At 59.8% G+C, this 56,563-nt stretch carries 53 protein-coding genes, 2 tRNA genes and 4 pseudogenes (2 of these 59 only partly in view); 21 read left to right on the top strand and 38 right to left on the bottom strand.

Features of this window, described 5'->3' with window-relative positions; translation table 11 throughout:
- The 6 genes and pseudogenes from AC5ZG5_RS01335 to AC5ZG5_RS01310 form a co-directional block, all read right to left on the bottom strand.
- Positions 1–436 carry the 5' portion of a glycosyltransferase family protein gene (locus tag AC5ZG5_RS01335; RefSeq protein WP_456640787.1) on the bottom strand. 524 nt of this gene lie to the left of the window's left edge, so 436 of the gene's 960 nt are visible here — the first part of the coding sequence; it begins with the start codon at positions 434–436; its stop codon lies off the left edge, out of view.
- Positions 437–666: 230 nt separating this feature from the next.
- On the bottom strand, positions 667–1,488 hold the full coding sequence (locus AC5ZG5_RS01330; RefSeq protein WP_456640786.1) for a class I fructose-bisphosphate aldolase: 822 nt from the start codon (positions 1,486–1,488) through the stop codon (positions 667–669).
- 19 nt (positions 1,489–1,507) lie between these two features.
- Positions 1,508–1,963 carry a hypothetical protein gene (locus tag AC5ZG5_RS01325; RefSeq protein WP_456671145.1) on the bottom strand — a complete coding sequence of 152 codons (456 nt, stop codon included), beginning with the start codon at positions 1,961–1,963 and terminating at the stop codon, positions 1,508–1,510.
- A gap of 387 nt (positions 1,964–2,350) precedes the next feature.
- Positions 2,351–2,599 (bottom strand): annotated as a pseudogene (locus tag AC5ZG5_RS01320) (saccharopine dehydrogenase NADP-binding domain-containing protein); the annotation flags it as partial.
- 62 nt (positions 2,600–2,661) lie between these two features.
- The gene (locus AC5ZG5_RS01315; RefSeq protein WP_456640785.1) at positions 2,662–3,513 is read right to left on the bottom strand and encodes a hypothetical protein; all 852 of its coding nucleotides are present in this window, start codon (positions 3,511–3,513) and stop codon (positions 2,662–2,664) included.
- Between the two features lie 501 nt (positions 3,514–4,014).
- Positions 4,015–4,848 carry a galactosyltransferase-related protein gene (locus AC5ZG5_RS01310; RefSeq protein WP_456640784.1) on the bottom strand — a complete coding sequence of 278 codons (834 nt, stop codon included), beginning with the start codon at positions 4,846–4,848 and terminating at the stop codon, positions 4,015–4,017.
- Between the two features lie 422 nt (positions 4,849–5,270).
- Here AC5ZG5_RS01310 and AC5ZG5_RS01305 point away from each other — a divergent pair, with 422 nt between their 5' ends.
- Entirely contained in the window at positions 5,271–5,951 is a 681-nt protein-coding gene (locus AC5ZG5_RS01305) for an HAD-IA family hydrolase (protein ID WP_456640783.1), read from the top strand.
- A 656-nt stretch (positions 5,952–6,607) separates the two neighbouring features.
- Here AC5ZG5_RS01305 and AC5ZG5_RS01300 read toward each other — a convergent pair.
- Both AC5ZG5_RS01300 and AC5ZG5_RS01295 read right to left on the bottom strand, forming a co-directional pair.
- Positions 6,608–7,942 carry a UDP-glucose dehydrogenase family protein gene (locus tag AC5ZG5_RS01300; protein ID WP_456640782.1) on the bottom strand — a complete coding sequence of 445 codons (1,335 nt, stop codon included), beginning with the start codon at positions 7,940–7,942 and terminating at the stop codon, positions 6,608–6,610.
- A gap of 66 nt (positions 7,943–8,008) precedes the next feature.
- Complete coding sequence (locus AC5ZG5_RS01295) at positions 8,009–8,542, bottom strand: hypothetical protein (RefSeq protein WP_456640781.1); 534 nt, start codon at positions 8,540–8,542, stop codon at positions 8,009–8,011.
- 481 nt (positions 8,543–9,023) lie between these two features.
- Between AC5ZG5_RS01295 and AC5ZG5_RS01290 the strand changes: the two genes are divergently transcribed.
- The 5 genes from AC5ZG5_RS01290 (at position 9,024) to AC5ZG5_RS01270 (ending at position 11,654) form a co-directional block, all read left to right on the top strand.
- Positions 9,024–9,488: a hypothetical protein gene (locus AC5ZG5_RS01290; protein WP_456640780.1), complete on the top strand. Its 465-nt coding sequence runs from the start codon at positions 9,024–9,026 to the stop codon at positions 9,486–9,488.
- A gap of 4 nt (positions 9,489–9,492) precedes the next feature.
- Positions 9,493–10,203 carry a P-loop NTPase family protein gene (locus AC5ZG5_RS01285; RefSeq protein WP_456640779.1) on the top strand — a complete coding sequence of 237 codons (711 nt, stop codon included), beginning with the start codon at positions 9,493–9,495 and terminating at the stop codon, positions 10,201–10,203.
- 6 nt (positions 10,204–10,209) lie between these two features.
- On the top strand, positions 10,210–10,767 hold the full coding sequence (locus AC5ZG5_RS01280) for a hypothetical protein (RefSeq protein ID WP_456640778.1): 558 nt from the start codon (positions 10,210–10,212) through the stop codon (positions 10,765–10,767).
- A gap of 134 nt (positions 10,768–10,901) precedes the next feature.
- On the top strand, positions 10,902–11,480 hold the full coding sequence (locus tag AC5ZG5_RS01275; RefSeq protein WP_456640777.1) for a DNA-binding protein: 579 nt from the start codon (positions 10,902–10,904) through the stop codon (positions 11,478–11,480).
- Between the two features lie 6 nt (positions 11,481–11,486).
- A complete protein-coding gene (locus AC5ZG5_RS01270; protein WP_456640776.1) occupies positions 11,487–11,654 on the top strand; it encodes a hypothetical protein in 168 nt (55 codons plus the stop codon).
- A 127-nt stretch (positions 11,655–11,781) separates the two neighbouring features.
- Here AC5ZG5_RS01270 and AC5ZG5_RS01265 read toward each other — a convergent pair whose 3' ends face one another.
- From AC5ZG5_RS01265 to AC5ZG5_RS01255, 3 genes are all read right to left on the bottom strand, one after another.
- Positions 11,782–15,144: a DEAD/DEAH box helicase gene (locus tag AC5ZG5_RS01265; RefSeq protein WP_456640775.1), complete on the bottom strand. Its 3,363-nt coding sequence runs from the start codon at positions 15,142–15,144 to the stop codon at positions 11,782–11,784.
- 391 nt (positions 15,145–15,535) lie between these two features.
- Complete coding sequence (locus tag AC5ZG5_RS01260) at positions 15,536–15,892, bottom strand: DUF6876 family protein (protein ID WP_456640774.1); 357 nt, start codon at positions 15,890–15,892, stop codon at positions 15,536–15,538.
- Positions 15,893–16,459: 567 nt separating this feature from the next.
- Positions 16,460–16,729 carry a hypothetical protein gene (locus AC5ZG5_RS01255; protein ID WP_456640773.1) on the bottom strand — a complete coding sequence of 90 codons (270 nt, stop codon included), beginning with the start codon at positions 16,727–16,729 and terminating at the stop codon, positions 16,460–16,462.
- A 100-nt stretch (positions 16,730–16,829) separates the two neighbouring features.
- On the opposite strand from AC5ZG5_RS01255, the gene AC5ZG5_RS01250 reads away from it, so the two are divergent.
- Positions 16,830–17,291 carry a hypothetical protein gene (locus tag AC5ZG5_RS01250; protein WP_456640772.1) on the top strand — a complete coding sequence of 154 codons (462 nt, stop codon included), beginning with the start codon at positions 16,830–16,832 and terminating at the stop codon, positions 17,289–17,291.
- A gap of 8 nt (positions 17,292–17,299) precedes the next feature.
- Here the strand turns inward: AC5ZG5_RS01250 and AC5ZG5_RS01245 are convergent, their stop codons facing one another.
- Both AC5ZG5_RS01245 and AC5ZG5_RS01240 read right to left on the bottom strand, forming a co-directional pair.
- On the bottom strand, positions 17,300–18,013 hold the full coding sequence (locus tag AC5ZG5_RS01245) for a hypothetical protein (protein ID WP_456640771.1): 714 nt from the start codon (positions 18,011–18,013) through the stop codon (positions 17,300–17,302).
- Positions 18,013–18,153, bottom strand: coding sequence for a hypothetical protein (locus AC5ZG5_RS01240; RefSeq protein WP_404522147.1), 141 nt, complete (start codon positions 18,151–18,153; stop codon positions 18,013–18,015). The genes AC5ZG5_RS01245 and AC5ZG5_RS01240 overlap by 1 nt, the downstream gene beginning before the upstream one ends.
- Before the next feature lie 287 nt (positions 18,154–18,440).
- Here AC5ZG5_RS01240 and AC5ZG5_RS01235 point away from each other — a divergent pair, with 287 nt between their 5' ends.
- The 3 genes and pseudogenes from AC5ZG5_RS01235 to AC5ZG5_RS01225 form a co-directional block, all read left to right on the top strand.
- Positions 18,441–19,778 (top strand): DUF4365 domain-containing protein, encoded by a 1,338-nt coding sequence (locus AC5ZG5_RS01235; RefSeq protein WP_456640770.1) that lies wholly within the window; start codon positions 18,441–18,443, stop codon positions 19,776–19,778.
- Positions 19,775–21,232 carry an argonaute/piwi family protein gene (locus AC5ZG5_RS01230; RefSeq protein ID WP_456640769.1) on the top strand — a complete coding sequence of 486 codons (1,458 nt, stop codon included), beginning with the start codon at positions 19,775–19,777 and terminating at the stop codon, positions 21,230–21,232. The genes AC5ZG5_RS01235 and AC5ZG5_RS01230 overlap by 4 nt, the downstream gene beginning before the upstream one ends.
- A gap of 142 nt (positions 21,233–21,374) precedes the next feature.
- Positions 21,375–21,805: pseudogene (locus tag AC5ZG5_RS01225) on the top strand (type IIL restriction-modification enzyme MmeI); the annotation flags it as partial.
- A gap of 543 nt (positions 21,806–22,348) precedes the next feature.
- On the opposite strand, the gene AC5ZG5_RS01220 reads toward AC5ZG5_RS01225, so the two are convergent.
- Together AC5ZG5_RS01220 and AC5ZG5_RS01215 are read right to left on the bottom strand one after the other, a co-directional pair.
- On the bottom strand, positions 22,349–23,947 hold the full coding sequence (locus AC5ZG5_RS01220) for a type IV secretory system conjugative DNA transfer family protein (protein WP_456641009.1): 1,599 nt from the start codon (positions 23,945–23,947) through the stop codon (positions 22,349–22,351).
- Positions 23,948–24,279: 332 nt separating this feature from the next.
- Positions 24,280–24,447 (bottom strand): hypothetical protein, encoded by a 168-nt coding sequence (locus tag AC5ZG5_RS01215; protein WP_456640768.1) that lies wholly within the window; start codon positions 24,445–24,447, stop codon positions 24,280–24,282.
- A 1,074-nt stretch (positions 24,448–25,521) separates the two neighbouring features.
- Between AC5ZG5_RS01215 and AC5ZG5_RS01210 the strand changes: the two genes are divergently transcribed.
- The 6 genes and pseudogenes from AC5ZG5_RS01210 to AC5ZG5_RS01185 all read left to right on the top strand — a co-directional run.
- Positions 25,522–27,078, top strand: a complete 1,557-nt coding sequence (locus AC5ZG5_RS01210; RefSeq protein ID WP_456640767.1) for a hypothetical protein — start codon at positions 25,522–25,524, stop codon at positions 27,076–27,078.
- Between the two features lie 176 nt (positions 27,079–27,254).
- Entirely contained in the window at positions 27,255–27,398 is a 144-nt protein-coding gene (locus AC5ZG5_RS01205) for a hypothetical protein (RefSeq protein WP_456640766.1), read from the top strand.
- A gap of 649 nt (positions 27,399–28,047) precedes the next feature.
- Positions 28,048–30,714 (top strand): MobF family relaxase, encoded by a 2,667-nt coding sequence (mobF, locus tag AC5ZG5_RS01200; protein WP_456640765.1) that lies wholly within the window; start codon positions 28,048–28,050, stop codon positions 30,712–30,714.
- Positions 30,707–30,985: a hypothetical protein gene (locus AC5ZG5_RS01195; protein ID WP_456640764.1), complete on the top strand. Its 279-nt coding sequence runs from the start codon at positions 30,707–30,709 to the stop codon at positions 30,983–30,985. The genes mobF and AC5ZG5_RS01195 overlap by 8 nt, the downstream gene beginning before the upstream one ends.
- Before the next feature lie 21 nt (positions 30,986–31,006).
- Positions 31,007–31,375 (top strand): hypothetical protein, encoded by a 369-nt coding sequence (locus tag AC5ZG5_RS01190; protein ID WP_456640763.1) that lies wholly within the window; start codon positions 31,007–31,009, stop codon positions 31,373–31,375.
- Positions 31,376–31,428: 53 nt separating this feature from the next.
- Positions 31,429–32,625 (top strand): annotated as a pseudogene (locus AC5ZG5_RS01185) (recombinase family protein); the annotation flags it as partial.
- 513 nt (positions 32,626–33,138) lie between these two features.
- Here the strand turns inward: AC5ZG5_RS01185 and AC5ZG5_RS01180 are convergent.
- The 9 genes from AC5ZG5_RS01180 to AC5ZG5_RS01140 form a co-directional block, all read right to left on the bottom strand.
- Positions 33,139–33,214, bottom strand: a tRNA-Phe gene (locus AC5ZG5_RS01180).
- A gap of 164 nt (positions 33,215–33,378) precedes the next feature.
- Positions 33,379–33,585, bottom strand: coding sequence for a DNA gyrase inhibitor YacG (yacG, locus tag AC5ZG5_RS01175; protein WP_130229817.1), 207 nt, complete (start codon positions 33,583–33,585; stop codon positions 33,379–33,381).
- The gene (locus AC5ZG5_RS01170) at positions 33,586–34,218 is read right to left on the bottom strand and encodes a Maf-like protein (RefSeq protein ID WP_028164431.1); all 633 of its coding nucleotides are present in this window, start codon (positions 34,216–34,218) and stop codon (positions 33,586–33,588) included.
- Positions 34,219–34,696: 478 nt separating this feature from the next.
- The gene (locus tag AC5ZG5_RS01165; RefSeq protein ID WP_028164430.1) at positions 34,697–35,161 is read right to left on the bottom strand and encodes an arsenate-mycothiol transferase ArsC; all 465 of its coding nucleotides are present in this window, start codon (positions 35,159–35,161) and stop codon (positions 34,697–34,699) included.
- Between the two features lie 35 nt (positions 35,162–35,196).
- Positions 35,197–35,700 carry a UPF0262 family protein gene (locus tag AC5ZG5_RS01160; RefSeq protein ID WP_028164429.1) on the bottom strand — a complete coding sequence of 168 codons (504 nt, stop codon included), beginning with the start codon at positions 35,698–35,700 and terminating at the stop codon, positions 35,197–35,199.
- On the bottom strand, positions 35,697–36,992 hold the full coding sequence (hisD, locus tag AC5ZG5_RS01155; RefSeq protein ID WP_456640762.1) for a histidinol dehydrogenase: 1,296 nt from the start codon (positions 36,990–36,992) through the stop codon (positions 35,697–35,699). The genes AC5ZG5_RS01160 and hisD overlap by 4 nt, the downstream gene beginning before the upstream one ends.
- A gap of 206 nt (positions 36,993–37,198) precedes the next feature.
- Positions 37,199–37,642: a DUF2948 family protein gene (locus AC5ZG5_RS01150; RefSeq protein WP_028164427.1), complete on the bottom strand. Its 444-nt coding sequence runs from the start codon at positions 37,640–37,642 to the stop codon at positions 37,199–37,201.
- Between the two features lie 41 nt (positions 37,643–37,683).
- Positions 37,684–38,973, bottom strand: coding sequence for a UDP-N-acetylglucosamine 1-carboxyvinyltransferase (gene murA, locus AC5ZG5_RS01145; protein WP_456640761.1), 1,290 nt, complete (start codon positions 38,971–38,973; stop codon positions 37,684–37,686).
- A gap of 88 nt (positions 38,974–39,061) precedes the next feature.
- A complete protein-coding gene (locus AC5ZG5_RS01140; protein ID WP_456640760.1) occupies positions 39,062–40,000 on the bottom strand; it encodes an SDR family oxidoreductase in 939 nt (312 codons plus the stop codon).
- Between the two features lie 145 nt (positions 40,001–40,145).
- On the opposite strand from AC5ZG5_RS01140, the gene AC5ZG5_RS01135 reads away from it, so the two are divergent.
- Positions 40,146–40,724, top strand: a complete 579-nt coding sequence (locus AC5ZG5_RS01135; protein WP_456640759.1) for a TetR family transcriptional regulator — start codon at positions 40,146–40,148, stop codon at positions 40,722–40,724.
- Positions 40,725–40,931: 207 nt separating this feature from the next.
- Here AC5ZG5_RS01135 and AC5ZG5_RS01130 read toward each other — a convergent pair whose 3' ends face one another.
- From AC5ZG5_RS01130 to AC5ZG5_RS01115, 4 genes are all read right to left on the bottom strand, one after another.
- Complete coding sequence (locus AC5ZG5_RS01130; protein WP_028164423.1) at positions 40,932–41,756, bottom strand: alpha/beta fold hydrolase; 825 nt, start codon at positions 41,754–41,756, stop codon at positions 40,932–40,934.
- A gap of 98 nt (positions 41,757–41,854) precedes the next feature.
- Entirely contained in the window at positions 41,855–42,367 is a 513-nt protein-coding gene (locus AC5ZG5_RS01125) for a hypothetical protein (protein WP_456640758.1), read from the bottom strand.
- 210 nt (positions 42,368–42,577) lie between these two features.
- Complete coding sequence (locus AC5ZG5_RS01120) at positions 42,578–42,886, bottom strand: UBP-type zinc finger domain-containing protein (protein ID WP_456640757.1); 309 nt, start codon at positions 42,884–42,886, stop codon at positions 42,578–42,580.
- 10 nt (positions 42,887–42,896) lie between these two features.
- Entirely contained in the window at positions 42,897–44,582 is a 1,686-nt protein-coding gene (locus AC5ZG5_RS01115; RefSeq protein ID WP_456640756.1) for an FAD-dependent oxidoreductase, read from the bottom strand.
- Positions 44,583–45,138: 556 nt separating this feature from the next.
- On the opposite strand from AC5ZG5_RS01115, the gene AC5ZG5_RS01110 reads away from it, so the two are divergent.
- Positions 45,139–45,213, top strand: a tRNA-Thr gene (locus tag AC5ZG5_RS01110).
- Between the two features lie 184 nt (positions 45,214–45,397).
- Here the strand turns inward: AC5ZG5_RS01110 and AC5ZG5_RS01105 are convergent.
- Entirely contained in the window at positions 45,398–45,841 is a 444-nt protein-coding gene (locus tag AC5ZG5_RS01105) for a universal stress protein (RefSeq protein ID WP_028164419.1), read from the bottom strand.
- Between the two features lie 903 nt (positions 45,842–46,744).
- Here AC5ZG5_RS01105 and AC5ZG5_RS01100 point away from each other — a divergent pair.
- Entirely contained in the window at positions 46,745–46,903 is a 159-nt protein-coding gene (locus AC5ZG5_RS01100) for a hypothetical protein (protein ID WP_456640755.1), read from the top strand.
- Positions 46,904–47,383: 480 nt separating this feature from the next.
- Here the strand turns inward: AC5ZG5_RS01100 and AC5ZG5_RS01095 are convergent, their stop codons facing one another.
- Positions 47,384–49,024 carry a calcium-binding protein gene (locus AC5ZG5_RS01095; RefSeq protein ID WP_456640754.1) on the bottom strand — a complete coding sequence of 547 codons (1,641 nt, stop codon included), beginning with the start codon at positions 49,022–49,024 and terminating at the stop codon, positions 47,384–47,386.
- Between the two features lie 930 nt (positions 49,025–49,954).
- On the bottom strand, positions 49,955–50,146 hold the full coding sequence (locus AC5ZG5_RS01090; RefSeq protein ID WP_028164416.1) for a hypothetical protein: 192 nt from the start codon (positions 50,144–50,146) through the stop codon (positions 49,955–49,957).
- A 274-nt stretch (positions 50,147–50,420) separates the two neighbouring features.
- Here AC5ZG5_RS01090 and AC5ZG5_RS01085 point away from each other — a divergent pair, with 274 nt between their 5' ends.
- Positions 50,421–50,705, top strand: coding sequence for a winged helix-turn-helix domain-containing protein (locus AC5ZG5_RS01085; protein ID WP_456640753.1), 285 nt, complete (start codon positions 50,421–50,423; stop codon positions 50,703–50,705).
- On the opposite strand, the gene AC5ZG5_RS01080 is transcribed toward AC5ZG5_RS01085, so the two are convergent.
- The gene (locus AC5ZG5_RS01080) at positions 50,607–51,215 is read right to left on the bottom strand and encodes a hypothetical protein (protein WP_028164415.1); all 609 of its coding nucleotides are present in this window, start codon (positions 51,213–51,215) and stop codon (positions 50,607–50,609) included. The two genes, AC5ZG5_RS01085 and AC5ZG5_RS01080, sit on opposite strands and share 99 nt — an antisense overlap.
- A 130-nt stretch (positions 51,216–51,345) precedes the next feature.
- Positions 51,346–52,118, bottom strand: a pseudogene (locus AC5ZG5_RS01075) (SDR family oxidoreductase).
- Between the two features lie 203 nt (positions 52,119–52,321).
- On the opposite strand from AC5ZG5_RS01075, the gene AC5ZG5_RS01070 reads away from it, so the two are divergent.
- Entirely contained in the window at positions 52,322–53,200 is an 879-nt protein-coding gene (locus tag AC5ZG5_RS01070; RefSeq protein WP_456640752.1) for an AraC family transcriptional regulator, read from the top strand.
- A gap of 74 nt (positions 53,201–53,274) precedes the next feature.
- On the opposite strand, the gene AC5ZG5_RS01065 is transcribed toward AC5ZG5_RS01070, so the two are convergent.
- The 5 genes from AC5ZG5_RS01065 to AC5ZG5_RS01045 form a co-directional block, all read right to left on the bottom strand.
- Positions 53,275–53,922, bottom strand: coding sequence for a hypothetical protein (locus AC5ZG5_RS01065; protein ID WP_456640751.1), 648 nt, complete (start codon positions 53,920–53,922; stop codon positions 53,275–53,277).
- The gene (locus AC5ZG5_RS01060) at positions 53,919–54,407 is read right to left on the bottom strand and encodes a c-type cytochrome (RefSeq protein WP_051396781.1); all 489 of its coding nucleotides are present in this window, start codon (positions 54,405–54,407) and stop codon (positions 53,919–53,921) included. The genes AC5ZG5_RS01065 and AC5ZG5_RS01060 overlap by 4 nt, the downstream gene beginning before the upstream one ends.
- A gap of 132 nt (positions 54,408–54,539) precedes the next feature.
- Entirely contained in the window at positions 54,540–56,249 is a 1,710-nt protein-coding gene (locus AC5ZG5_RS01055) for a PQQ-dependent dehydrogenase, methanol/ethanol family (protein WP_245474849.1), read from the bottom strand.
- A complete protein-coding gene (locus AC5ZG5_RS01050) occupies positions 56,249–56,443 on the bottom strand; it encodes a hypothetical protein (RefSeq protein WP_165435341.1) in 195 nt (64 codons plus the stop codon). The genes AC5ZG5_RS01055 and AC5ZG5_RS01050 overlap by 1 nt, the downstream gene beginning before the upstream one ends.
- Positions 56,440–56,563 carry the 3' end of a copper chaperone PCu(A)C gene (locus AC5ZG5_RS01045; protein WP_456640750.1) on the bottom strand. It continues 344 nt past the right edge of the window, so the window shows 124 of its 468 coding nt (coding positions 345–468); its start codon lies beyond the right edge, outside the window; it ends in the stop codon at positions 56,440–56,442. The genes AC5ZG5_RS01050 and AC5ZG5_RS01045 overlap by 4 nt, the downstream gene beginning before the upstream one ends.

Here is a 56,563-nt window from a genome sequence, read left to right as displayed (position 1 = left end):
TACCGAACCATCCTATTCTTAGGGCGGCCCCCGCAGCAGGGACAGCTTGTTTAGACAATCGCGGAAGAGCATAGGCCATCGGATACACACGCGGTTTCATGCCCGTTATGTCAGACAATACTTCTTGAAGCGTGGCCGTTGGTACCCCGATCTTTATACGGGATTGGCCCTGCCTAAAGGGGCCATATGAGTCGATATAGACTTTCCTCTCTAAGGCACCCGCGGACGAAGGTCCTCTAAAAAGCTCAATATTGTTATGGAGGTAGACAAACGGCCGCTCTCCAATAGGCAAGTTCGCCAGCCATGATCCGAGAGCTGCTAAATGGGCGATTCTGTAACTGTGTAGCAGCAGGAGATTGTCGATACTCGAGAGTTCGCTCCGTCGCTCTTCAAGTTCCCTAATTGCAACCGCAGTTCGCCGTGCCAGGTTAGCCAAATCGCGGTCCTCCAGTGGCGATGGATCGTCATACGGGGAGTAGGAGAAGAGCCCCTGAGCGTTCAACGCTCTTTCCACAGATCTATCAACTTCACGATGGCTGTAAATCGCTACCTCGAGCCCACGTCGACGAGCTTCACTTACGATTGCCAAGTCTAGAGCGAAGTGATGCCCCGCTTTTGTCTGTAAGCCAGGATCGAGAACGCAAACGCGTTGAGGAGACCAAGCCATCATCCACCAACAGAGTGTTTACAGGTCAGGTTCGTACGTACCTGACCATGCACGACAGAATGAAGGGCCGCCATCGCTTCTGTTTCCTCAGATCGGAGGAATACGTTACGACCAAAGCAGATTCCCGCGGCGCCACTCTCAATCGCCTCAGCAGCCATCGTAAGTATGTCTGACGACTCCTTGTGACTACCGCCAGCGATCAGAACCGGGATGGATCCGCACGCTTCAAGTACCGAGCAAAACGACTGTCCAGAGCCAGTAAATTGGGTCTTCACAATATCAGCTCCCAAATCTACCGCCACGCGAGCAGCGTGCGCCACGCGTTTTGCGTATCCGGCGATGTCCGTCTCGCGCTCCTTATTGAAATCTTGATCGGCGCCTTCTCGTCGGGGATAGGCAATTATCATCAGAGGCATTCCAATAGATTCACAGGCAAGCTGTGTGATGCCGGCCATTTGAATCATGTCATTCTCGTACTGATTACCAATATTGATGTGAACGCAAACGGCGTCTGCTCCGATCCGACATGCATTCTCCACGCTGCTAACCAGAACCTTCTTGACGTGCTGGCCCACTTCCGTACTGGCGCTAATGTTCACGATTGTGGGAATTCCCATCAAAGAAGCGGCAGCATCCCTGAGAAGTCCTGGGTATGCCAGAACTGCATTTGGTTTCGATGATGCAATCCGAGCCGCAACAATATTGGGTTGTGGCACATTGCCGGAGATAAGCGTCGCATCGAGAGCTACCATCAATGTACGACCGTTCGGTCCGAATAGTCTGTTCAATCGCCTTTTAAGGCCAATACCCGCGTACGACATTCATCGCCTCCGATTCCCGCTATTCAACTTGCGGAAGCTGTAACTTTTGCGCCAGGAGCGCCGCCCGTTCGGCAACCTTTTTCACTTCCAGTGGTTCAGCAAGACGCTGATCAATCGACGCGAGCACTGCGCTTGTCTGACTGCTGAAGATCACAGTGCCATCAGCAAGAATATCTTCAATACCCTCAAGTCTTGCCACGGCGCGGTTGTGTGTCTCGGCCACCTCCGCTGTGAGCTCGCCCGGCAGGTCGAGCTCCACGCAACCTGGAGAAACCACAACTGGATAGCCGCCCAGCAATCCGAGTGGTCCCGGAACGGACATTCGAACACCGTTCCCTTCGGGTAGGAGGGCCTTGATGACAGCAACTGCAGTCTCAGCTGACAAAGCGTTAGTTTCCTTGGACCAATTCATGCGCGCCCCCACGTAGGCCAATTCATCTGCACGTCTTACTTGTTCACTTCCGAGATAGACCAATGGCCGGAATTGCCTAGGGATACCATCAGGTGCGCCCGTAAGGCAGCCAACCGTGTGCAAGTGCTCCGCAACAACGCGAACGAGTGGTGCTTCTCCCGACGTGGCTCTATTACTAGCGCGAAGTCGAGCCGATATGATCGCTGCGATCATTGATACGTTGCCGATGCCAACAGTAGGCGCGCAACCAGCACGCCCAAGAACTACATTAATCACGTCGGGATACGAACAGTTCACGAGAGGACCGCAGTAGCCCGCCTCGACAGCGGCTTTTGCGACTGTCAGTGAAATATTCAGCTGAAACGGGACCTGCCAGCCAAACCCCCCTTTGGCCAATTCTGCCACGTTAGCTAGCTTCGAGCCCGCTATCAGCCACGGAGACGTGGAAACGGCACATTGTATTATTAAGTCAGGGCAACATTGACGAATTAGCTTAGCGCACTCTCCTTCATTGAGCGCATCCAGGTGAACGGATTCAACGCGATTCCGACCGCATGCCTCGCAAAGCACAGAAAAGGAAGATGCGGCCAACACGTCACGAGCTGCGATTGTCAGGCGGCCGACTGCATTGTGCTTGCTCAGGATGAACGCGATCTTCTTACCCAAGTCCCCTAAGCCAATTAGAAGAACGTGACTCATCGCCCAAACGCTCCCGCCCGCTTCGGCTGCGCGCGCTCGGTCTTGCCGCCTCGCGCGTTCAGTCAGAAGCTAAGCACGTTGACGTACTTCTTCGTGTCGCCCTGAAAGTGAATTGATAAGAGTCGAACTAGATTCCCGTCGGTATTTTCGATCCAGAGTCCCTGTCCTTGCCTGTGCAAAGCTTTGTGATCCCCTTCCATCGTATACTGATATTTCAGCTCATGGCCTTCTCCAGTTGAAAAACGATAGTCAAACACAGTCCCATCAAAAGGAATACCAAGGTTCTGAACAGGCACCGACTGACAAACCAAGTAATAGAAGGTCATATCGCATATCCCACCGCTACCAGGGTTCCGTAGATGCCAGTCCCGCTTTGCAAAAATCAGTGGAGATGCGTTCCCTAAAACGTAGGCTTGAAAAGTCCGCTCCGTAAACTCTTCTAGAAACTCCCTGGAAAGGTAAGCATTGTGAATACTTGCTGCCATCCGAAGAGGATTTCCAAAGTTCGGATAGATCGAGAGCGCATTGTTCGAAGAAAATGTTAGCGTGCTGACATCAACAAGGAGCGCACAATCACTATCCAAGTGGAAGCATGCATCCACGTTTAATTCCTTCATCAACGAAAGCGTGTAGAAGGCCCGAAGAAAGCAACGCAGTTCGTACTCGGAGCTATTTGTCGACCAATTCTTAAAATGCTTTGCCACAAGCCTCGCTTGTTGAGAAAGACGTATCGAACGGAAATCTATCCAAACCAGATTCGAGATTTCCTTGGCTAAGTGAGCGTTGGATCCATCGCCGACTAAATAAATGCGCCCGTTGAACTTAGCACTTGCTTCAAGACAATTGCTCACGTGCGGTTTGTGCCCAAAGTGCACAACCACAACAGGAAGAGCTTGCTGGGAGTTATCGCTCAAAGAGGGCGATCCCTCTAGTGTACCTTTTCTAATTTTACGTGTATCTAGCTATACGTGTGTACTATCTGTAGTTGCTCGTCTTGTCAATGAGCGCAACGCGACGGCAGACAAGTCTGCGGTCCAACTAGGAAGCTCCCGTGCGCCGCTGCACCCGGTGGTTCGCTGGATAAGTACCCTCGCCACCGAGGCAGCCGACCACACAATCGACCTCCCTTAGCTGACCCTGCCGCGCGGCGTGAGCGTTCCCACAGCGCCGATCCGCATCAGCCGCAAGCATCGCTCCGACTGCTGCAGTCGCAGTATGCAGGCACGGACGCTCGAGCTACCCTTGAAATCCTCAAACCTTCGACACCAAGGGCGTGCAGCGCGAGCGTGCCCGTTGCCAGCCTCCCCTCTGTCTTGAGTTCGATATGCTTCGTGGTAGCGGCGATCTCCTCACTGTTGGTTTGTGATTCGCAACCTTTAGCGTAATGGCCTGAGATGATCGATGCCTCACTATTTTTAACTGCGCCCGGGAACGCTCCGTCCTGAGCCGCTTCTCGCAGAGTGAAGATCGACCTTGTAAGTTCCGCTAAACAGGCCGCTGTTGTAATTTTGGAGAGCCTGTCGAAATGCTCTGTCCCGTGATGCCCATTGGTCTGCGTCTCGATAAAATCTCGTGCGAGACTCCACTGAGTGTGAAATGTGTTGGGCGCTGCCGAGCGTCATTCGACGTAAACCGAGCATGAGGACAAGCCGTGAGATAATATCCTGATCCTCAAACCCCCAACCGGTCAAATGAGAATTGTAGCCGCCGATCTTTAAAAAGTGGCTCTTGCGCACCATGAGTAACCCAGGGGCCGCGCGGCCTCCGGTCGCAGCGTCCTCTTCACTATCGTCTATCCAGTGCGTGCGTCCATTTCGCAGCCGAATAAACAAGTTATAGCCAAAAACCTTGATTAGGCCCGGCTTCCGCGAACCTTCACGTTTGGTTTCTCTCACATTCTTCACGGTACAAAAGAGATCGGATGCTCCAAGGATCGTTCGATACATCCGCGTGATCATCCGCGCCTCATAGAGAATGTCACAGTCACTGAAGAACAATACGTCGGCCTTTGTCATCGCGGCACCGATGTTGAGCGCGCATGGCTTGCTGAAAAATTTGTGTCCAGAGACGTGCTCCACCTGTACGCGCCGATGGTGTCGAGGCAGCAGTCTCACACACTCTCGTTTGTTGCCGCCAAAATTGACTACCACAATTTGTGCGCCTACTCGCTCAGTGCTATCAAGTAAGCTTCTGACGCAACGCTCTAGTTCCGTGCGGCCTCGCCAAGCGACAACAACGGCTAAAGTCATGGACACTCATCCACTCAGTGCATCCTTCAGCGGGTGTTCGCCGGCAACAAACGCCCATTTGTGGTCGCTTCCGAAGTTGCGATATCAAAGAGCTTCGTAAACCAAACGTATTTAGTCGCGAGGCGGTGATAAAATGTTGTCAGAGATCTGCCGGTTATTCAAGATCCCCCGGGTATCGGAAGAACATGAAATTGGTGAGAAGCAGCAGCAACACTGGCCTCCGTCACTTGTGCATCATCCGCCTTGATGCTGTGCGCATTGATGTCGGTCGGAATGCCCAGCCGTCATCGATATGAAAGCAGCACTTCGAGCATTAAACCCATATCCACTGAATATGCTGGAAAAACACTCCTTCCATCTCGCGAACTGTGGTCACACACAGTCCCTTGCAGGCATCAAGCCCCTCAAGTTAGGAGGTTAGGATGATCGACAGAATGCGACCTGGTGTGGGAACGCTGGGAAGGCAGAGAGCCGACGGCACAATCAGGGCGATACTATTTGACGCCGACGGCGTAATACAGACGACGCCGGACTTCGCTGAGCGCCTCGGGGTGCTGTTCGGCACGCGTCTAGACAATATGGACGATCTCATCGCCGAGCTTAAGGCAGCTCAGGGAGATGCTCTCGTTGGACGATGTACATTGATGCAAGCGTTTGATGCTAGCTTTAAAAAGAGGGGGCTTCGGTGCGATCCAATCCAATTTCTGCGCGCCTGGGGCAACGTTTCGCCCAACAGAGAGGTCATCTCGACCATCAAGGCCCTGCGACAAGGCGGGCTCCTTTGCGCAATCGCGTCCAATCAGGGAGTGGAAAAGGCAATGTATATGTCCAACCACATTGGGTATAGAAACATATTCGACCATCAGTACTATTCTTGTCATTTGCGAGCGGCAAAGCCGGATGCAAGGTTCTTTGACAGCATAACTACGGATTTGGGTTTGCCGCCAAACCAAGTGGCATTCATCGACGACACCGTCGAAAATGTGTCAGTCGCATCCGAATTCGGCATGCACGCTATACACTTCTCTATCTCATCTTCATGCTTAGCGTGCGGACAGCGACTGCTTGAACTATTAAGAGACTGTGGTGTCGTGTTGAGTTGATTTTGCGCCGAAGTACGCGGTCCTTGCTAACCGTTCGGGAGGTGCGTGAGGCGACCGTGTGACACTGATACCCGCTGATTGATGACTGTCGTCCTTAGCTGTCCATCTTCAAATGGTTGGTAACAATCTGCGATGCTTGGAATGGAGGCCCCGGCTCGTTTGATTTTGCTATACTGCGGCATATGGAATTTCTGCTGACGCTGGTGCTTGCGTCCCGAGCCTTGCGCGTGGTTCTTTAGCCATTCGGCAAGATCGTTCGAGACGTACCTCGATCCGGTATCGCTGAGCAGTCGTGATTTACGCACGACCATGACATTGTCGGCCTGAGGCTGACAATGTCGCATGTCTCGGTATCGGTGTCGGTGACATTGTCGAGCGCAGCTTGCAGGTGAGATGTAACGCGAGTAGTCATCGAGAACCATGCACCAGCCGGCTGAAGATCTTTGCGGACGTGCACTCCGCGCGCCAACATCGCCGAGCGCTGCCTTGGACTGACTTGGCCGCGCCTCAATTTCAATTCGATGGTCACGAATCTCCACGATGCAAAACCAAGTGTCGAGTCGCCGACTAGAACGAGTACGCAGCACGCTAGTCGGACGAATTCATGGTCGATATGAAGGACCAACAATTTAAGGCAGCCCGCCTCTACCTTTCGCTTATTCGGCCGGCGCGGCCGAAAGCATTGCCTGATGTCCTAGCCGCACGATCTTGCAATTGCTGGGAAAAGCCATCGGATCAAGTTGATTCCAGCAATCAATGATGCAGCGGCGGCGGCCATCGTCGAACCATTGCGGCGATAGGACCGCGTAATCCGGCCATGGCGTCATGATAACGATCATGTCTGCTTGGCTAATCGCTTCCTTCACCGTCGCACTGAGCGTAACGCTCGCACCAAGAACAGCGCGTCCTGAACCGACTGCCAAGGGATCGTGCGCGACAACAGCATAACCCGCTTGCTTGAGCGACTTAGCGAGCATGATGCCTGGCGATTCTTCGATCACCAGCGTGCTGGGCTTATACGCTAATCCCAATACTGCAACTGTACCGCCCGTTGGCATCATATGGCTAACGATGGCTGTCTGACGAGAGACCTGCCGCCGGTTGATGGTATCCGTAGCGAGCGCAAGATCCGCAGTGCAGCCGGCTAAATGGGCCACACGCCCGAACGCTATAGTGTCGCGGGGGAAGCAGGGTCCACCGTAACCAACCGCAGGCTTGAGATATTTCGTACCGATGCGGGTGTCACGGCCGACGGCATCGGCTACCACGGACGCATCCGCGCCCTCCAGCCGGTCACAGATTTCGCCCAGCGTATTCGCAAAGGAAATCTTCATTGTCACGTAAGTGTTCACCGAGATCTTGGACAGCTCGGCATTCACGAAATTCATGCGTGCGATGTTGGCCTGCGGCCCGACGATGTTGCGATAGACGCCCTCGAGCAAGTTGCCAGCTTTCTTATCGCTTTCGCCGATCAACACGAGATCGGGGTGCAGCAGGCCGTTGATGACGTCTCCTAACGCAATAAACTGCGGATTGTAGCAAAGCCCAAGATCATACCCGACCTTTCGGCCTGATGCCCATTCAAGACGCTTGCGAATGGGACCACCAATCGAGCCTGGCATGGTAGTGGAGCTAACGACAACTAGGTGATAGCCAGACTTCGTCGCCAACACGCGACCCGCCTCGTCCACCACTGCAAGCAAGTGGTCGTTGTGGAACGCGCCGTCGGCTCCGCTCGGGGTCGGAACGATGATCGTCGTCATGTCCGTCTCGGCAACGGCCTTTACCCAATCGACAGTCGCCGAGATGCGAGCCTTATGTAGAGACAAGAGTTCCTGAAGCTGTGGTTCTTCAACAGGGGCGATATGGTTGTTGATCATTTCAACAAAGGCAGGGTTGGCATCAATACCAACCACTTCGTATCCCTTGGATGCAAGCACAGCCAGAATCGGCGAACCGAGCTTCCCCAAACCAACGACGGAAATTCTCATTATCTTCCACCAGTTAACTGAGCAGATCTTTAAAACGGGCGATCCATGCTTGACGATACTCTTAGTTCAAAGGGGTGAGGGTTTTAAGCCTAGCTCGTGCATCCGACAATTGTTCCAAATGTGTCGACGCCGGCACCCCCTGCTGATCAAGGAGCTGGACGAGATCAAGGCCAAGCGGCCCACCGGTGGCCTGATGCTCCACCGGGATGGAAGGGGCCTGGCCCAGGTTCGGCAGCGGAGTAGCTGACGCAACACCTCGCGGCGCTCTTGACGCAAGCAGCCAAGCGTTTCGCGGCCGGCCCTAGTATTCGGTGATCCGCCGAGTAGAGGCTCCATAACGCCGCGTCTAAGTCGCCACAGCACGACCACGAAGCACAGGTTCGCGCAGCCCGCGAGCAGAAAGAGCGCCGCTTGCACGAAGCGGTCGTCGATCTTGCCGGCGCCAAACCAGCCACCGGTCAGCGTCGAGACGATCACCGGGATCTGCCATAGAAAGCCGTTCAGTGAGCGGAACTCTTGGCAGTCCTGCTCGAATATCACCTTTCCCCGCTGAAAGTCTCGTTCTGCAGCGGCTGCCGCTGCTTCGTCCGTATCGGTCATGAAGGCCTCCGGCGAATCATCGCTTCCGCGTGGAAACCCGTTCATCCTAACCGATCCGCGCTCCGTCCGGCCGACGAATTTGCCCGATCGTCACGGGACGCGGATCGCGTTCTCGCTACGAGAGACGGCCGGCAACGCCGACGACCTCCGATCGCCGATAAAGCCGACTGGGCGTCGATGCGGCAGTTCGCCGCGCGGCCCCGGCCTAATATCGAAGGCGTCCGCGAGGCGATCTCCACCGCGCGCAACGCTCGGAGCTCGTGTTGTCTACTCCGCGACCTCTTCGGCGTTGGAGCGCGATTGCAACTGCCTCAACCTTCGCTTGCCGATTCATGGCAGCAGTCACCACGCTGGGAGTTCGAAAGAACGGCGGATGCACAGGTGTGCATGGATTTTACTAGTTTTTTAATAGTAAACTGACTGGCAATCACTAGCAGCTCTAGTTCTGGCTAGTGCGGTGCTGAACGCTTAGGTCTGCTCCATGACCTTGGATCTCAGACGCCTTCGCACCGACGCTTCAAGATTGCAGACCGAACGATCGAAGTCCCGCTCCAGCCGAGAAACGACTGGAACAACTAGGGCGATCCGGGCTGCTCTTCCGGAAATCTACAAGCTGCGCGACGACGGGGTGCAATGGTCCGCGATCGCTGCCGCCTTGGCTGCTCAAGGTATCGTCCAAGGCAGAGATCGTATCCCCCTGACGACCAATCGACTAACGGCACTAATCCGCCAGATCGAAGTGCAGAATGAAAGGCGTGCCGCGAGGCCGGCGAAGAAAGGAGCGGGTACGAAGCCGAAAAAAATTGCAATGCAAAATCGCAGTCTATCTCTGTCACCCGAACTTAGGGCAGAAACGCAAGCGGTCGACGACCGGCCGCCTCAAAGCGAAGACGAGATCCGTCGTCTTGCTTTCGAGCGCGTTCAACGGATGACAGAGAAAGACTAGCATCATGCCGCGTATTCTGCTCAGCGGTCAGGAAAAGGGCGGGGTCGGCAAGAGCACGATCGTCCGCGCCCTGGCCGAAGCGGTGGAGGGCGCTCCGATCATCGAGATCGACGCCAGCCATCGGCTTCTCGAACTCGAGGGCAGGGTCAGCTTCTTCAAAATGCGTGCCGACCGCGAGGCGATCGAGCGGACCGGAGGGCGGGCCGCCCGCGCAGAGTTCGATGCCGTGCTGGAAGCGTTGTCGCTGGCGACGCTGCCCACGATCGTCGACGTGGGCGCCAACACCTCAATTTCGCTGTTCACGATGTTGGCCGAGGTTGCGTCCGAGCTCGCCGCTGAATTCGCGGTCTGCGTGGTTGTGACCAACGAGCCGGGCGCCATGGTCGAGACCCCGAGGTTGCTTGACCTTTCGAAGCCCTGGACCACGGCCCGTTTTGCGGTCGAGAACTGCTTGCACGGCAGCATCGACCCGGACTGGCTCAAGGTCAACGCGGGCGATGCGACCGTCACCTCGCTGGATGTTCAGGTCCTCGAGGAGGGGGCGGAAGACTACCTTCAGTCCGGCGGTCTCGCTATCGTCGACCGGCTCAACCCGAAAAAGTTGCGTGAGGCACACGGGATAGGCCCCGCCATCCGCATCCAGCGTGACCTGGCAAAGTTCCGCCTGGAGGCCATGCGCGCGGTGCGCCCGGCGGCCGAATGGCTGGTGGGATAGGCCGCCATGGCGACGTTCATGGAAGACTTGGAGCAGAGCTATGCCAAGGCTGAGGCGGCGTTGGCCACCTCGGTCAGGGCGGTCGAGCGGGCCAGCAAGAAGCGATTGTCGGCCTTGCTGGCTTTACCGCCGCACGAGAGGTTTGACCACCTCGCCGATCGGTCTCTCACGTCGGGGGACGCTCTCGCGTTGATCCGCTCGTTGCGGGTTGAGGCCAAGCCGAAACTTCATAACCACGTCTCATCGAATAAGACCGAACCGCTCAGTCGTTTGAGCATGCGCATTCTCACCTCGCCGGCCACAGTCGCGATCCTCGCGATGACCGCATTCTACGGTTCCGTCGTTTGGTTTCGCACGCCGCGCAGAGTCACCGTCACGCAACCAGTCCAGGTTACTGTTCAATATCCGGACGGAAGCCGGGTTAATGGTGTGATGAACCCTGGCAAGACCTGGTGGCGAATCCGTTCGTACCACGATCGCGCCATCGTCCGAATCTGGATGCCGATGACGCGCTACCAGGAGTTCGAGGTACCGGCATCGATCGTTCAGTCAATCGAGGGGTGACACATGGGTACGCGCCTGGCGCTGCCCTCTTTCGGCGGGGTTCAAGGGATCGGACCCGCATCGGCGGCATAGAGGTGTAACTGTGTAACGGCACGGGGTCGTTACACGTTAGACCTGGCAGGAGGAACCATCACATGACGGCGTATATCACTCGCGCGGAGGTCCACGATGCGGCCGACCGGATCGATGCCGACGGCCGGAAGCCCTCGGCGAAGGCCGTCCGCGAGATCACAAAGCGCGGCAGCTACAGTACGATCGAAACCCATCTCAACGCATGGACGCCGCGGGACCAGCGTCTCGAGTTGCCGCCAATCCCGGAGGGTCTGACGGCCACCGTTGTCAGCTTGATCGCCGACCTCTGGCACATCGCTCTGACCGCTGCCCAGGCGCAGGCGACGGCGGATATTGGGCGCGCCGTTACAGCCGCGGCCGAGGCCCGGGCAGCCGCTGCGCACTCCGGCGAGCAGGCCGATCGCCTCGCTGCCGATCTCGTGGCGACCCAGCAGCGCATCATAGAGTTGGAGGAGACGGTTGCCGAGCGCGACCAACAGGTCAAGCAGCGCGCTCAGCACATCCACGACCGCGAGCTGGAGGCCGCCCGGAAGGACGGCGAGATCGAATCTCTTCGCCATGCGCTGGCGCAGTTCACCCTGGCGCCGGCAGACACGCGCCATTCGACCGAGAAGGCGGCCGACCAGCAGCCGGCCGCATAAGGCACGGTGGAGACGGCGATCGATGTCGTCGATGCGCTCGGTGTGTGCTTCCTCGTCACCGATCAGCGAATCGTATTCGGCGCTGAACGCTTCATGGTCGGCCTGTTCAGCCTCGCTGGCGAAGAAGCTTTTCGGCTAGACCCCGATCTAATTCACACGACAAAAAGCCCGTGATCGATACTGGGTTCCCGATCGGCACACTTCGCGATGGTGATCTCGATTTTCACGAAAATGCGCCCGTGATCAGCAGGTCCGCGTCGCGCCCTCCGGTGGAGGGTACCGTTTTTTAACTTGGCGCAATCTATGGAGCGCAAAAAATGCGCGTTTTGGCTCCTACGCTACCTGCGGCAGCAATCGTCGTCTGTAGGAGGTGATTTAGCTGAAGGGTCTCGGATTCAGGCTCTTCGCTCTGTAATCCTTTGTAGAAGGTCTCAGCGGACAGCATATTACCAAGGACCAGCCAAACTTCGCGTGTCGTGAGAGGGTTCTGCAGAAGAGCAGAAAGAGTGTTCCAAATATCGGATGGATCTCCGGAAATCGGCTTACGAATGCGGCGCCGAACAGTCAGAGAAACATTACCGTCACCCTTAAATTTGTGAGCATCACCCCACCGTTTGAAATTTTCGGGCTTCCGGAGCGAATATGTCGAAAATAGCGCCATATTCTTTTGGGCTTGGGCGCACACCTCTTGCACTGCCGACGCAGAATATTTCCGGAACGTTTTTGATGCCTTTGCGTGCACCAAAACGACGCGCCGGTTTGAACGATCAGCGACAATGAAGTCGGCAGTTTCCTTGTCCATGTCATCGCAAACAAACAGGTCCGGATCGAATTTGACTTGTTCGGGATTGAACAAATTCACCCAGGCGGACGAGAGCTTCAGCCTCTTGGTATCGAATCCATTTTTCCAGCCATCGATGAGGGAAAAAAGACTCGCGGTGTCATAGTCCTCGCCGTTCGTCGAGACAGACGCTCCCTTTTCCGACGCAATTTTCTTGAAGGTGTCTGCAGGATAGAGGCAGTGGCCAACAAAGAAACTATCTTGGGAAAAGCGTTTGCCATACTTCAGGCCGGGAGCGTAAAATCGTCCATGTACGTAGATCACCCTGGTGTCGTCGGGAATGATGCTGAAGGATTGCGCATCGTTCAGAGCACGACAAATAGGCCGCTTCTTTGGGGCCGAGCTGACGAATGCAGCATCCAGGGGCAATGACTCGAGCTTGTATCGCTGTGAAGACCGATTGAACGTAACTTCGACTGGATAAGCCACATCGTTGATCTTCACGGTGAAGAACGAAGTCGGATTTCCGTCTTTACCGACACTCTTGCGGTCCCGATCGACACACAGGTCATCGCTACGCAAGGGCTCTCTGGTGACGTCGTGCTTGTACTGATCAGTGAGATCGAAGATATCGAGAAGGAGGTTTTTTGCCGCCCCGTCCTGAACAATGGACGAAGAAGCGACCGCATATCGCTTGTACACTTCATCGTTTCGGGAACGTGAGCTGGTTTGATCCGCCAGCGACTCCACCCATTCCCGGAACTTGTTGAGGCGGAGGGGCGGGCCTTGTTCGGACACCCTGCCATTTGCCATCCCGATATAGCGCCTAATCAAGGAGGGCGACGCAGAAGCAGCAGAGGCCGTGGAAATCGGCGCAGTGCCCACGATGTTCATTTCGTCGTCAAACGTCTCTTGATAGTCGAAATCGTCAACGATGCGCGGGACAGTTCCATTATACCCGCTTACAGTCGATACGATGTGCCCGTGCTCATCGAGGATCGGCGGTACATCGACAATGGAGGGCGCGGAGATAGTGCGGCTACGAACAACGCGGTTTCCGAGATTTGTGTTTTGTGAGGAGACACTGGAGACGCGGCCGATGCTGCCTGGCATAAGCAAGCGCTCTAGCTTTGCGGGACCGATCGACTCCAGATGACCGAAGCCATCAGTGCCGCTGCTGGAGCCAGTGCTGGCAATAGCGACGATCTCGTGCTTCGGCAGGAGCAACAACAGGCGGGCTCCATGCCTGACTTCCGCGAAGAACAGGTTGTTCAAGAACTCAGGGCTCGCCACCTTGGCGTAGACGTATAGAGCCGCGTCGGCGCCAAAGGGATATTTCTCGAATTCGCAATCCTCAATTGTCAACGCCTCCTCGAGCTCCTCGCAGAGTGACGCTAAATTGTCATCTCGGGTAAGCCGTTTTAGCGTGACGCGCCGGTCAAACAATATCTCGTCGTCCGGGGCCCGGACGCTCTTGAGATCGAGCGGGCGCCTGAACTTTTTCTGAATGTAGTCAATCGGCAGTTGGGCCTGCGTGAACTTGTCGAGATAATATCTCGACATCGTTTTGGTGAGGTACTCGGCGCTGATGGTTTTGTCGTAAGACAGAAACAGATCCCATGATCGCTGGATTCTGCCCTTAAAGTGGTCGAGCACGAAGGCGGGTTTCGGTAATTCTCCGGGCGTAAGACGGATTACTCGGCCGATCTGCTGAACAACGGATCGCACGTTCCGGAGTGGATCGAAAAAAGCCAAAACTCGGAACCGGTGGTCGTCGATGCCTTCAATGAGCTTGTATTGGTGTATCCAAATCTGGGCGTCGGTCTGCCGGGGTGGCGGCACGGATCGATGTTGCCATGACAGATGACCGGCCGCGGTTGGCAGGAAGCGGTCGTGTATCGCCACGACTTGATCTTTGAAGCCGCTGGCAATGAATTGTTCCCCCAGGCGCGTAATGCTGCCGAGGTCTTCACAGTGAATTATGATGCGGGGCCAGCGCGTACGATCGTGACCGAATTCAGTGTTAGCAAAGTCGATGATGTCCGCGCAGAATGTTTCGGCGTCTGGGGCAGGTTCACGCTGGACCAAATTGACGCTCCGAATAAAATTCTCGTCAACAGCCTCCGCGAACCTGTAGATGTGAATGTTGCTGGCGTCGATTTGGAATGGTTTCAGATCGTTACGGAACGGCGTCGCAGAAAGCAGCACGACGGGTTTGCGAAGGCCGCGTACCCCAGCGCTATATTTGGCTGCGGGTTCGTAATGTCCCTCATCGAACAAGACCAGTTCGATATGGTCCCGCAATGCCGTGTAAACTGGTCCGCTAGGATCGAGTCCAATAAGCATCTGCACTGTCATCACGACAATTGAGCGGTTTTCAGCGAGTTCGCTCAAGAAGTCGTCGTCCGGAGCGGTGACGATCCGCTCAAACTGCTTCTTGTAGAAGGCGCGCAAGTCTTCTGTGTTGAGAAGTTTCAGAGTCGCTCGATACAGATCGCCTGTCTGGCCGTCGAGCCTCCGACTTTCGTCCACCACATAGGTGTTTTTGGAAAGTCGGATATTTAGGCCCAATCCGAATTTTTCGGACTCGATGAATATGTTGCCGCTCAGTTCACGGACGAGTTGGTCGCGAACGGCCTCACGTGTCGTAAGAATGAGAACATTGCCGATCTCCGGGCATGCTTGTGAGAGGCCTGCAATGACGGCCGTTTTGCCCGTTGCCGTTGGATGGCAGACGAGAAACGCACCGTACGCAGGGTTTTTCTCGGCGGCTTTGCTGAAGTCGGCTCTGTACTTGCGGGCTTCCCTGATTGCTTCGTGCTGGTAATGCCGAAATTTTTCTGAATATCGAAGGTTCGGAAGCGGCTTCCGTGTGCTCATCATTCACCAAGGACTCGGCCTGCTGCGCAGCATGATCATCCATTTAACTCTCGCCCGAGTACCGATTCAGAGCATTGACCTTGTGTCAAGGATAGGAGACTGCTTTCCTGTTAACAACCTTCCGTTGATGATGATCCAGTCGGCGGACTGGAGACGAATGCGCAGAAGCAAGAGATTTTGCGACTTCTTGAGGAGCGTGGTGCCGCGTCGGCAAAGGTCATGAAGATGGGTCGCGGCTCCAGCGTTTTTCCTTCTGTCCGGTTGTTGGCATAGACTGGAAACAAGTGGGACGGCCTACGACTTGCCTTCAGGTGTGCGACGCGCCGTCATCGTAGATACCGGTCCTGGAGGGGCGTCGTGAGACGCCCCGTTTTTGTTTGCGCGCTATGATCGATCAATACTCGCTCGGCAGCAGGATGACGCTATCGGTGAACCACAGGGTGATGCCGGGCTCCGGAAAATCGGTGGACCTGATTTCCTTCGTGAAGACGCTGGCGTTATTGCCGTCCTCGCAGGAAAGGGTTGCCCGGCTTCTCTTTACATCGAGCTTCCAGACCTGGAAGGGCTCCGCCCTGACTGCCGGGATGCCCAGCTGTGCGAGTGCGATCTCGTCAAGCAGCCAGTAGGCCCCCACCTGGTCGGCGACGTACCGCGCTCCTTGTGTGTAGGTGACGCTGCGGTTGAGCGGGTGCCGGTACCACTCCTCCGAGCCTGTGAATTGTTTCAGATCCGCAAGCCTTGTGTCAGTCATTATGTCCTCTCTCGTTGGTCATGGTTGCATCGGCTGATGCAGCCTTGGCCCTCGCCGAGAGCGGGGTGTGCAAGCCGCAAGAAGAATCTGCGGGTCTGGGAGCGGGCGCAGGCAAAGCCGAGCCACGGAAAGCAGATTGTTCTTGGCCGGCGCGCTGACGGGGCGGCGCCCCTAAGCAGCGACCGCGATGCGCGGTCAAAAAAGGCACCCGCAGGAGCGTCAGCATAGCGCCTCCGTAAGGCGGGACGCGGGACCGAGTGCAGCCGCGAGACCGGTCAAGAAGGCACCCGCGTTCGGGGCAGTGATAGCGACGGCGGCATGGAATGACGGCGGGACCCTAACGCGAGTGCCTCCGGCGAGCGGCTCAATATTCACTTGCGCGAGGGATCGTCACCGGATGGACGAGACAAACGTTCCGCATCTTTCGCGGCAACGGCCTGGCTCGGTGAAGCGAAGCGCAGTAGAGCCCGGTCGGAATCCGCCGACGTGCCATTTCATAGGTCTATCGACTACGCCACTTCCGAATTGGGAATCCGAATTGTTGCCAGCACTGGGCAGCTAGCTGCATCAACGAGACAGTCCAAACAAGCCGGTGACGTCGGCGGCATAAGCCGCTCCGAAGATCGAGTTCGACCGGGGACTCCCGGTATCTTCGCTGCACAGGAGATCGTAGCCGTAGGCGTAGTGTGCGGCGACCATGTCGAAATCGGCCCAGTCGGCCAGCCGATCTCGTGCGACCTTTTCGAAAGCCCCTACCGACGAATGCAGCTTGGGACCAGCTTTTTCGGCTGCCAAGCCTTCCCGCCAAAGGAAGCGGTCGAGCGAGATGTAGTTCATGGCTGCCGCGAGCCTGGCCGGCGTTCTGCGCGGCAAGCCCATGAGCTACGGAAAGGCTTTCGCCAAAATCCTTTAAAGACTCCAGCGGAAACTCGGCAAAGTGACGGATGAATTTACTGAAGCGATCTTGGCGGTCCTTGATCTGGACATGATCATCGGCAGCCCATTGGTCGCGCTTCACGTCGATGATCCCGCCATACGCGATGCGTCCTCCGTGCAAAACGCGGAAGCCGAAAGCGAATGCATCGCTGATGAGCGCGCGCCGGCCCTCGGGGATCGGTGGCGGATTAGCCGCTGCCGGTGTTCCTATCGCCAGGAGAAAGGCAATCCGGTCGACATTCGGCAGCACTTCAGCAGCAAACGCGGCTTCCGGAATGGCAGCCTGTATACGCCCGCGCCGGACGCACCATTGGATGTACCACCATGCCAGCCTGCGCTTCTTCGAGAGAATGCGCGCGGACGTCAGAGGCCACCAGCCCGTCGTGACGATCTTGCCCAACTGCGGACGGGCGACGGGGCTATAGGCATTGGTGTCGAAGGAGGCGCGGATCGGCTGCAATGAATTAACTTTCAAAAGAGTGAGTCGGCATCAACTGTAGCCTGCATATTCGTGAGCGCGATTTCCGTCTCGAATTCAGCTGGCTGGGTGCCGGAATGGTTGCGGGTTTCAAGACCGACGAGGCGATAGGCGTTTGCGACACCGCCCGCACGGGCATAGCTACGCTGGCGCTCAACATACAGAAGACCGTTATGAAGCAGGATGCTGATGGCGCGTTTGATGGCGTGCTGTTCTACGCCAGAATACTCGGTGATCTTATCGTAGCTGATGTTAGCGAAATTGGTCAGGCGATCGCGCCGCGACGCAAACAGGAAGTAGAGCTTCAGCGCATGGAGTTCGGCAGGGCTCCGCAGCTTAAAGTCATCAAAGGCGGCAACTCGGCCGTCAAAATAAAGCAGGCGCGCGGGAATCTTCGCCCAGCCCGCTACAGGATCGTAGTCACGCAGGACATATCCGCTCCTGCGTTCATCGCGTGAGATCAGCCCCATGGCCTCAACGACATTGAGCCCGGCGGCAACCTTCGCGCGGCTCAAGCTCGTGCAGTGGGTCAGGTCATCGTAGGTGATGACAGCGCGTCCCTGATCGTCAGCGTGATGCACGAGGACAAGCAAGGTCATAAGGCCAGCAAGATTGTCAGCGCCTGCGCCGTTCGCCCAACGCAGCTCGCGCAGCCTTTTCTGCTCGATCCAACGGGACGGCAGCTTGGTCCATTCCTTGAGCGCCATCAGGTCCGGTCCTTTGTCACCGCGAGGACCGCGTGGATGGCGTACGCCGCCAGGGCAAACGCGGCGAGCACGACACCGGCAATGAGGGCCCAGAAGGGCATGCCCCCTACCAGGCGGGTGAATTCGAGAAATTCGGTCATTGAAGTCTCCTTCGCCAATTCGAGACCTTCATTTTTTATAAGTGTGAGCATCTCTTTTTCTAGAGACAATGGGGCAACAATGACAAGCCTGATTATATGAAAACGATTGGAAATCAATCAGATAAGGGCCGACAATTCGGTTCCTGAATGCTTCTGAAACAGTTCACGAAGCGGGTGCCGTGAACTGTTTGGCCTGTTCCCCCGGGCTTTCTGTGGGTTACGTGCGCATTGAAACGTAACGTGAACATTTTGCTATTGGAATCAGAGAGAATCCTTATGCTGGTTCCATGTCCAAAAAGGTCACCGATAACCAGATCCTCGGGGAGCTGGGCGAAACTGCCGTCAAGAAGATCGTCCTTGAGACGGGCTTCATCTACGAGCAGCGTGGACGCCTCGAGGCGGGCGTCGACGGGCTAATCGAACTGCGCGATCCCAAAAGCGGCGCCCCCCTCGGCAAGCTCCTTGCGGTGCAGGTCAAGTCGACAGCATCCGGAAAGTACGTGCGCGAGACAGACCGACAGTTCGAATACCTGCTGCAACCGGATGATCTCGCGCTGTGGCGTCAGTCTAACATTCCCGTGATCATTGTTTTGTGGCGCCAGTCGGACGGCAGCGCCTACTGGAAAGATGTAACCGATTCCCTGCGCGGTGAAGAGCGGCGACTACGTTTCGACAAAGAAGCCGACCGCTTCGATGCGAGCTGTGCGGATCGCCTTGGTAACCTGACCATCGACCGCCATACTCCCGGCGTCTTCGTGCCGCCGCTCAATCGTGGCGAAGACGCGATCATCAATATGATGCGCGTCCAGCTGCCCGAGGAGATATTCCTTTCAAGCTCACCATTCGGCAGCAGGCGCGACGCGATCCCGGAACTGCACAAGCATGGCTCACCCCGCTACGACTGGGTCATACGCAACCGGCGCTTCGCGTCCTTCTTCGATCCGCGCGACTATCCCACCAAGTCCATCGTCGACATCGACCAGGTCGAAGCGATCGATACGTCGCTGTTCGCGCTGAACGATGACCTCGACGATAGAAATGACACGATTGACCTGTTGCGCCGTACGCTGGAGCGGCAGGTCGTCTCTGAACTTGCGTTTCTGCCAAAAGACCGCCTGTTTCATTTCATCGCGATGGCGCAGAACAGGTCACGAAGTTACCGGTACGAAGCCAACGTGAAAGACGCCTCGGCGAAAGTCGTCAGCTATTACCCGAACAAGAAGAAGCCCGACGCCCCGGGGTACGTGCGACACCACGCTGCAAGCTTCCGGTTCGAGCGGCTGGGCGATGAATGGTTCATCGTCATCGATCCAACGTTTTACTTCACGCGAAATGGTTTTCAGCCTCACAGGTACCCCGAGGCGCTGCTTGCGGGAAAGAAACGGCTGGAACGCAACGCCGCCGTGCGGGGACAAGTCATCATGTGGCAACACCTGCTCGCTGAGAGTGGGTCAAAAGAGCAAGGCTTGTTCGACACCATCAGCAGCGATCCCGTTCTGCGGTTCGAGCATCTGCCTGTCCTTACATTGTCGCAGGCCGTGCCGGAGTCGTCCTGGACGCGTACCGACCCCCGCGCCAAAGACATGCAGGCCGCTGACCTCTTCGAGGAAGGGGTCTTCTCGTGACGTTCAAGACCCGCATTTTCGGGGAACCGCTCCTGGAGTTCGGCAACGGCGGTCAGCATCCCGATCCGCGCCAAGGGTTGCGTGAATTCGGTCCACTGCAACCCCGATCTGGCGATGTTGTGCGCGTCGGAGTCGTTGGTACCGAGGACACGAGTGAAGGCTTCAGCGAATTTATCGATGAGACGTCGCACGGCATCGAGAGCGAGAGCCCGCAACTGATCAATCTCAACGCTGACTTCCCGGGCCTCGGAAACCAGAATCCCTTCCGGTGCAAGTTCGAGGTGCCGGAAGACGCAAGGTCGGTTCTGTCCCGGCGAGAGATCGCAGACATCATTCAGATTGGCCGCCATGACATGGCCGTCCGGCAAGCTGTCGAACTGATCACAGCGAAAATGTCGGCACTGATCGAAAGCAGCGCGAAGCCGGATGTGATTGTTCTCGCATTGCCAATCCCGTTGATCGAGAAACTCGTCAACGCCACTAGCGAAGAAGAAGCCGACGAGGCCGCCGAGGAAGAGGATTCACGGCAGGATGATCTAAACTTCCGTGATCTTCTAAAAGCAAAATCCTTGCATCTCGACGTGCCAACACAGATCGTCTGGCCGGATACGTGGGACGACGCCGCGAAGATTCCGCGAAAGATCAAGCGGACCAGCAATCGTCAAACCCAAGTCAAAGCGACACGCGCTTGGAATTTGTTGAACGCGCTGTTCTATAAAGCAGGCAAGGTGCCGTGGCGTTTGCTGCCCAACCAATCAGACTACAGAACAAATTTTCTGGGGATAGGGTTCTATCGCGATCTGGATGGTCAGCAACTTTGGACCAGCACCGCGCAGATGTTCGACGAACGGGGACGTGGCCTCATTCTGCGCGGTGCGCGTGCGCAAACTGAAACGCGTGGACGCCATCCATACCTTACGGCTGCGGACGCGGAGGAATTGGTTGCCCAGTCGATCGGCGCCTACAAGGCGCATCACAAGCACGTCCCCGCACGCATCGTCGTCCTGAAAACATCGCGGTTCCGATCCGAAGAGGCTGAAGGGATCGATGCCGCGCTCAAGCGATTCGATATCGAGCTGTCTGACCTTGTCTGGGTGCAGGAAAGTTCGCCCATCGCCGTACTACGCGACGGGAATTACCCCGTATTGCGGGGAACGTTTGTCGACCTACGCGGCAAGGGCCTGTTGTACACGCGCGGCAGCGTCCCGTACTACGGGACCTACCCGGGCCTACGGATCCCAAGACCACTGCTATTGGTACCGCACGAGAATTCTGACAGCGCCCTGGCCCGGCTTGCCGAGGAAGTGCTGGCGCTGACCAAGGTCAATTGGAATACGACCCAGTTTGACCAGAAGCTGCCAGCCCCCATCAGGGCGGCACGGGACGTAGGACGTATTCTCAAGCACATTGAATACGGGGCGGCCATCTCGCCTGACTTCAGGAAATATACCTGAGGGCGCTTGGCGCATGATGGGCTTTACATAATTTTGGCTACGGCGTGTGATTCGGCTGGCGTGCCAGCCCCGCGCCGCTATCATCGGACGGCACTCCCGCAACTCGACTGGATGACCTGGGCTCCGGGCCCAAGGAATAGGAATGAACGCAGTAGAAATTGAAGAGGCAGTATCGGCTTTGGCGGCGCATCCTCTCGACCCTGCCAGTTTCTCTACGCCTTCCTGGCCGCCTTCGGCAACAAGGATACTACCATCAAGCGCCTGCGGGCTGGCAACACCAACCCTCTGATGTTCCGGGCGGTGTTCTCCAGCGCAACCACATCCATATTGCGGGTTGTGATGACGGCATGGTCAGCAAGACCATGATGCTGTTGCGCGAGAGTCCAAAGACTGTTGCTGAGAAGGCCAAGTTCATCGTCGCTACCGATGGCGTCTCGCTCAATCAGTCGCGAACCACTAGCTTGCCCGTATCAGGACTTCGCCAAGCACTTCGGCGTCTTTCTTCCTTTGGCTGGTATTTCGCCTGTCAAGGAGATCAAGAATAATCCCTTCGATATCAAAGCGACGGGCAAGCGTGTGAGCGGATTCACCTCGCGCAATTCCTGAAAGCCGATTCCTGAGTAATGCTCCAGCAGCTGCAGCAGCTCGCGACAGCCGCGCGCCGCCTCGACCTCGTCCGGCGCGACAAGGCCTTGCCTCTCCAGTTCGCGTACGTCGACCGGCAGGGGCGGTAACGGCTGCGGTCGGCCAACCATGCGCAAGTACGGGAGAAATGCATGAGCAGGAAGACGCGCCTTCGGAGAGTTTGAGACGGCGGGTGCCGTGGTGAACGGTTTCGGCGATGGCGGTGTCGATCCAGAACGCGCCGCCGTCGAGCCCGCGGCAGCCGAGCGTGCAAGATCGGCTCACTCAAGCGACAATTGTGTCGGCCCGACAATCTAGCTGGATGTCTCGTGTCAGAAATAGGGATCAATCGCCTCCCGATGCCGGATTAAGTTGAGCGTCATGAGTACTCGGGTCTCCACCTACTTCAGGCGCGCCTTGCGAGCCCGACGAAATCAAAGAAAATCTCGAAGCCATCGTCCTCCACTGTTGGAGGGCACGCCGATGAGCCTCCTAGATGCGCGCAACGGGCGCCACCTTGGCAATCAATTTTTCGAAGCGGACGTCATTGTGCGCGGCGGTCTTTTGCAGTCGGATTGGGTGGCGTGTGTAGAACGGGCTGTTGGGGAAAACTATCAGCTCTTTGCTATCAAGTGTCGTCAATTCTTCCTTCGTCATCAGGCGCGTCTCTTGCGAGGTGGTCGACGTCGATACGGTACCCTTGCCACCTCCAGTCGAGTGAGACTCGACGAGTGCGGAAAAGCTTCCAAGTGCACGGGACCAACGATCGCTCTCATCGGGGTCCGTCGCCGGAACGTCGAAGAGCGTCACGATGTCGGCCGTGCTCAGCAGAGTGCGGGCCCCTGATTCTCCATAGGTAGTCACTATCTGGGCGCGATCTTGCCAGATCGTCCAAAGGCTGGCGCCGTGGCCGGGAAGTTCGCCGGTTGCTTTCAGGACGGCGTCGAAACGGCCCAGCGTGTTCGCCTCGTCGATGAAGATCACCATGCGCTCCGCAGGGTGATGTTCGCGCACGGTGTCGAAAATGTCGGCCAACAGCCATCGCAGGAACGGCGCCAAGGTCAGGTTGTCTCGGGATGGCACCGCCACGAAGAGATCGACGTCGCCGCGGGTCAGATCCCTCAGATCAAACGAATTGGTGCTGACCAGACTGGCGGGCCGTGCGTCGTTCAGCCATGCGAATGCTTGGCTCGCCGTCGATATGATCGTGTCCCGCGCCTTGGGGTCGCTTTGCATGATCTTCAGCGCTGCCTGGGCTGCGGGCGACACGTTATGGAGCAGCAATCCCCTGATCAGATCATCCTCGTTGTTGAGCAGCCTCCAGACTTCCGGGATGTCCCGCTTCGGGGAATGTAAGGCGACGAGCATCGCGCCGACGATCAGATCAACGGCGCGATTGTTGAAGTAGGTGGCCGCGCCGTCGCCATTGCCGATCGGTTCGGGCAGCAACATCCGGGCGGTATGTTGCAGGTAGAGAATGTCAGCGGCGGCGACGTTTTCGAGGGGATTCCAGCTATCAGTGCCGCCGACAAGCTGTAAAGGATCGAGGCATCGGACGGTGCGTCCCAGTTGGCGCCGCCGACCGGCAACGGCGCGGTAGGCGTCCCCCTTGGGATCGATCACGACGGCAGGCCCGAGCCAAGCTTCCAATTCGGGATAGGCCAGATTCGGGATCAGCAGACCCGATGTCTTGCCCTTTCTTGGGGGCGCAATGGTCAGGAGATTTCCCTCGATCGAGACACGGACGGCTCGGCCGGTGCTTTTATCAATGCCTAGCTCAAGCCCAGTATTCATCTTGCCGATTTCGGCCATGGTCGCCCATCTGGCCGCACCGTGAATGGCGCTCGGATCGCGCTTTATCTCGAACCTCTTGATCCGGAACAGCAGCACAGTGATGATTAGGAATGCAACGAGCGTGAGACCGAGCTCGACACGGCCGCCTCCGGCGAACTCCGGCGACTGTCCGCGGAACATGAACCAGTAGGGCCGAAGAAGATTGGGCAGATCGAGGGAAGCGACATAGCCGAACCAGCGATCCGGTTTGATGACGTCCGCCGGCCAGGCCGCGAGATCACCGCCGTGCTGTCCCATGACGGCCAATGGATATCCGAGCACGATTGCGCCGAACACGACCGTGATGAAAAGACACATATTCCACATAACGCGACGCATAGCGAACTCGGGACTCTTGCAGGTGCCCCGATTGCCGACAATCGGGTCCCGCCTCTTGTTCATCGGCAATCGTCGCACAGGTGCTCGATGCCAGACGAGAGGTTCTAGTCCCGCAGCTCCATCAAAAGCACTTGCGGAATTTGCAATGCATATTTTGGTGCGAACCTGTACCGCGTCCCTGGCCGGGTCGGGGCGCAGGGCGCGTTATTGCCCGCCCTCGCTTGCGTCGATGTCGGCGTCAATCTCGCAGATCACGATCTCAGCGCCATTGAGTGGCAGGCAATCAAGTCTATGGCTGAAGCCGTTGCCGTCACGGTGCGGCCAAAGCCACTGATTGCGTGCCAGATTTTCTGCTTACCGCTTTTGCTAACTGCGTAAATCCGATGCGTCGGCGAAGAGAACGTGATTGGGTTGGTCATGTGAAGTCTCCCTTTCGTTTGCGGGCCTGCCATTTGGCGACCTCGATGGCCGCTTGCAGGCGAGGCGCAAAAGCAGCGCAGTCAAAGCGAGCCGCCGGGCTCCCCTAAGGGCCGAGCTGCACACGTGAAGCACGGAAGCGAATGGCTTTGACGGCACGGCGCGCCGCGACAGAAACGCCGCATTGAGAGGTCGTTCTATCGCGGGTTGTGGTTTTTTTTGAAAAGGAGGTCGCGTGAAGAACGTCGTCCTAGGGCCACACAGCGAGGAGCGGTTGCAAAGGGCAGGCTTTCGGGTCGATATGATCGGAAAAGCTCTGGACCGTTCGAGGACAACTTGCCCCCGTACAGCGTGCTTTGGTGATTCCGGGCGGTCTGCGAGCAGGCCGGACCGACGCCCGACCTGTTTGGCATCAGCCGCGCTTCTCTGCCAGATGGCGACCACCACCCGCTCGAACAACGAACCCTGGGTAGCAATGTCACGCCGGCCTCGTTCAATGCTTGGGCGAGCTTCAAGGCACCTTCGAACTCCGGAAAGAGGGCCGCCAGTTCTTCGGGTTCGACGTGGGTCGCGCTGTAGTCGTGCGGGATGTTGCCGTCGAATGCCGCCATGACGACGCGAGCGGAGAACTGGCAAGCACCTCATCGATCGTAGCCGACGCCCGTAATGGGGAACCGCGATGCGCTTCAAGTTTCGTCGAGCGCGTGCGAGACCTTCAGGATCTTTGCGTGGACTGACATGGTCACCTACCTCTCGCAAGCCCAGCGGAACGCTCTGCTCGATTGGCTATTTCAGCCGGCTGCAATCAAGCAAACGAAATGCATTGCAAATTTTGTCGAGTGGAGGCGCGATCGTGGGACCGCGTGGGTCGACCGGCTCTCTGGCGATGTTGTCGGGCTTGCGCCAGACGGTCTATCCCGGAATGAAATCGGCGGATCAACTTCTTCTTTGCAATTTGAACGATCGTCTTCACGCGATCTGAAGTCGCGGTTTGCATAAACAGCGCGGGATCATACGATCCCGAAAACGTCCACGCCTCCACGTCATTGCAACCGCAAATCAAGTACGAGACCGTCATGCCGTTTGCCGAACTTCGCAAGGCCGCCGCTACAGTTGAGAACAATGAGGTCGACGTAGGTGAGGTGAGAGACATTCCGCCGGAATTCGATCTGCCTCGGGACCCCGTCCCTGGTGATGAGGCTTATGTCCATTCGGTATTTTACGATCCCCGGCGATTCGAGACGTTTCCGGACCGGCTCTTGCAGCGGGTGCGAAACGAATTCCCGAAGCAGCCCCTATGGCAAGCAGAACCTGTACACGCCGCCAGCCTGCACGGCAGAATGGCAGCATACAGTTGGTCGCACACGGAGAAATTTCTCCGGTTCGGCTACGTCGCGGAGCTTGAGCCGCCGGTCTTCCGAAGTGGCCCATCCCCGAAACGGTCGCTAAGAAGCCAAGAGGCTTGGAATGCCTTCCTCGTCAACGCTTCCTTTGCCGAAGCAATCGCTGATGCCCTTCGTGAATGCCGAGCCGACTACAGGCTTGATTGGATATTCCGCTATCCGCATGCAAATGCCTTAGGCCCCATTGTCGGCAAGGTCGACGACGGTTTTCGCAGGGCGCGCGACCCGGATGACCAGGGAAGAGCCCCGGAGCCGGGTACAACCATACTATGCAAGCAAGGAACTCTATTGGTCGCGCCCCGGGCTATTCTCGGGGAGCGCCGAAATGGCTTGCCTGTTGTCATCGCCTATCCTGCGGATCCCGTAACTCTGAATACTGCATCGAAGGACGGACGAGCACTATATAGCGATTGGACCAGCGACACCCGAAGGGAAATTTTGGACCGTGTAGAACGAGAGATCCGCGCTTGGTGTGATGTAGGTTTCAATCCAGAAGCTTTCTTGCTCTGGGCATTGCAGACAGTTGCTATCTTGCGCGTACAGGCGACCGATTGGAAAGGCCGCGAGAGGCGAGCCTATGTCCAAGGCGATGCTCACGCAAAGCGTCTAGATGACGAGGCCGAGCTTCGCCTGAAACTCACTGAGTCAGGCCTCGAGCAGAATGACACCTGTCCGATTGAAATGAGGCGCGTTCCGGTCGCCGCCCGAGCTGATGTCATCTCGATGTTGGCCGGCGGGATCGGTCTCGAGGACGAAGCGATTTGGCGTGACGACCACGTTCATCGCGATAATTTCGCTCGCCAGAATCTCGGCAACCTCGCCGAATGGATCGGTCGCCTAAAGCGATTCCATCGTGCAACGCTCAGCCCCTCGCTCGCTCGGCTGATCGAGGAGATATTGACCGACACTCCAGATTCACTGCAGGAATTGGAAAGGACATGGGATGACTGGTCGGGTCCACGCCTCATTCGCGCTCAGTTTCCTGATAATGTCTGGCAGGCCTTGGTTGATGCGACGTTGTATGGTGGGCGAGGTGAAATAGACGTCGAGGTCCGGTACAATTGGAACGACGATCCCACCCAGCCAGCCATGATTGTCCCGATCGAAGGGGACGACAATGCCGAGGAAATCGTTGTCGCCGGACCGTTGCTTGATCTGAACGCGCCGCGCCGCGCTTGGTGGCTCCAGCAAGTCGAGCAATTCCGACAGAACGGATCGTTAACCATCTGAACGACGCCAAGGCCTCGACCGGAAGCGGCTCGGAGGCCAAGAGAGCCGATATTAGAAGTCGAGACAGGCCCTTACCGAGCCTTTTCTGATCGTTTGCCGCTTCACCGGAAATCGTCGAATGGGCGCTCCCGTCGAGACGGATGGCAAGCGGCAAGAGCGACGTTAGCTGAGACAACATGGAAGAGAAAGACAAGCCACAAGGACACAACAAGCCGCGTTTTCGAATTGGCGGTCCGGATGAGCTACTCGTTTTGTTATGGGCGCGAGGCGACGATCAAGGATATCGCCGAGAAATTCAAATTGAGCTTGGCAGAGGTTGAGGACGCCATCCTCCAACGCGGGTATAAGCGGCAACGACCGCGCCGTTCCCGCCCTACTTCGCCGCGGGCGTGTTCCCAGTAGTGGCGTAGCTCAATAGCGCAAAGCTATCCGCATGCGCGCCCCCCGGACAGCGCTGTAGCGGGCGGACGGCGTTGCGGCGGTGGCAGTTCGTCTGGTCGGTATGATCCGGCTCGAAAACCACGAAAGGGCCGTCCACCGTGCCCGCTGTATGACGCTAGAAAACAGCCACGGTCTGCAGCCATGCCCATGGTCGAAGATCATGCTGAAGTGCGTTTCGATCCAGATCGGATGCATGGCTTGGCAGTAAACCTTGGATCCCCGCGCAAGAGCTCGGCAACAGAGAGTAGTCCCGGAAGCTGGGCTCACAATCATGGGATATTACCTTAGCTCGGAGGGTAGCTTTGGCAGAGATCGTCCGCCATAAAGCCGACAAAAGTGTTGTGCTGTCGCGGCGGCGAATACGCGCATTTTTGGAGATTGTTCAGGTCTGCGCCATCAGGCCAAGAAGCATCCTAGCGAAGTTCATACGAATCTAGGCGCTCCCATTTGCATTGCAAATTTTGCCGATCGCAAAATTTGCAATGCACGGCACGGCGCTTTTAGGCGTGCTTGTTGTGGCCTCCTTCGATGGAGGTTCCGATGGTCGCGACGATCGCGGCTGGCACGACAGCGCAGTACTACAGCAAGCAGTCCGAGTATTATGTCGGCGGCGGGGAGCCGGCCGGCCGCTGGATCACAGCCACCGGCAACTTCGGCTTGGTTCACGGTGCGCGTGTCGACAACGCCCTGTTCGAGCGCCTTCATGCCGGTCTCGACGCCGACGGCCAGCCCTTGTTGTCGAACAATGGCGACAGGACTGACCACGTCGGCGGGATCGACCTGACGCTCTCGGCGCCGAAGTCGGTCTCGGTTGTGTTCGCGCTGGCCGATCCCGACACACGTCGTGCGATCGAGCAGGCCCAGCATGAGGCCTGCGAAGCGACGATCGGCTTCCTCGATCGCAACGCTGCGTTCTGCCGCCGCGGGAAGAACGGCCACAGGCTGGAGCGGGTCTCTTTATCTGTGGCATCGTTTCAGCACGGCGAGGCAAGGCCTGTCGCGCACGATGACGGCCGCATCTTCGCCGACCCCAATTTGCACAATCACGAAGTCATCTTGAACTGCAGCGTTCGCGATGATGGCACCGTCGGCGCTTTGGATGCCCGCCATTTGTTTGCCTATAAAATGGCGGCCGGCGCCGTGTACCATCTCGCACTTTCTTCAAATTTGAAGAAACTTGGCTTTGAAATCGGCGAAATCGGCAAGAACGGCATTTTCGAAATCGTCGTGCCGCAGAGCCATGACGACACGACCCTCGGCCAGAAGTTTACGGCCCTGCAGCGCCATTTCTCGGCAAGGCGCAAAGAAGTGGAGCAGGCGATCGCTGCCGAAGGGTTGTCGTCCGCGGAAGCGCCGGCCTTGGCGGCAGCGATCGCTCTGGGTACGCGTTCGTCGAAGACGGAGGAGCGGACTACCGATCGCTTCGCCTTGTGGGCCGAAGAAGCCGCGCCGCTCCTGGACATCGATCGGCTCATCGAGGCTCTGCGAGCCGACCGAACCTGGGATCAGGCTGAACAAGAGCAACTGATCGCCGAGCGCGTCGCGGCCGTTCCGGCTGAACTTACCGAGCACGAAAGCCTGTTCGAGCGGCGCCACCTCTATGCGGCCGTCGCCACGTGCCTGGTTGGTACTGGCGCCGATGCCATGCGCGTCGAACACGAAGTCGACCGTCTGATCGAGGCCGGTCGTGTCGTCGAGCTTGGACGGGATGGCCTCCAGCAGGCCATCTATTCAACGCCTGCGCAGATCGCCATCGAGCGTGAGCTCGTAACGGTTGCCGAGCGGCTCGCGAAGGAGCACCGCGCGGCGCCCGACCCAGAGCATGTTCTGCAGCTTTGTCGCGCGCGCGGACTGTCCAACGAACAAACGTACGCTGCGCAGATGGCGACGACCTCGGCCGCCATCGCCGTGATCGAGGGCGCTGCCGGGTCGGGGAAGTCGAACACATTGGCAGCTATCGTGGCCGCATATTCCGACCCGGCGACTTCCGGCGGCATGCAGGCCACCAGGCGGCGGATCATTGGGACGTCCCAATCCTGGAAGGTCGCCAAGGAGCTGCAAAAGCTCGGCATCCAAGCGATGGCCACCGACGCCTGGCTTGCCCGCACCAAGGAGCAGTTCCTCGACGCCGATACCGTGCTCGTCGTGGATGAGGCTGGACTTTTGTCGTCTCGCCAGATGCTGGCGATCACCCAAAGGGCAGCGGAAGCACACGCAAAGGTCGTTATTGTGGGCGATCGCGAGCAACTGCAAGCCTTGGGTGCAGGTCCCGGCCTTTCCATTCTCGCCAGTGTCACTGGGACCACCCGCGTCGACACCATCGTGCGCCAGCGCGAGGCCTGGATGCGCGCCGCCGTGACGGATTTTGCAAAGGGCCACGCCGCGCAGGGCTTGGCCGCGTTCGAGGAGCGAGGTCTCCTCACCTTTGCGACCGGCGAGAAGGCGACGGTCACGCACATCGTCGATGCTTGGGAGAACGCGCAGCGCGCGCTCTCGCATCCGCAGGTCTTGTTGATCGCCAAGACCAACGCGCAGGTGCGAGCCCTCAATGCCGAGGTTCGCGTCCGGCTGAAGCGCGACGGGCGGATCATCGGCGAAGACGTCGAGGTGGTGGCCGTGACACCGTCTGGGCACGGCCAGACGCTGTCTTTCGCGGTCGGTGACGACATCCGCTTCCTGATCCGGCACGACCGTCTTGCCGTCATCAACGGCACCACGGCCAACATCATCGGTATCGAAGATCCTGATACGCCGGATCCCACGCTGCACGTCGAGATCGCCGGACGAAAGGCACAGTTTCGGGTGTCGGAACTCGCCGATGAACATGGGCGAGCCAGGCTTGGTCATGCCTACAGCACCACGATCTACGGCTCGCAAGGCCTGACAACTGATCAGGCCTTTGTCTGGGCCGGCCCGGCGATGACAAGGCACGACGCGTATGTGGCATTCTCTCGTGCCCGGAATCATCTCGAAATTTTTGCCAATCGTCGCGAGGTCGAGACGCAACTCCGACTCGATTTGCCGCTGTCGGAACGGCTGCAAGCAACGATCACGCCGGAGCGGCGACTGGGCTGGTTGGCCGGCCGCCTCTCCAGGCTCCAGGTCAAGACCTACACGCTCGACCCCTTGCTCGACCATCCCGCTCGGGTCCATGGACGCGACTACGAGCGGAGCGCGGAGTACTACCGTGGCTAAATCCCGCATCCCCAAGGTGCGGCTGCAGCCCCGTGTGATCGCTCCCGCGATTTCGCCGGCGCCACGGACGATGGCGGCAGTGCCGAACCACCCGACAGCTAGTGGCGGCGCGACCACTCCCTTGCGGCCGTCCGACCCCGAGTTCTGGATCGTGATCAATGAGGTCGCGGATCCCACACCCATTGCGCCTGCCGAGCTCAACGCCATCGAGCGATATTTCTCGGCGGTACTCGATGACGTCTTCGCTCCTTCCCGCAAGCCGTCCCCCTAACCAACCGAAAGGACCACGACCATGCCCGACAACAACCTCCCGCTCGACACCAACACCATTTTGCGAATGCAGGTCGAGCATTTTGCCGACTTCGCCGTTGAGGCCGCGCTGGGATTGGTACTCGCATCGATCGATGCGATCGCCAACCAGACCGATTTCGACCCCGATCCGGAAAGCTGCTTCAGAGTGCTCGGTCGGCTGCCGGCCATCCGCCAGTTGCGCGAGCTCACGGAAGATCAGCGTCACGACATGTTCGTGGAGGGATTCCGTCGCATTCCCAACGGTGCGCAGGATACGTTTGAAATCCTGCTGACGAGCCACAAGGAGCTCTTGTGGGAGGGCCTCCGGAAGCGCTGGAATGTGGTTGCGAACGAGGTCCCGCTCCCCTGATCTTAACCGTGCAGGGGGGTCAGGCGAAGTATCACTTCCCCTGATTCCCCTGCATGGCTAGACTCCCTTTGTATCGCGTGAGGAAGCTGCCGATGGCCCGCAAGAACCTTCAAGTCTCAGAAGCGCCGGATAATGCCGCCGGGCCGCGGCCACGCAATGTCCTGATCTATATTCGGGTCTCAACCGAAAAACAGTCCAATAATCAGCTCAGCCTCGATTCACAGGAGGAGCATTTGATCGCGCGTTGCAAGCGTGATGGCGACCATATCGCCGGCATCTTCCGCGAAGAGGGCGAAACCGCCACCAACATGAAACGCCCGGCGTTCGAGCAGATGATCGCGCGCGCAACCGACGGCACGCGCACGATCGACGCGATCATGGTGTACTCGTTCTCGCGGGCCTTCCGAAACCAGGTCGAGCAAGAGCTCACGGTTCAAACGCTGCGCAAGCACAAAGTTGAACTGATTTCGCACGCCGAGCCGCTGGCTAACGATGACACTGGCGACATGTTCAGGAAGTTCATCGGCATCGTGAACGAATATCAGTCCAAGGAGACATCCAGATCCACAATGAGAACGATGAAGGCCAATGCGCAGCTTGGCTACTCCAACGGCGGCATCATTCCCTTTGGCTACAAATCTGTCGACGCAGACGTGATCGGCAACAAACAGAAGAAGAAACTAGCCGTCGAACCAGTCGAAGCGGAGATCGTGATCCGCGCCTTCGATCTGGCCAGAAACGGTGACGGCAGCAGCGGCCCGCTCGGAACGAAGAAGATCGCAGAGTGGTTGAACGCGCGCGGCTATCGCTCGCGCAACGGCTCGCTGTTCGGGACTGGCACCATTCACGAAATACTCACGCGCCGCGCCTACACGGGCACGCGGAACTTCAACGAGTTTGCTCGAAGGGGGGACGGCGAGCGCAAAGCGCAGTCCGAGATCGTCGAATATGAAATTCCCGTCATCATCAATCAGGCGACCTTCGAGGCGGTTCAAACCCTGCTGGTCTCGCGCCGTCCGAGGTCTCGTGGGCCGCGGCTCGCCTCGGCGCCGTCCTTGCTGGGCGGCCTTGTCCGCTGCGACTGCGCCAAGCCCTGCACCCTGACCACCGCCACCGGCACTTCCCGGACCGGCGTCGTCTACAACTATTACAAATGCATCCAGTCCATCAAAAAGGGGCAGCATAAGCACGACGGTGGCGCCTCCTGCAGCAACCGAAAAATTCCCCGCCCCGTTATCGAGAAGCTCGTCATCGAGGCCCTGCTGGATCAGCTCCTGCAGCCCGAACGGGTCATGGCCATCCTGACCGCCCTAAAGGCCCGCCGCGACGACCGCCAGGCCTCCGCCGACCGCCGTCTGGTCGATCTCGCCCGTCAGGTTACCGACGCCGAAGACCGCCTCTCCCGTCTCTATGCCTCGATCGAGGCCGGCACCATCGATGGCACGGACCCGACGCTGAAGGAGCGCGTGGCCGCCCTGAAGACGACCCGGGACCGGGCCCTCGAAGCCCTCGATTATGCCAAGAAGTCCAGCGCGGTCTCGATCGAGGCCGATCCTGTCGCGATCGACCGCTTCACCCGTCTGATGCGCGAACAGCTCGTGTCAGGCGATGTGGCAGCCCGGAAGGCCTATCTCAGCGCAATCGTGGATGCCATCGTCGTTAGCGACAGCACCATCCGCATCATTGGCGCAAATGACAATATCAGGGCCACGCTCGGTCCAAACGGCCAACCGCGAACCTCGGTTCGCAAATCTGTTCAGGAATGGTGCCCAGGGGCGGAATCGAACCACCGACACTGCGATTTTCAGTCGCATGCTCTACCAACTGAGCTACCTGGGCAGGTCGCGAGACGGCCGGAAAAGGCCGAGCGAGCGGGCGGGTTATAGTGGGGTGGAGGGCCGCTGTCCACCCGCCTTCGCCTTTGGCTACCGCGCGGCGAGCCCGGCCTGGCGGAGGGATCCTGATCGAACCGGCCTTTTCCACAACTTATTGGTAAATCTAACCTATTCCTCCTCGGCCTGGTCGTCACGGCCGGGGACGATGTAGGTGCCGGAGAGCCAGCGGTTGAGGTCGACGTCACGGCAGCGGGCGGAACAGAACGGGCGGAACGCATGCTCGGCGGGCTTGCCGCAGATCGGGCACGGTCTGGACGGCTTCTCGGCCTTCGCAGGCGCCTCCGCGGCGCCCGCCTGTTTTCGCTGTTCCGGCATTCAACCAACCGTAGCGGTGTTCAGCCAGCCGTATCGGATCGGAAAACCTTCGCCGCCGAGCAGCGTGACCGTTTCATAGAGCGGCAGGCCCACGACATTGCTGTAGGAACCGACCATCTTGACCACGAAGGAGCCGGCGATGCCCTGCACGGCGTAGCCGCCAGCTTTGCTGCGCCATTCGCCCGAACCGATATAGGCCTGGATGTCATCCTCACTCAAACGCTTGAAACGCACGCGGGTTTCGACCAGCCGCTGACGGAACGCTTCCCTCGGGGTCACGACGCAAATCGCGGTGTAGACGCGGTGGTTACGGCCCGACAGCAGTCTCAGGCACTGCGCGGCCTCATCCACCAACTCGGCCTTGGGGAGGATGCGGCGGCCGACCGCGACCACGGTGTCGGCGGCCAGGATGAAGGAGCCGCGGATGTCGTCGTCGAGCTGCACCGATTTCAGCGCCGCTTCGGCCTTGGCCCGCGCCAGACGATTGGCGCAGGCGCGCGGCAGCTCGCCCCGCCGCGGGGTCTCGTCGACATCGGCCGGACGCAGCGCATCCGGCTCGATGCCGGCCTGGTTGAGCAGGGCCAGCCGCCGCGGCGAGCCGGAAGCAAGAACGAGTTTGGGACGGCCAAGCATGCAGGCTCTTGGAAGAAGCAGGATTGGGTGGGTAAGCGCGCGCGGAACCTATCGGAAGGGGCCTTGTTTCACAACCGTGGAACCCGGCTGCGAATCATTTCCATCAGGAGGATACGCGCCCCATAAGCACAGCTCTTTGTCAGGGAAGCGACAAGGGGGCAACCGTGAGCGCGCGGCCAACGATGACATCTGACTGCCGTCCTGTGCGTGCGGAGAGAATCGCCCATCCGGCGCTTCGCGCCATCTTCTCCCACAAGGGGAGAAGGTTGCCGTGGGAGTTGATGTGCCCTCGCCCCTTGTGGGAGAGGGCGGCTCAGGTGGTGGACGCGGACTCGATTGGGTGAGGGGTTGGCTCCGCGTGCGCTCGTCTCTCGATAGACCGGGGACCCTCACCCGGATTGGATCTGGCGATGCAATCCGGCCTCTCCCTTGCAGGGAGAGGCAGGAGTGTGTGGCAGCGACGTGGGCAATTATACGCCTACTCGTTCGTGGCACCGGCCTTGGCAAAACGGCGGCGGATGCGGGTCAGGAGGCCGTCGCAGACTTCGCGATAGGCCTGCAGTTTCTGCTCGCGGTTGCCTTCGGTGCCGGTCGGGTCGTGGGTCGGCCAGTATTCGACGTCGGCGGCGAGCGTGCGGGTCAGCTCCAGCGCCTTGTGGTGGGCTTCCGGGGACAACGTGACGATGAGGTCGAAGTTCAGCCCTTCCCAATCCTCGAGCTCGTCGAAGGTGATCGGCTTGTGGGCGGAGATATCCTGGCCGAGTTCGCCCATCACGGCGACTGCGAACGGATCGAGCTCGCCCTTTTTCACGCCCGCCGAGCGCACATAAAGCCCTTGCGGGAACATCTGCTGCAGCAGGCTCGCTGCCATCGGCGAACGCACGCTGTTCTGGCCGCATGCGAACAATACGGCCTGCGGATTGCGCGCGGGCGGCGCCCCCATCGCTCAAGCTTTGTTGGATTGCGGCCGCGCGCGCCTCATGCGTCCTGCCCCTTCCAGTGGAGGACGCAGATCAGCGTGAACAGCCGCCGCGCGGTTTCGAAATCGACGCGCACCTTGCCCTTCAGCCGCTCCTGCAGCGTGCGCGAGCCCTCGTCATGGATGCCGCGGCGGCCCATGTCGATGGCCTCGATCTTGTCGGGCGTCGCGGTGCGGATCGCCTGGTAGTAGCTGTCGCAGATCATGAAATAGTCCTTCACGATCCGCCGGAACGGCGTCAGCGACAACAGATGCGCCACCACAGGCGTGCCGTCCTCCCGCCTGATGTCGAACATCAGCCGGTTGCCGGTGATGGCGATGTGCAGCGTGTACGGCCCGCTCTCCGCGCCGGCCGGCGCGAACAGGTTCTGTTCGATCAGGTCGTAGATCGCGATCGCGCGCTCGTGCTCGATATCGGGCCCGGAACGCCCGATCGATTCCTCATCGAGCGTCACCGCGACGATGCGATTGTTGGGGTCCTCCTCAGTGGGCGGCTTGTTCATGAGAGATTGAGGCGCAATCCGACGGAACGGGAATGGGCGTCCAGCCCCTCGGCCTTGCCGAGAGTCATCGCGGCCGGCCCCAGCGCGCGCAACTGGTCGGGGCCGCATTTCAGGATCGAAGTGCGCTTCATGAAGTCGAGCACGCCGAGGCCGGACGAGAACCGTGCCGAGCGAGCGGTCGGCAGCACATGGTTTGAGCCGCCGACATAATCGCCGATCGCTTCCGGCGTATGCGGGCCCAGGAAGATCGCGCCGGCGTTGCGGACCTTGGCCGCGAACGCCTCCGCATCGGCAGTCATAACCTCAAGATGCTCGGCCGCGGTCGCATTCGCGAGCGCCACCGCATCGTCGAGCTTTTTCACCAGGATGATCGCGCCGAAATCATTCCACGAGGCGCGTGCGATTTCCGCGCGCGGCAGGGTTGCGAGCTGCGCTTCCACCGCACGCTCGACATCGGCGGCGAGCCGCGCAGAATCGGTGATCAGGATCGATTGCGCGCTCGTATCATGCTCGGCCTGCGCCAGCAGATCGGCGGCGATCCAGTCGGCATTGCCGGTGTCGTCGGCGATGACAAGCACTTCGGATGGGCCAGCGATCATGTCGATGCCGACCTTGCCGAACACCAGCCGTTTGGCAGCGGCAACATACGCGTTGCCGGGGCCGACGATTTTTGCAACGGGCGCGATCGTGGCCGTGCCATAGGCGAGCGCCGCCACTGCCTGCGCGCCGCCGACGCGATAGATTTCGGAGACGCCGCCGAGATGGGCGGCCGCCAGCACCAGCGGGTTGAGCCTGCCGTCGGGCGCCGGCACCACCATCACCACGCGCGGGACGCCGGCAACCTTGGCCGGCACCGCGTTCATCAGCACCGAGGACGGGTAGGCCGCGGTGCCGCCGGGCACGTAAAGCCCGACCGCCTCGACCGCGCTCCAGCGCCAGCCGAGCTCGACGCCGAGCGGATCGACAAAGCGCTCGTCCTTCGGCATCTGGCGCTGATGGAAGCTCTCGATGCGGTCCCGGGCGAGCTTGAGCGCGTCGACCGTGGCGGCATCGCAGGCCGTCACCGCGGCATCGATCTCCGCCGCGGTGACGCGCAGGCCGGCGGCGTCGAGCTCGAGCCGGTCGAATTTGCGGGTCGCCTCGATCAGCGCGGCATCGCCCCGCGCCACCACATCGTCGACGATCGCCCGCGTGGCGCGCTCGACATCGGCCGACACCTCGCGCTTGGCGGCAAGGAAGGCGGCAAAACGCTGCTCGAAATCGGCGCTGCTTCGGTCCAGGCGGAGGGGCATGGGGCGTTCTTGAATTTGGATTCAGGGTCCCTGCTCAATGGCGCGGCGGATAGGGGCCGTCAACCCTCGATGGCCGACAAAGGGGCCCGGGCCAGAAGGGTGGGCAAAGCCAACGGGTCGCGCGAACGCGCGCCCGATGACAGGCTCCGCGTGCCCACCATCTAACGGCGTGCTCGGAATGGTGGGCACGCTTCGCTTTGCCCACCCTACGGCAGCTCCGGGACTGCCGGCGCGGTGCCGAGGTCGTCGGGGCCGAGATCGGTCAATTCGCATTCCAGGCATTCGACGTCGAGCCGGAGCGTGGCGCCCTGGCTGAACAGGAGCAGCGCGCTGCCGCCGGGGGCGGCGCCCTGGTGAAACTCGATGCCGAGCAGTTCCAGGGTGGCGTCCGGCGCCTCCAAATTGATCTTGCGTGACTTGCAGGCAAGCACGCGGTCGAAGCGCAGCGCCGCGATCAGCCGGCGCGAGGCGGTTTCGCCCGACAGCGTCTGCTCCCAGTCGAGCCTGGACATGCCGACCACGAGCCGCTTCTCGCCCTGGCGCCAGACGATGTCGGAGGCCTGCACGTGGGCATCCTGCACATGCGCCGAGATCACGGCCAGATCGTCGGCATCGAGCGCGATCAGTTTGAGCGGCGCGGGCGGTATCATGCCGAAAGCAATCTCCTGGATCAGAACCGGTTCCCCCGATATCAGTCCCTGATGCGCTCGATCGACGCGCCGCAGGCCGACAACTTCTCCTCCAGCCGCTCGAAGCCGCGATCGAGATGGTAGACGCGGTTGACCATGGTCTCGCCCTCGGCGGCAAGGCCGGCGATGACCAGTGAGACGGACGCGCGCAGGTCCGTCGCCATGACCGGCGCGCCGCGCAATCTGTCGGTGCCGCTTATCGTGGCGGTCTCGCCGTCGAGCGATATCCTGGCGCCGAACCGCGCCAGTTCCTGCACATGCATGAAGCGGTTCTCGAAGATGGTCTCGGTGATGACGGACGCACCGTCGGCGCAGGTCATCAGCGCCATCAGTTGCGCCTGCAGATCGGTCGGGAAGCCGGGGAACGGCGCGGTCGTGACCTTGACCGGGCGAAGGCCGGCGCCGTTGCGGCCGATGCGGATACCATCATTGTTGACGCTGACGGTGGCGCCGGCTTCGCAGAGTACATCGAGCGCCGATTGCAGCAATTCCGGCCGTGCGCCGGACAACTGCACCTCGCCGCCGGTCATCGCGACCGCCATCGCATAGGTGCCGGCCTCGATGCGATCCGGCAGCACGGTGTGGCGCGCGCCGTGGAGGCTGGCGACACCCTCGACGATGATGCGGGGCGTGCCGGCACCGGTGATGCGCCCGCCCATCTTGTTCAGGCAGGCGGCAACATCGGCGATTTCAGGCTCGCAGGCGGCGTTGGTGATGACGCTGGTCCCCCTGGCAAGCGTCGCCGCCATCAGCGCGACATGGGTGCCGCTCACCGTGACCTTGGGGAAAGCGATGTCGGCGCCGCGCAGGCCACCGGGCGCTTTCGCGACCACATAGCCGCCGTCGATCGAGATCTCCGCTCCGAGCTTCTCCAGCGCCATGATCAGGAGGTCGACCGGCCGGGTGCCGATGGCGCAGCCGCCCGGCAGCGACACCCTCGCCTCATGCATGCGCGCAATCAGCGGCGCGATCACCCAGAAGCTGGCGCGCATCCGCGACACCAAATCATACGGCGCGGTGGTGTCGATAATGTCGGCGGCCGAGATGTGCAGGGTCTGGCCCTGGTACTCGCGGTCGCCGGGCCGCTTGCCCGCGGACATGATGTCGACGCCGTGATTGCCGAGGATGCGCTGGAGCTGCGCGACGTCGGCAAGCCGCGGCACGTTGTCGAGGATCAGCGTCTCCTTTGTGAGGAGCGCCGCGATCATCAGAGGCAGCGCGGCATTCTTCGCGCCCGATATCGAAATGGTGCCGTTAAGCTCGTTGCCGCCGACGATTCGGATGCGATCCATGCTGCCTCTTGCTCTGATCCGCGAAAAACCTATCGAAGCAAGGGGCTACCGCAAAAGTGTTGAAATTTAGGGCAATTCCGTGGGCTTTTCAGGCGGCCGCCGCGAACTGGTCGAAGGAGACCCCGGTTAGCGTCGCCGAGGCCTCCCACAGCATCGCCGCGACCGCGGCATCCTTCGCCTGCGGCATGATCTTCGCCTCGACCGGCGGGCCCTTCAACTCGTAGAACCAGTTCGGGCCATAATAGCCGCCGGGCTCGGCGGCCGGCGAGGTTGCGGCAAATAATGTCGGCAACGCACCGGCCGCGGCGGACTGGCTGGCATAGGGTTGCAGCAAGCGGCTGAAATACGAGGATAGGCTCCTCGTGCCCGGGCCATTCGGGATCAGGTCGGTGCGCGCATAGCCGGGATGGGCGGCATTGCTCATCAGGCCCCAGCCGGCAGCGTCGCTGCGGCGCTGCAATTCGAGCGCAAATATCAGCATCGCCAGTTTCGACTGGCTGTAGGCGCGCCACGGGCGGTAGGACCGCTCCGACTGCAGGTCAGCGAAATCGATCGCGCCGGAGCGGTGCGCCAGACTCGAGAGATTGACGACCCGGGGCTTAAGGCCGCGGCGAAGCTGCGGCAGCAGGCGCGCGGTGAGCGCGTAATGGCCGAGATAATTGGTGCCGAGCTGCATCTCGAAACCGTCCTGCGTCGTCCGCCGCTTCGGCAGCGCCATCACGCCGGCATTGTTGATGAGGAGATCGACCGAAGGACGGCTGATGGCAAAGCGCCCGGCAAAGTCGGCGACCGAGGCAAGGCTCGCCAGATCGAGCGTCTCGTAGCTGACGTCGGCCTTCGGATATTGCGCACGGATGCGCTCGAGCGCGTGCCTGCCCTTGATGTCGTTGCGGCCGGTCAGAACCACGGTCGCGCCGGCGCCCGCCAGCGCCAGCGCGGTCTCATAGCCGAGCCCGCCGGTGGCGCCGGTGATCACGGCGGTTTTGCCGGTCTGGGGTGGAATGTCTGCAGTGCTCCAGCCGCTCATGCTTATATCTCCTGGTCGAATCGGGGTGTGGTTCCCTAAATGTGCACTAAGTGCATCTTTGCAAGTGGTGAAGGATTTGAAGCGACCGGCGAATCTGCGCAGACCAGCTAAGGGCAGGTCATCAAAGGAGAAAACCGCGCCTCCCGTGGCGCCGGGCCTGCGGGCGCGCAAGCGGCAGGAGACACGGGAGAAGCTGACGCGGGCGGCAATGGCGCTGTTCCTGGAGCGCGGCTTCGAGGCGACCACGCTCGACGACATCGTCGCCGCCGCCGACATCTCCCGCCGCACCTTCTTCCACTATTTCGCTTCCAAGGAAGATGTCGTGTTCGCTTGGCAGGAGGAAGCCAGCGCGGCCCTGATCGCGGCGGTCGCGGCGCGGCCTGCCGGCGAATCCATGCTCGCGGCGGCGGAGAACGCCATCATCGCAATGGCCGGCCAGCTCGATCCCGCCGAAGTGGTGGCGTTGGCGCGGTTGAAGCAGGACAACCCGGCGCTGCAGGCGCGCGATCAACTCAAGTATGAAAAGCTCGAGCGCACGCTGGCCGATGCGCTTCTGAGGCGCACAGGCAACAAGACAGACAAGATGCAGGCGCGGCTGGTCGCGATGATCGCTACCGGCGCGATGCGCGTCGGCGGCGAGTTCTGGGCCGCCGAGGGCGCCCGCGAGACGCCGGAGCTTCTCGCCAGGCGGATGTTCGCGGCAATCCGCGCGATGTTCGAATGAGTGCCCGGACGCGATGAGTAGCTGTTCCCTCTCCCCGGCCTACGGGGGCGAGACGAGCATAGCTCGCCCTGGGAGGGTTGGGGTGAGGGGCTCTATCCGCATAAAGGGTGACAGACGGACTCGCGGAGACTCTTCCTCACCCGAAATTCAAGCTGCGCTTGAATTTCACCTCTCCCCGCGCGCGGGGAGAGGTGAAAGAAGGCCCGCTCAGCCCTTGATGAACGCGAGCAGGTCGGCGTTGATGGTGGCAGCTTCCGTGGTGGGCATGCCGTGCGGAAAGCCCTTGTAGGTCTTCAGCGTGCCGTTCTTCAACAGCTTGGCGGACAGCGGCCCGGCGTCGGCATAGGGCACGATCTGGTCGTCATCGCCATGCATGACGAGAACGGGCACGTTGATCTTCTTCAGGTCTTCGGTGAAGTCGGTTTGCGAGAAGGCGACGATCCCATCGTAATGCGCCTTGGCGCCGCCCATCATGCCCTGGCGCCACCAGTTCTGGATGATGGCTTCCGAAGGTTTGGCGCCTGGCCGGTTGTAGCCGTAGAACGGGCCCGCGGCGAGCTCGCGATAGAATTGCGAGCGATTGGCGGCGAGCTGCGCCTGCAGCCCGTCAAAGACATCCTTGGGCAGGCCGCCCGGATTGGCCGGGGTCTGCAGCATCAACGGCGGCACCGCGCTGATGATCGCCGCCTTCGCCACCCGGCTCTCACCGTGCCGCGCGATATAGTGGACCACCTCGCCGCCGCCGGTGGAATGACCGACGTGAACGGCGTTCTTCAAATCGAGATGTGCGGTCACCGCCGCGAGGTCGTCGGCATAGTGATCCATGTCGTGGCCATCGCTCACCTGGCTCGATCGGCCGTGGCCGCGGCGGTCATGCGCGATCACGCGAAAGCCATGATTGAGGAAGAACAGCATCTGGGTGTCCCAGTCATCAGATGACAACGGCCAACCGTGACTGAACACGATGGGCTGACCACTGCCCCAGTCCTTGTAGAAAATCATGACGCCGTCTTTGGTGGTGATCGTGGGCATCGCGCAGCCTTTCGTACGAGTGAAGCCGATGGAACATACCGGTCGAGGCATGCTCCGGATTTCAAAATCGCCCTGCGATTATCAAACCGCGATGTCAGTCACGCGAACGAGGTCATCGGCCTGAAGCGCCGCCAGATGCCGATGATCGCCACCACGAACAGCACCAGCACGATGCCCTGCACGACGGCGAAGACCGGGCCGGACGGGGGCGCCGGCGGCACGCTCGGCGCCAACGCGTGCAGCGGGGGTATCTTGAGGAAGGACTGAACCACCAGCACGAAGACGTTGAGATAGAGCGATATCATCGCCGTCACGATGTAGATCGGACGCCAGGCGCCCGAAAGCTTCATGACATAGAGCGCGATGCAGGCGATCGCGAGCAGGACCAGCGAAATGATCCCGAAGATGTGCGAGGGCAGCAGCTCCTTGAACGGAAACAGAAAGCCGGTGACGCTGGTGAGGATCGTGAACAGCAGGAACACCGCGGTGAGCCCCGGCGTCTGTCTCGAGCCAAGCAGGGCGAACATCACGACAAGACCAGCGACGATTGCAACCAGGCTGATCACCACGTGAACAAGCGTAAACGTGGCCAAGCTCATACCCAGGACCATGTGAAGCACTCCCCATTGAGAACCGCGCTGAACACTACGATGCAGCAAGTGAGATTGTTACATGCCTCGCGGACCGAAAGCACGATTTACATGATGATGATAAGATGATTGGATGTGATGCGAATAAACTAAAGTATGAGATCTGCCGAAACTGTTTGCATGCCTGTTATAAATGACAGCACACCGATAACGACCACCGAATGATTTGAATTAGTAGTAGCGCGGGATCGGACCGTTATGCGGCGTCTTGCGGTTCGACAGGTCGAACAGCACGCGATCGACATAGCACCAGCCCCAGCCTTCCGGCGGATCGTAGCCTTCGATGATCGGATGGCCGGTCGCGTGGAAATGCGCGGTCGCATGCTTGTTGGGGGAATCGTCGCAGCAGCCGACATGGCCGCAGGTACGGCAGATCCGCAAATGCAGCCATTGGCTGCCGCTCTTTAAGCACTCCTCGCAGCCGAGCGCACTCGGCGTGACGGTCTGGATGCCGGCGATATGGGTGCAGCCTTTCGACATCTGCTCTTTCCTAAGCCGTGGAATTGGCGTTGTCGGCGAGGAAGCCGTGCAGCGCCGCGACGACCTGCGCGCCCTCGCCGATCGCGCCGCCGACGCGCTTGACCGATCCGGAGCGGACATCGCCAACGGCGAACACGCCGGGCACCGTGGTTTCCAGCACTTGTCCCGGCCCGTTCTGGCCGGTGAGCACAAAGCCTCCGCGGTCAACCTTGACGCCGCAGCCCTCGAGCCACCCGGTCGCGGGATCGGCGCCGACGAACAGGAACACGTTGTTGACGTCGAGCGTGTGCTGCTCCGGCGCCAGGCGGCTCTTCCAGCGCGCGCGTTGGAGCGTAGCGTCCTCGCCGCCTTCCAGCGCTGTGATCTCGGTGTTGAACATCAGTTCGATGTTCGGCGTCGCCTCGATGCGTTCAATCAAATAACGTGACATGCTGGCCCCGAGGCCGCCGCCGCGGATCATCATGTAGACCTTGCGCACATGGCCCGACAGGAACACTGCGGCCTGGCCAGCCGAATTGCCGCCGCCGACCAGCACCACGTCCTGCCCCGCACACAGCTTGGCCTCGATCGGCGAGGCCCAGTACCAGACGCCGCGGCCCTCGAAGGCCTCGAGGTTCTCGATGCTCGGCCGGCGATAGCGCGCCCCGCTCGCCACCACGATCGATCTTGCACGCAAGGTGTGCCCGCATTCGGTCGCGATCGAGAACAGGCCGTCCCGCTTGGAGCAGTCGAGCGATCTGACGGAAACCGGGATCAGGATATCGGCGCCGAATTTCTGCGCCTGGTTGAAGGCGCGGCCGGCAAGCGCCTGGCCGGAAATGCCGGTCGGAAAGCCCAGATAATTCTCGATACGGGCGCTGGCGCCGGCCTGGCCGCCAAAGGCGCGCGAATCGAGCACCGCGACCGACAGGCCTTCGGACGCTGCGTAGACGGCGGTGGCGAGCCCGGCCGGCCCGCTGCCGACGACGGCAACGTCATAGAGCTTGTCATGGGCGTGGTCGCCGATCATGCCCATCGCCATCGCAAGCGCAGTCTCGGATGGGTTACGCAACACGTTGCCGTTGGGGCAGACCACCAGCGGCAGTTCGGCGCGCGTGGCCGAATAACGCGCGATCAGGTCGGCCGCATCCTTGTCGGTGGCGGGATCGACCACGTGATAGGGCTGGCCGTTGCGCGCCAGGAAATTCTGCAACTGCGCGATCTTTCCGAGCGACGGCGGGCCGATCAGCACGGGGCCGCCGACGCCGCCCTGGATCAGGTTGACGCGACGCAGGATCAGCGCGCGCATGATGCGCTCGCCGAGATCGGCTTCGGCCACCAACAGCGCCCGCAATCTTTCCGGCGGAATCAAGAGCGTCTCGACATCGCCTTCGGCATGGCCGTCGACCAGCGCGGGCCGGCCGGAGAGCTGGGCAATCTCGGCCAGGAATTGTCCAGGCCCTTGGTCGATCACCGGCGTGACATGGCCGAGGCCATCGCGCTGGGTGATCGCGACCGTGCCCGAGAGCACCACGAACATCCCCGGTCCCGGCTTGCCGGTCTCGAACAGCGCTTCGCCGTCGCTATAGTGCCTGACCTCGCCGAACCGGCGCATGCGCTCGATCTCATGCTCGGTCAGGGTCGGAAAAGTCTGCTCGTGCCGCGGAAACGCGAGGGACCTCGCGCCGATCGGATTCGCCATCGCTTCTGCAGCCATCTCAGCAACTCACTCCTCTTACCAAAACACGGGCGCACCACCTGCCCAGCAGTTGGGACCGGCTAGCGATCCGGCTCGCCGCCGCTCGCGTCATCTAGTCTGCCCTCGGCCGTTTCGGAAGATGCAGGACCGCTACGCCCGCGCGCCTGCGATTTCCGCCGCTTGAGGTTATCTCGCAGCGCGAGCTTGAGGCGATGCTGTCTTGATTCGCTCGATGCGATCGCGCTCTGCCGCTCCTGCCTGTCCTTCTCGTCCTGCATGTTGCATCCGTCTTTCAAACTTGCATGACAATAGACCAGGCGCCGAGGGACATGCACCGGTCGATCGGGGAGGTGGGCTCCCCCGGTCTTCCGTGCGGTGGCAGGATGAACCGGCCAAAGCCGCACTCCCGAGCGCGCCCCGGGGAACCGAAGCGCGCCGGATTGGCCGAATTTCGACCGGACGAAGCGTTTTTGCGAGCTGTCTCCCGTCCCCGCGCTTGCACCGAAGGGGGGCTTGTGGCAAGAACCGGCGCGCCCGGAGGCGCCAACTAGGCCGATTCTTTATTCCCGGGCACGCTGCCGTAGCTCAGTGGTAGAGCACTCCCTTGGTAAGGGAGAGGTCGACAGTTCAATCCTGTCCGGCAGCACCAGATAAATCAACCAAATCAACGACTTAGCGAATCATCTCCGCGAATATTTTGGCCTGGAAGATAGCAGAAATCTTCCGCTCGATCAGAGCATTGCCGGTGTTACCGCATGGCGGACATCGGGTTTGCCGGCGAAGCCCAGCCAAGGAGCCGGCTTCACCACACCCTGCACCATCATTTATGTTTGTTACCGCACGACCAACACCGGCACGCTTCCGTCCGCCAGGACCTCCGATGTTTGACTCCCCAACCATAGCTTCCTGAGGCCGCGACGCCCATGAGAGGCCATGACGATCAAGTCGCAGCCTCTGGACTTTGCTGTGTCGATAATCGCAGTGGCTGGGTGCGCATTCGGAACATGCAAGAGTTCTGCAGATATCCCGACCTGCTCCGCCACGGCTCGCGCTTCATCGAGCGCTTTGCCCGCACGTTCCTTGCAGGCTGCGTCAAAGCTATCGAACATTTCCTGCGCGGGAATCCATCCCCCGTGCCCACTCCCGATCGGCAGAGGCTCCGTCACCGCGATGACTGTCACTTTGGCATTCAAGGCCTTTGCTAAAGCAATCCCATGCTCAACGCCTTTTCTCGCGACATCCGATCCATCCGTGCTCAAGAGAATATTGGCGTACATTTGGGGGCTCCCTTGCTCGTCGAACATTTTCCCTAAGGTCGGCGCGTCTTGATCCGCGCTATCGGATCGGGGCGCACGGGATAAACCCGCCGTCGGTTGAAGCCGACCGCATCCCTATCGAAGGCGCTCCGCTCGCACCAGCCGCGGTCCTCGCAATCCAGGATGCGTGGTGCATTTGTGCTGTCTGGTCAGTGGGTCAGTTTGTAGCAGTGTCCGCCGCCCCTGTGCCTGACGCGCGCGCGACACTTATCCAGCGTCGAAAATGAGCAGTCAGGCTGTCCTGCCGCTTTCGCCCCCCTTAACTGCGCACAGAACGTGGCAGCATTGGCAGGGTCTTGAGGACAAAGAACGAAGCCCATCGAGAGAAGCGTCATCATAGCAATAAGTGCTAGCGTTGAACGCGACATATCAAGCCTCCCTATGAGGTCTTGCCCACGCGGCAAGCACACGCGTCATCACAGCACGTTGGTCCGGAGCAGCGGCGGCGCCGCTCCGGACCAACGACACCGCTTTGAGCGGCTTGGGGCACGCCAGAAGCAGCGCAAGCTGGTGTAACGGCGCTCGCCGCGGGTCTTCAAGTAGAAGAAACCCGCCCTTCTCGACGGAAAAAGTCCCTAGAGCGCCGGTTGCTATGCAAACCGGTGTCCCCCTCGGATCAAGCCCGAGGGCATGCTTCGCTCGAAAACGGTCCAGCCCAAGACTGATCGTATTTTTGCGACTGATCGTATTTTGCGCCCTGGGGAGCACCGCACAATATATCAACGGCTGGTCGCGCGTTGAGGGGAGAAATGATGGACCTCACTCAAATCATCGGCTTCGTGGCGGGATTCGGGACAACCTTCGCAGCTCTGCCCGACCTCATTGCGATGCTGAATCGGCGCTCCAGCGTCGGCATGACCCCGAATGGCAGCCATCATGGGCACTTTTCAAATTCTCAGGGTGATCTATGGCGTATCGATCGGCTCAAAGAACATCGTCATGTGGAATGTGATCGCGGTCGCGACCAATTACCTTGCCGTTGGGGCATACGTGTACTTTCGTCGCCACGAAGCGCGATCGTGATATCGGATTGCGGGCTGAGCCGCGCGAAGCGACGCTGCCTCATGTCCTGAGGGCGTCGACCATGTGGGCGATGAGAAGGCCAACGCTGAGGACCGTCAGGCAAACAATTACAGCTTGAAACAACATCGGTGCGAATTCCGGTGGGGCCGAGGACCTCATATAGTCCTCAAACGTCGGCGGCTTTTGGTCGTCCCGATGGCGCCTTGGTGTTCACGCGATTACAAATTTGCAAGGGTCGCGTTTCCAAGGTCGCGTTTGCAACGATCACGCCGCTTCTTCGACGTGGACGGGCATCCGGCCTCCGCAATCGTTGGCCGTCGGCGCCCTTGGCAGTCATCGGTAATGAGGACGCCCAGCAATTCTCCCGCCCTACTCGAGCGCACGGCTGCGATTGAGCCGGCGATGTCTGCTCATCAAGGTACGAGCAGACATCGCGATGGCCCGCAGGCCGTTTTTCCGAAGATGGACCGCGCCAGCCAGCTAGGCGAACCAAAAATCACTTGCGCTGAGGTTCTGAACGCCCGCGATGGTGACGTCATTATTGGCATCAAAGTGAATGACGGTGTTTCCACCGGTCACCTGGATATTCAAGTCGCCAAAATCGTGGATGTTGTTCGCCGCCAAGGCCGTGAGATCGATCTTGTCCCGCCCGGTTTGGAAATCGGCCGTGTCATGCCCGTTCTGGGCGGCAAAGACGAACGTATCCGCGCCGCGCTCACCAAGCATATTGTCGTTTCCGATGCCGCTCGTGAGCCTGTCGTTGCCATCGCCGCCATCGAGGACGTTTCCTGACCCGCCAATGACCGTAAGCTGATCGTTGCCTGCACCACCGTTGAGGAAGCTCGATCCGAGCGAACCTGGCGCAACAGTTGCCGTCAGGACATCATTTCCAGCGCCGCCATCCAGGCGGTTCTCGGCAACAGAGTTGTCCATAACCCCGGGAATGGGAGTTGCCGAAAGAAACGCGGTCAGTTGGTCATCTCCGGCCCCGCCATTCAGGACATTCGCGACATTGTAGAGCTCCCCCCCGGGAGAACCAAGCCTACCGCCGGCTACCGCGTCGAGATGTGCCGTGAGGCTGTCGTTTCCGCTACCGCCCTCGAGTTGATTGAGTGCGCGAACGGCTTCACCAAGCGCGGTGGAGTTCGCAATCAAGGTGTCATTGCCTCTCCCGCCGTCCAGATAATTCGTGAGATCCGTAACGGCGTTCTCCCCATCGGTAGAATGAGTCGCCTCGAGGGTGTCGTTGCCGTCATCGCCCCAAAGCTGGTTGATGCCGACCGGCGTGCTGCTATTTGAGTCTGTCAGATTGAAAGCGCGCAATATGTCGTCGCCCCGACCGCCGTGAAGCTCATTTGTCACCAGGTCGGTGGAATTGGATTGTCCTATAGCGGAGGCGTCCAGCACGTCGTTGCCGTCACCACCGAAGAGCACGTTGCTGGCGCTGCTGTTGAGCCCAGAGAATTCTGTTTCGGCACGAGCCGTGATGTGGTCATCGCCGGAGCCACCGTCGACGGTGTTCATGACGATACTATCTCCGAAGGCGTTGTGGCCATCCGCAAGGGCATGAATGGTATCATCGCCGCTTCCGCCGAACACGTGGGTGCTGACGGTTACAGTTTCGAAGACCCGAGGCGCCACATTTGCTGTGGCGTTGATAACGTCGTTTCCGCTGCCACCATCGAGGAGCACATCTGCGGTCTTCTCGGTGCTCTGAGGCGTGCTCTCACCCTGAAGAGTGACGGTCCCATCGAGGTGGTCATTGCCCGTTCCGCCGAACTGAATGGCAAGTCCGTGCAAATCGCCCTGCGGCACGACAACATTGGTTGTCAAAGTGTCATCGCCGCGACCGCCGATCAACGCGGTCCGGTTGAATGCGCTGCTCAAATGATCAGCGCCGGCAAGGCCCAACACAATGTCGCCGTCAGCCTGTGCGGCAAGGACATCGTCGTGGCGGGTGCCGATGATCAAATTGTTGACGGGATCGATGAGGGAAAGGCCAATCGAAGGCCCGGGAATCTGGAAAAAACCCTTCAGTTCCCAACAATTGCTGGGCGGCCTGGCTCTTGATGGAATTCGCCATATTTTCCTCCTTGGCACCTGGATAATGATGTCGACCAAGTTCGAGCAACGAAATCGCATTCCGCAAAATGCGGAATAAATGACAATTAAATGACGGGATTGTGCGCTGCGCCCGCCCGCAAATTCAGGCCGCGTATTCGGCGGCCACGGGCGACCTCTCGATTATCCTCCTACGTCGCTCTTGCCGTTGCGGCTTCCGCGGTCGCCGGAAGCAAAATCGCCGCGAGTTTTCAGGAAATCGCGCCGATCAGACGCGGATTGGGATTCGACCATGGGGTCTCTTCTGAGTTGAGCATCCAAATCTCTTTCTTACAGAATGGAAACGAACCCATCGAATTAAATTCACCAAACTACAAAATATTAAATCAGAAGTTGCGCGACATCTAATCACATTTAATGCGCGCCGTGTGGTGCGACAATATATCCAGGCGGTTACGACTGGAGCGGTTCCCACTTGTTTTCGTGACCGCGCTTCGCCACGGAAACGAGTTCATTCGCAACGTCAGGGATGGCGCTGCGGCTCAGGCGAGCGGAAACCCGCGTGGCCGGGGCCGCTTGAATCCGCGAGGAAGCAGCCGGTGATGCGACTGAAGGGAGATCTTCAACTCGTGCGCCTTCGCGATGACGCCACTCGGAGATCGATGCAGCATCCGCGCGATGCTCTGTGCGGGGTAATCGCGACGCGCCATTCGCTTGAGATCGTCGACGTCCAGGTCAGACCAACGGCGTCCCATGATCCCTCGAGATAATCTCTTGAATACGGATCGAAACGAGCAATTGATTGGATGGGCTTCGCGGACCAGATCGGGAAATGCTTGAGACGCTGAAAATGTACCGGGCGCCGGTTTCTTTGACAGTGCTAACACCGCGGCGGCTCCCGTTCTTCCCCGGAAAACTACGGCATTCGCGTGCGGAAAGGTGAAGCAGTTCGGCAGGGGTGGCCGCTTCGGCGGTGCTGCGCCCTTGCGCTCAGCGGAGCCGCCCTGACTTCGCCGGCTTGATCGTTCGAAGCGTGTTGCGGTTCGTCATCAACCGGAATCCGTCCATGAACTCAACGAGGCACCGGTTCTTGTTGCCGCGGACCAGCACGCGGCAACCTTGGCCCTTCCGCGCTTGATCGCGGCCGCGATAGATATGTGTCAGCACCTTGTTGGACAGCACGATTGCCCTACCTTTTCGTGCGAGGTTCACAGAACGGCCCTGCCGGGGCGACGGGGCCTTCAGGGGGCTCCGGAAAAATGCGCTAGGGTTTGGCGCCGAATGGTAGTTCCAGGGATGTGCCTTTTTAACCTACCTTTTCGGGTATAAACGCGAAGCGCGATATCGGGCCGTGCACACGATAGGACGAATCCAAGCGCTGAAGCGGCCGCTGCCGGCTGACATTCTGAAGATCGTCATGCGCGGCCCCGCTACGCGGATGTAGATCTCCGCACCAGTGCACGCAAGCGATGACGTCTTTGATCGACGCATTGATGTTCAGGTGAAGCGCTTGCGACGCGAACTGGAGGCTGATCCCTTCTCGCCGAAGATGATCCTGACTCACAGAGGAGTTGATACCTATTGCGTGCGACGTAGAGCGATCCGAACAGCCGCGGTGCGCCATGCCGCCGCGTCGACCGGCTCAGTTCGGACCCATCACGTCGAACAAACTCACGACCCAGATAATCTGGATTGCCAGCGCAGAGGCGACGAACGAGACGTGGTACCGTTCGGAAGCTGAAAGCAGCGCCCCTATTGTCCCGCCGATCAGCAGGCTCTGCCTCACCGGATAATACCAGCCGTAGAATTGCTTGTAGTAGTTCGCGCCTTTCAGGAGCGTATCGAAAACATCGATCGAAAATAGAATCAAAACGAGAACGTAGAATACCCTCCTGCGATCCCAGAAATACTCCTTCAGCCCCTCATGTTCACCGATGTTATCCGGAAAGATCATCGCGGACAGCATCACGAACACCACCGCGTAGCAGATGATGAGAAAATAGCTCTCGAACGTCCACCGCTCGATCCTGGACAGCGCGAATTCGAACCACCAGAAGTGGATGATGGCGAGGAACAGGAAGATAGCCCATCCAATATGGAGGAGGTTGATCCTCTCCTTGCCGGGGTGCTGAATGAACCGCGTTACACCGCTGACGAGCCGGGCAAGGCTGATGCCCAGGATCATTCCGACGATGATACGAATGTGGACGAAGATCTCATGGCTCTGATGCAGGTCATTGTAGCCATCCATCGGAGTGCCCCCCGGTTGACGTCACAATGAGCCTCAGGCTCTGACGGCATGTGACAACGTGCCAGGAACCCTGGCACGTTCCGATCAGTTCGAACTGCGACGCCAACCAGGGATCTGGCTGGCGGACGCCTCACTTCGTGGTGTAGCCGCCGTTGACGAGAATGGTCTGACCCGTCATCCACCAACCGTCAGACACCATGAAGCGAATCCAGGGCACGATATCCTGGATATCGGTGAGACCCGTCCTGGTCAACTTCGACAGGGCTGCCGCGGTCTTGTGATAGGCGACCGCATCGGCGCCTTCGGCCGGATAGAAGAAGGGCGTGTCCATCGGACCGGGGCCGATCGCCGTCACCGAAATGCCCCGGGCGCCGAACTCCTTGGCCCCGGCCCGCGTAAAGTGTTCGACCGGCGCTTTCATGCCAGCATAGGCCGCATAGAACGGCGTGAACGCACCCAGCAGGGACGTCACCAGGGTGCAGATCTTGCCGTTATCGTTAAGCGTCTTGCCCGCTTCCTTGAGGAAGAAGAAGGCGGACTTCGCATTACTGCGCTCATCTCGTCGAATTCTGTTTCGGTGATCTCGGCCATCGGCTTCTTGAGCACCTTGCCGACGGTATTGACGGCGATGTCTGGCTTGCCGATGGCGGCAACGGTTTCGGCGAACAGCTTCTCGACGGCAGCGGCGGTCGTGAGGTCGCCTTGAAAGGCCACGGCCTTGGCGCCGGCAGCATTGATGGCTTTTACCGTCTCGTCGGCGGCTGGTTTGGTTGCAGCGCTATTGTAGTGAATGGCGACGGCTTTCGCGCCGTGCATGGCAAGGTCTCGGGCGAGCAGGCCGCCGAGATTCTTCGCACCGCCGGCGATGATGACAGTCTTACCCTCGATGCTGTGATCAGTCATATTTTCTCTCCTTGTACCAAGTCTATCCCTTGCCCGATGATCGATGCCATTTCATCAACCAGGCGCGCCCCACGTGATGAAACTGGGTGGTATTTCGACAACCTGATCACTTTCTGCTAGCGTGCCGTCGACTGATCGAGCGAGTGCTTGCGTCGTGGACGAGGTCGGCGGCATCCGCCGAAGTGATGTTGTGGAGGAAGGACTTGCCAGCGTTGCTAGCTTGCGTTCCCGACGCCTGGGGTCCCAAGTTCGACACCGAAAGCGGCGCGGTCACACGAACGCGGACTGGCCCGAACGAAATCGCCTTCAAGGCGCCGGCGCATATGGCGCTGGTGATGTTGACGCCGCAACCCAATCGCGAAATCGCTCTCAACAGCAGCCGGAAGACGGTCACGCTGGCGCCGGTCGGGACGATCGAGGTGGTGCCGGCCGAGGCTGACCTGTTCGCGCGTTGGTGCGTCACGAAGGAGAACCTGCTCATCGCGCACGACCAACACCGTCTGGCTGAGCTCGCCGGAGCCGAGTTTCAGAACAAGGATTTCGAGTTCCGGCCACCCAAACCCGGCTTGGTCGACCAACAGGCGCTGCAGCTCGCCAATCTGATCCGCGCCGAATTCCAGCGCGGCGAAGCCGCGAACGACCTCTGTCTTGACGCGTTGATCACGCTGTTTGGCACTCACCTCTTGCGCAGCTATTCGTCGTTCAGCGACCGGCCGCGCCGTTTGCGCAGCGGCGGTCTTTCACCAAGGGCATGGCGCGCCGTGACGGACTACATCCACGCCAATCTGTCGGAGAGCCTGTCCGTCGGTCGCCTTGCCGAAGTGGCCGGACTTTCACCGAGCCATTTCCTGCGCGCCTTCCGGCAATCGTCCGGCCAGGCACCCCACCAATATGTCGTCACGCAGAGGCTTGCCCTTGTCGAGCGGCTTACCAAGACGACCGATATGCCTTTCGCCGCGGTGGCGAAAGCCGCCGGCTTTTCCAGCAACAGCCATATGACCGCAACCATGAAACGGACGTGGGGCGCCACGCCGAACAACCTTCGGCGCGAGGAAAGACGGCTCGGTATGGAGCCTGAGTGAAGCGGAAACGCTTTAGATTCTTGTTTGACGCGTTTTCTTCACGCGAACCGGTATCCACTTCGCTCGAAAACGCTCTATTCCTTGGCGCGCAGGATGCTGATCCGCGTTTCGTCGACGAAGCTCTTGGTGTCCTGATCGGGCCGGCGGAACAGGTTGCGTTCGACGACGAGTGAGCGGCCGCCGATGGTCTTGGTGCAGCGTTCCTTGAGGTAGACGCCGCCGACCGGCTGGTCTCCGGAATCCGGCTGGCCTTCGGTGCAGGCCCAGCCCTCGGCGCCATAGCGCGACTTGGCCTGCAGCCCGAGCAGGAATGCCTTCTTCCGGATATAGAGACGCGCCTTCGGATCGGTCTCGATCAGCAATCCGGAAACATGCCCGCTATCGTCGATCAACAGGGTGAGAAGCGCCGGATGGCCGGCCACCATCGTGCCGTCCCGGCTGGTCGTGGGATCATATCCAAACCGGACTGCCCGCGCCCCGCTGGCGCCGGCAGGACAGTCACGCCAGTCTTTCCAGCCGGTCAGCGTATGTCTTGGATCCGTCGCACAGTAGAGGTCTACATAGCCTGATTCCGCCAGTTCGTTCACGGCCATGCCGAGGCGGATGTCGCGCAGGTCGTTGCCGCCGAATTCTTCCGTCCGGGCCGAAGAATTGGCGAACGCGACCGCCTGCCAGGCGAGCAGGACGCTGAGGATTGCACAAAGCTTCAGTCTGATCGTCACTGGCTCTTCCCCGTGCTGGCCGTCGCATCATCCTGCTTCTTGTAGATGTCGCAGACCCGCGACGTGCTCGAGAAGAAGGTGACGCATTCCGCATAAGTCGGCTCGCCGGCGCCCTTGATATGCGCAAGCACATAGTCGGCGACCGCCTCGATATCCTTCTGCCGCAGGAACGTTCCGGCCTCAGGCGGCATGTGGCCGCCTGCCTCCTCGCGGTTCATGCCGTAACACTTCACCTCATCATAGGCGCCGCGCACGAAGAACGGCATGCCAGTAGAGGGCCGCCCGCAACTGACGGTTTCAATGATTTGCTCACGCGTCAGCACGGTCTTGCGCAGCGACAGCGCATCGCCACCGTAACCGCCGCCGCCATTGCCGTGCCATTTGTGGCAACCCATGCAATTGGCCTTGCTGAACACCGCCTTGCCGGCATTGGTTGGATCCGAAGCCGTCGCCTGCGCCGACTGGCCGAAAGCTGCGGCTGGCATCGAAAGAGTCAGGGCGACGACACTCATAAGCAGCACGCGTGCCGCCGCCGGGGATGCGTTGAAGATCATCATGACGTCTCTTGTTGACGAAACGGGAGGGCCCGACATTGCGGGCCCTCCATGGTTGGAAAGTCAGAGCGCGAACACGTAGAGCATCGATCCCGGCTGGATCTTCTTCAGCTCGGGCGTCGAATCGATGAACCACTTGTCCCAGGCGCCGCCGAGACCGACGAGGATGGCGAGATACTGCTTGCCATCGACCGTGAAGGTCATCGGCGGTGCGTTGACGCCGCCTCCGGTGTTGAACTCCCAGAGCTTCTGCAGCGACTTGGCATCAAGCGCCATCACTTCGCCGGACGGCTGCCCGCTGAAGACGAGATCAGGGGTTGCAAGAATGCCGCCCAGGTTGGGGAACGGCGTTTCCATCTTGCCGGCGATCTTGCCGGTGGTGACGTCGATCGCGGTGACGCTGCCCGTGATCTTGAACGGCTGGCTCGGACCACCGCCGGTCCAGAACTCACGCGGCTTCAGCTTGTCGGGCGTAGCGACCTCGACCTTGATCCGGTTGCAGCTCTCGATGACAGGGATGTACCAGAGCTTCAGGTCCGGATTGTAGGCGGTCGGCGGCCAGTTCTTGCCGCCCATGTTGCCGGGGCAGATGTCGGTTTCCATGTTGGTGCGGCTCGGCGTCACCGAGGCGACGTAAGTCTGCACCGCCTTGTTCGGATCGTACTCGATCGGCTTGCCGGTCTCCGCATCGAGCCCCTTGGTCCAAGTGACCTTCTTGACGAACGGAAGGCCCCAGATGAACTTGCCGGTGGTGCGATCGATCGCATAGGCGAAGCCGTTGCGGTCGGCCTCGAGCGCGAGCTTGCGCGGTCCGCTGGGTCCGGGGATATCGACCAGCACATTCTCCGCCACGCTGTCATAGTCGTAAGGGTCGTTCGGCGTGTGCTGATAGTGCCACTTGATCTTGCCGGTGTTGGCATCGAGGGCCAGCGAGCTGTCGGTGTAGAGGTTGTCGCCCGGCCGATACTCGTTGTCCCAATCGGGTCCCGGATTGCCGACGCCCCAAATGATGGTGTCGGTCGACGGATCGTAGCTGCCGGTCACCCAGGTCGAACCGCCGCCGGCGGCGGCCGCGTTGTTGCTGTCCTTCCACGTATCGCTGCCCGGCTCGCCCTTGCCCGGAATCGTGTGCGTGCGCCAGAGTTCCTTTTGGGTGTTGAGATCGGTCGCGGCGATCCAGCCGCGGATGCCGTATTCGGCGCCGGCCACGCCTGTTATCGCCATGTTCTTGACGATCAGGGGCGCGCCGGTGATGACCTCGCCCTTGTCAGGATCGGCGACGGTGCGTTGCCAGGCGACCTGACCGGTCTCCTTGTTGGTCGCGATCAGCCGACCGTCCAGCGTGTGGGAAATGACGAGATTGCCCCACAAGGCGACGCCGCGGTTGTCGACGCCGCAGCAGGCGACGGCACCGGCCCAGTCGCGGTCGGTCTTGGGATCCATCTTCCAGACCAGCTGGCCGCGGCCGCCATGCGCGTCGATCTTGTAGACCGAGCCCCATCCATCGGTGACGTAGAGGAAGCCGTTTTCGGCGATCGGCGTGCCTTCGAGGCCGCCATGGCTCCAGATGCCGCCCGGCTCGATGCCGCCGAGATGCATGGTCCAGGCGACCTTCAGGTTCTTGACGGTATCGCGGTTGATCTCCTTGAGGGAGGAGAACCGGTGCGCGGAGTAGTTCTGGTGATGATGAAGCCAGTTGCCCGGTTCCTTGTCGACGTTGAGCAGCCGTTCCTGGTTGACCTCGTCAGCGGCGAAAGCTGGCAATGCCGCCATCATGCCTCCGGCGGCGACTGCTGCAGCGAGCAGACCCGCTCGCCCGGTGATTCTTCTTGCGTGACCTGAAAATCGCTCCATGAGCAAATGCCCTCCTTTGGCAAGTTCATGTTGGATCGAGCGTCCGGCACATCCGAACCGCTCAGTCGAGAAGCCTCATTCAGCGGGCTCACCTTGCCCGTTGTCGCGATCACGGCGTTCGTGAAACCTCCACCTCCGTTTCCTTGGTTCCGGCTTTCTGGAAGACGACGGCGCATGTGAACTTCTCGCCGTCGACAAGCTTCTGCCGCGTCTGCAGCAGCATCACGTGATAT

The sequence above is a fragment of the Bradyrhizobium sp. Ses1 genome (assembly GCF_059512365.1).
This window is presented reverse-complemented; position numbering and strand designations above follow the sequence as displayed.

What these genes read in the sequence shown, in the direction of transcription:
- AC5ZG5_RS01170 (WP_028164431.1), bottom strand. Translation starts at nt 34,218, where the DNA reads ATGCTTGGCCGTCCCAAACTCGTTCTTGCTTCCGGCTCGCCGCGGCGG.
- AC5ZG5_RS01120 (WP_456640757.1), bottom strand. Translation starts at nt 42,886, where the DNA reads ATGTCGAAAGGCTGCACCCATATCGCCGGCATCCAGACCGTCACGCCG.
- AC5ZG5_RS01125 (WP_456640758.1), bottom strand. Translation starts at nt 42,367, where the DNA reads ATGGTCCTGGGTATGAGCTTGGCCACGTTTACGCTTGTTCACGTGGTG.
- AC5ZG5_RS01140 (WP_456640760.1), bottom strand. Translation starts at nt 40,000, where the DNA reads ATGAGCGGCTGGAGCACTGCAGACATTCCACCCCAGACCGGCAAAACC.
- AC5ZG5_RS01060 (WP_051396781.1), bottom strand. Translation starts at nt 54,407, where the DNA reads ATGCCAGCCGCAGCTTTCGGCCAGTCGGCGCAGGCGACGGCTTCGGAT.
- AC5ZG5_RS01235 (WP_456640770.1), top strand. Translation starts at nt 18,441, where the DNA reads ATGTCCAAAAAGGTCACCGATAACCAGATCCTCGGGGAGCTGGGCGAA.
- murA (WP_456640761.1), bottom strand. Translation starts at nt 38,973, where the DNA reads ATGGATCGCATCCGAATCGTCGGCGGCAACGAGCTTAACGGCACCATT.
- AC5ZG5_RS01300 (WP_456640782.1), bottom strand. Translation starts at nt 7,942, where the DNA reads ATGAGAATTTCCGTCGTTGGTTTGGGGAAGCTCGGTTCGCCGATTCTG.
- AC5ZG5_RS01265 (WP_456640775.1), bottom strand. Translation starts at nt 15,144, where the DNA reads ATGATGAGCACACGGAAGCCGCTTCCGAACCTTCGATATTCAGAAAAA.
- hisD (WP_456640762.1), bottom strand. Translation starts at nt 36,992, where the DNA reads ATGCCCCTCCGCCTGGACCGAAGCAGCGCCGATTTCGAGCAGCGTTTT.
- AC5ZG5_RS01080 (WP_028164415.1), bottom strand. Translation starts at nt 51,215, where the DNA reads ATGGATGGCTACAATGACCTGCATCAGAGCCATGAGATCTTCGTCCAC.
- AC5ZG5_RS01275 (WP_456640777.1), top strand. Translation starts at nt 10,902, where the DNA reads ATGACGGCGTATATCACTCGCGCGGAGGTCCACGATGCGGCCGACCGG.
- AC5ZG5_RS01295 (WP_456640781.1), bottom strand. Translation starts at nt 8,542, where the DNA reads ATGACCGATACGGACGAAGCAGCGGCAGCCGCTGCAGAACGAGACTTT.
- AC5ZG5_RS01100 (WP_456640755.1), top strand. Translation starts at nt 46,745, where the DNA reads ATGGCAGCCATCATGGGCACTTTTCAAATTCTCAGGGTGATCTATGGC.
- AC5ZG5_RS01150 (WP_028164427.1), bottom strand. Translation starts at nt 37,642, where the DNA reads ATGATACCGCCCGCGCCGCTCAAACTGATCGCGCTCGATGCCGACGAT.
- AC5ZG5_RS01305 (WP_456640783.1), top strand. Translation starts at nt 5,271, where the DNA reads ATGATCGACAGAATGCGACCTGGTGTGGGAACGCTGGGAAGGCAGAGA.
- AC5ZG5_RS01215 (WP_456640768.1), bottom strand. Translation starts at nt 24,447, where the DNA reads ATGACCAACCCAATCACGTTCTCTTCGCCGACGCATCGGATTTACGCA.
- AC5ZG5_RS01310 (WP_456640784.1), bottom strand. Translation starts at nt 4,848, where the DNA reads ATGACTTTAGCCGTTGTTGTCGCTTGGCGAGGCCGCACGGAACTAGAG.
- AC5ZG5_RS01220 (WP_456641009.1), bottom strand. Translation starts at nt 23,947, where the DNA reads ATGGGACAGCACGGCGGTGATCTCGCGGCCTGGCCGGCGGACGTCATC.
- AC5ZG5_RS01165 (WP_028164430.1), bottom strand. Translation starts at nt 35,161, where the DNA reads ATGGGGGCGCCGCCCGCGCGCAATCCGCAGGCCGTATTGTTCGCATGC.
- AC5ZG5_RS01115 (WP_456640756.1), bottom strand. Translation starts at nt 44,582, where the DNA reads ATGGCTGCAGAAGCGATGGCGAATCCGATCGGCGCGAGGTCCCTCGCG.
- AC5ZG5_RS01190 (WP_456640763.1), top strand. Translation starts at nt 31,007, where the DNA reads ATGCCCGACAACAACCTCCCGCTCGACACCAACACCATTTTGCGAATG.
- yacG (WP_130229817.1), bottom strand. Translation starts at nt 33,585, where the DNA reads ATGCCGGAACAGCGAAAACAGGCGGGCGCCGCGGAGGCGCCTGCGAAG.
- AC5ZG5_RS01255 (WP_456640773.1), bottom strand. Translation starts at nt 16,729, where the DNA reads ATGAACTACATCTCGCTCGACCGCTTCCTTTGGCGGGAAGGCTTGGCA.
- AC5ZG5_RS01205 (WP_456640766.1), top strand. Translation starts at nt 27,255, where the DNA reads ATGGAAGAGAAAGACAAGCCACAAGGACACAACAAGCCGCGTTTTCGA.
- AC5ZG5_RS01130 (WP_028164423.1), bottom strand. Translation starts at nt 41,756, where the DNA reads ATGCCCACGATCACCACCAAAGACGGCGTCATGATTTTCTACAAGGAC.
- AC5ZG5_RS01210 (WP_456640767.1), top strand. Translation starts at nt 25,522, where the DNA reads ATGCCGTTTGCCGAACTTCGCAAGGCCGCCGCTACAGTTGAGAACAAT.
- AC5ZG5_RS01280 (WP_456640778.1), top strand. Translation starts at nt 10,210, where the DNA reads ATGGCGACGTTCATGGAAGACTTGGAGCAGAGCTATGCCAAGGCTGAG.
- AC5ZG5_RS01290 (WP_456640780.1), top strand. Translation starts at nt 9,024, where the DNA reads ATGACCTTGGATCTCAGACGCCTTCGCACCGACGCTTCAAGATTGCAG.
- AC5ZG5_RS01160 (WP_028164429.1), bottom strand. Translation starts at nt 35,700, where the DNA reads ATGAACAAGCCGCCCACTGAGGAGGACCCCAACAATCGCATCGTCGCG.
- AC5ZG5_RS01260 (WP_456640774.1), bottom strand. Translation starts at nt 15,892, where the DNA reads ATGACTGACACAAGGCTTGCGGATCTGAAACAATTCACAGGCTCGGAG.
- AC5ZG5_RS01330 (WP_456640786.1), bottom strand. Translation starts at nt 1,488, where the DNA reads ATGTCGTACGCGGGTATTGGCCTTAAAAGGCGATTGAACAGACTATTC.
- AC5ZG5_RS01105 (WP_028164419.1), bottom strand. Translation starts at nt 45,841, where the DNA reads ATGTACGCCAATATTCTCTTGAGCACGGATGGATCGGATGTCGCGAGA.
- AC5ZG5_RS01285 (WP_456640779.1), top strand. Translation starts at nt 9,493, where the DNA reads ATGCCGCGTATTCTGCTCAGCGGTCAGGAAAAGGGCGGGGTCGGCAAG.
- AC5ZG5_RS01245 (WP_456640771.1), bottom strand. Translation starts at nt 18,013, where the DNA reads ATGGCGCTCAAGGAATGGACCAAGCTGCCGTCCCGTTGGATCGAGCAG.
- mobF (WP_456640765.1), top strand. Translation starts at nt 28,048, where the DNA reads ATGGAGGTTCCGATGGTCGCGACGATCGCGGCTGGCACGACAGCGCAG.
- AC5ZG5_RS01240 (WP_404522147.1), bottom strand. Translation starts at nt 18,153, where the DNA reads ATGACCGAATTTCTCGAATTCACCCGCCTGGTAGGGGGCATGCCCTTC.
- AC5ZG5_RS01055 (WP_245474849.1), bottom strand. Translation starts at nt 56,249, where the DNA reads ATGGCGGCATTGCCAGCTTTCGCCGCTGACGAGGTCAACCAGGAACGG.